At 56.5% G+C, this 56164-nt stretch carries 56 protein-coding genes and 1 tRNA gene (2 of these 57 only partly in view); 17 read left to right on the top strand and 40 right to left on the bottom strand.

Annotation, left to right across the window (positions count from 1 at the left end):
* A protein-coding gene (locus tag ACP7A4_RS09135) for a cupin domain-containing protein (RefSeq protein WP_059763147.1) crosses the window boundary here: on the top strand, positions 1–77 show its 3' portion. Its footprint begins 448 nt before the window's first position; only the last 77 of its 525 coding nucleotides appear in the window; the start codon falls outside the window, past its left edge; it ends in the stop codon at positions 75–77.
* Between the two features lie 54 nt (positions 78–131).
* On the opposite strand, the gene ACP7A4_RS09140 is transcribed toward ACP7A4_RS09135, so the two are convergent.
* From ACP7A4_RS09140 to ACP7A4_RS09225, 18 genes are all read right to left on the bottom strand, one after another.
* A complete protein-coding gene (locus ACP7A4_RS09140) occupies positions 132–1364 on the bottom strand; it encodes a CyaA/EF/ExoY family adenylyl cyclase toxin (RefSeq protein WP_238938441.1) in 1233 nt (410 codons plus the stop codon).
* A 202-nt stretch (positions 1365–1566) separates the two neighbouring features.
* A tRNA-Lys gene (locus tag ACP7A4_RS09145) sits at positions 1567–1642 on the bottom strand.
* A gap of 74 nt (positions 1643–1716) precedes the next feature.
* On the bottom strand, positions 1717–2409 hold the full coding sequence (queC, locus tag ACP7A4_RS09150; RefSeq protein WP_048363701.1) for a 7-cyano-7-deazaguanine synthase QueC: 693 nt from the start codon (positions 2407–2409) through the stop codon (positions 1717–1719).
* A 1-nt stretch (position 2410) separates the two neighbouring features.
* A complete protein-coding gene (gene queE, locus ACP7A4_RS09155) occupies positions 2411–3058 on the bottom strand; it encodes a 7-carboxy-7-deazaguanine synthase QueE (protein WP_059763149.1) in 648 nt (215 codons plus the stop codon).
* Positions 3059–3220: 162 nt separating this feature from the next.
* The gene (gene ybgF / locus ACP7A4_RS09160) at positions 3221–4042 is read right to left on the bottom strand and encodes a tol-pal system protein YbgF (protein ID WP_426246494.1); all 822 of its coding nucleotides are present in this window, start codon (positions 4040–4042) and stop codon (positions 3221–3223) included.
* 6 nt (positions 4043–4048) lie between these two features.
* Positions 4049–4549, bottom strand: a complete 501-nt coding sequence (pal, locus tag ACP7A4_RS09165; protein ID WP_003441254.1) for a peptidoglycan-associated lipoprotein Pal — start codon at positions 4547–4549, stop codon at positions 4049–4051.
* Positions 4550–4604: 55 nt separating this feature from the next.
* On the bottom strand, positions 4605–5855 hold the full coding sequence (gene tolB / locus ACP7A4_RS09170; protein ID WP_238938449.1) for a Tol-Pal system beta propeller repeat protein TolB: 1251 nt from the start codon (positions 5853–5855) through the stop codon (positions 4605–4607).
* Positions 5856–5902: 47 nt separating this feature from the next.
* A complete protein-coding gene (gene tolA / locus ACP7A4_RS09175) occupies positions 5903–6997 on the bottom strand; it encodes a cell envelope integrity protein TolA (RefSeq protein ID WP_426246496.1) in 1095 nt (364 codons plus the stop codon).
* Positions 6997–7449 (bottom strand): protein TolR, encoded by a 453-nt coding sequence (gene tolR / locus ACP7A4_RS09180; RefSeq protein WP_162207799.1) that lies wholly within the window; start codon positions 7447–7449, stop codon positions 6997–6999. The genes tolA and tolR overlap by 1 nt, the downstream gene beginning before the upstream one ends.
* Positions 7450–7472: 23 nt before the next feature.
* Entirely contained in the window at positions 7473–8168 is a 696-nt protein-coding gene (gene tolQ / locus ACP7A4_RS09185; protein ID WP_048363571.1) for a protein TolQ, read from the bottom strand.
* Positions 8158–8625, bottom strand: coding sequence for a tol-pal system-associated acyl-CoA thioesterase (ybgC, locus tag ACP7A4_RS09190; RefSeq protein ID WP_048399790.1), 468 nt, complete (start codon positions 8623–8625; stop codon positions 8158–8160). The genes tolQ and ybgC overlap by 11 nt, the downstream gene beginning before the upstream one ends.
* Before the next feature lie 137 nt (positions 8626–8762).
* The gene (gene ruvB, locus ACP7A4_RS09195) at positions 8763–9821 is read right to left on the bottom strand and encodes a Holliday junction branch migration DNA helicase RuvB (protein ID WP_048399792.1); all 1059 of its coding nucleotides are present in this window, start codon (positions 9819–9821) and stop codon (positions 8763–8765) included.
* A complete protein-coding gene (ruvA, locus tag ACP7A4_RS09200; RefSeq protein ID WP_019823258.1) occupies positions 9822–10430 on the bottom strand; it encodes a Holliday junction branch migration protein RuvA in 609 nt (202 codons plus the stop codon).
* Positions 10431–10539: 109 nt separating this feature from the next.
* The gene (gene ruvC, locus ACP7A4_RS09205; RefSeq protein WP_048363568.1) at positions 10540–11064 is read right to left on the bottom strand and encodes a crossover junction endodeoxyribonuclease RuvC; all 525 of its coding nucleotides are present in this window, start codon (positions 11062–11064) and stop codon (positions 10540–10542) included.
* Positions 11065–11191: 127 nt separating this feature from the next.
* Positions 11192–11938 (bottom strand): YebC/PmpR family DNA-binding transcriptional regulator, encoded by a 747-nt coding sequence (locus tag ACP7A4_RS09210; RefSeq protein WP_059763150.1) that lies wholly within the window; start codon positions 11936–11938, stop codon positions 11192–11194.
* 122 nt (positions 11939–12060) lie between these two features.
* Complete coding sequence (aspS, locus tag ACP7A4_RS09215; RefSeq protein ID WP_048363566.1) at positions 12061–13836, bottom strand: aspartate--tRNA ligase; 1776 nt, start codon at positions 13834–13836, stop codon at positions 12061–12063.
* A gap of 108 nt (positions 13837–13944) precedes the next feature.
* Positions 13945–14166, bottom strand: coding sequence for an FmdB family zinc ribbon protein (locus tag ACP7A4_RS09220; RefSeq protein ID WP_003441220.1), 222 nt, complete (start codon positions 14164–14166; stop codon positions 13945–13947).
* 178 nt (positions 14167–14344) lie between these two features.
* Positions 14345–14707 (bottom strand): ribbon-helix-helix domain-containing protein, encoded by a 363-nt coding sequence (locus ACP7A4_RS09225; RefSeq protein WP_059763151.1) that lies wholly within the window; start codon positions 14705–14707, stop codon positions 14345–14347.
* Between the two features lie 780 nt (positions 14708–15487).
* On the opposite strand from ACP7A4_RS09225, the gene ACP7A4_RS09230 reads away from it, so the two are divergent.
* On the top strand, positions 15488–16090 hold the full coding sequence (locus ACP7A4_RS09230) for a cold-shock protein (RefSeq protein WP_048363563.1): 603 nt from the start codon (positions 15488–15490) through the stop codon (positions 16088–16090).
* A gap of 70 nt (positions 16091–16160) precedes the next feature.
* Here the strand turns inward: ACP7A4_RS09230 and ACP7A4_RS09235 are convergent, their stop codons facing one another.
* Together ACP7A4_RS09235 and ACP7A4_RS09240 are read right to left on the bottom strand one after the other, a co-directional pair.
* Positions 16161–16367, bottom strand: a complete 207-nt coding sequence (locus ACP7A4_RS09235; RefSeq protein ID WP_059763152.1) for a SlyX family protein — start codon at positions 16365–16367, stop codon at positions 16161–16163.
* Complete coding sequence (locus tag ACP7A4_RS09240) at positions 16364–16795, bottom strand: HIT family protein (protein WP_059763153.1); 432 nt, start codon at positions 16793–16795, stop codon at positions 16364–16366. The genes ACP7A4_RS09235 and ACP7A4_RS09240 overlap by 4 nt, the downstream gene beginning before the upstream one ends.
* Positions 16796–17541: 746 nt before the next feature.
* Between ACP7A4_RS09240 and ACP7A4_RS09245 the strand changes: the two genes are divergently transcribed.
* Positions 17542–18819, top strand: coding sequence for an OprD family porin (locus ACP7A4_RS09245; RefSeq protein WP_059763154.1), 1278 nt, complete (start codon positions 17542–17544; stop codon positions 18817–18819).
* 247 nt (positions 18820–19066) lie between these two features.
* Here ACP7A4_RS09245 and ACP7A4_RS09250 read toward each other — a convergent pair whose 3' ends face one another.
* Together ACP7A4_RS09250 and ACP7A4_RS09255 are read right to left on the bottom strand one after the other, a co-directional pair.
* Entirely contained in the window at positions 19067–19906 is an 840-nt protein-coding gene (locus ACP7A4_RS09250) for a mechanosensitive ion channel family protein (protein WP_048363559.1), read from the bottom strand.
* 142 nt (positions 19907–20048) lie between these two features.
* Positions 20049–20534 (bottom strand): YajQ family cyclic di-GMP-binding protein, encoded by a 486-nt coding sequence (locus ACP7A4_RS09255; RefSeq protein ID WP_019410225.1) that lies wholly within the window; start codon positions 20532–20534, stop codon positions 20049–20051.
* Positions 20535–20649: 115 nt separating this feature from the next.
* On the opposite strand from ACP7A4_RS09255, the gene ACP7A4_RS09260 reads away from it, so the two are divergent.
* Genes ACP7A4_RS09260 through ACP7A4_RS09270 form a run of 3 tightly spaced genes read left to right on the top strand, consistent with a single transcriptional unit; the run spans position 20650 to position 24259 of the window.
* Positions 20650–21603 (top strand): putative 2-dehydropantoate 2-reductase, encoded by a 954-nt coding sequence (locus ACP7A4_RS09260; protein WP_426246503.1) that lies wholly within the window; start codon positions 20650–20652, stop codon positions 21601–21603.
* A 47-nt stretch (positions 21604–21650) separates the two neighbouring features.
* A complete protein-coding gene (locus tag ACP7A4_RS09265; RefSeq protein ID WP_426246505.1) occupies positions 21651–23675 on the top strand; it encodes a sensor histidine kinase in 2025 nt (674 codons plus the stop codon).
* 2 nt (positions 23676–23677) lie between these two features.
* Complete coding sequence (locus ACP7A4_RS09270) at positions 23678–24259, top strand: cob(I)yrinic acid a,c-diamide adenosyltransferase (protein WP_059763157.1); 582 nt, start codon at positions 23678–23680, stop codon at positions 24257–24259.
* A 178-nt stretch (positions 24260–24437) separates the two neighbouring features.
* Here ACP7A4_RS09270 and ACP7A4_RS09275 read toward each other — a convergent pair whose 3' ends face one another.
* The 3 genes from ACP7A4_RS09275 to secA all read right to left on the bottom strand — a co-directional run bounded on the left by ACP7A4_RS09275 (position 24438) and on the right by secA (position 29613).
* A complete protein-coding gene (locus ACP7A4_RS09275; protein ID WP_426246507.1) occupies positions 24438–25385 on the bottom strand; it encodes a Nudix family hydrolase in 948 nt (315 codons plus the stop codon).
* A 137-nt stretch (positions 25386–25522) separates the two neighbouring features.
* Positions 25523–26740, bottom strand: coding sequence for a bifunctional glutamate N-acetyltransferase/amino-acid acetyltransferase ArgJ (gene argJ, locus ACP7A4_RS09280; RefSeq protein WP_426246509.1), 1218 nt, complete (start codon positions 26738–26740; stop codon positions 25523–25525).
* A 119-nt stretch (positions 26741–26859) separates the two neighbouring features.
* Positions 26860–29613 carry a preprotein translocase subunit SecA gene (gene secA, locus ACP7A4_RS09285; RefSeq protein WP_426246511.1) on the bottom strand — a complete coding sequence of 918 codons (2754 nt, stop codon included), beginning with the start codon at positions 29611–29613 and terminating at the stop codon, positions 26860–26862.
* A 308-nt stretch (positions 29614–29921) separates the two neighbouring features.
* Here secA and ACP7A4_RS09290 point away from each other — a divergent pair, with 308 nt between their 5' ends.
* Positions 29922–30386 carry a DUF721 domain-containing protein gene (locus ACP7A4_RS09290; protein WP_059763161.1) on the top strand — a complete coding sequence of 155 codons (465 nt, stop codon included), beginning with the start codon at positions 29922–29924 and terminating at the stop codon, positions 30384–30386.
* 79 nt (positions 30387–30465) lie between these two features.
* Here the strand turns inward: ACP7A4_RS09290 and ACP7A4_RS09295 are convergent, their stop codons facing one another.
* Complete coding sequence (locus ACP7A4_RS09295; protein WP_059763162.1) at positions 30466–31944, bottom strand: helicase HerA-like domain-containing protein; 1479 nt, start codon at positions 31942–31944, stop codon at positions 30466–30468.
* 196 nt (positions 31945–32140) lie between these two features.
* On the opposite strand from ACP7A4_RS09295, the gene ACP7A4_RS09300 reads away from it, so the two are divergent.
* Positions 32141–34030, top strand: a complete 1890-nt coding sequence (locus tag ACP7A4_RS09300) for a methyl-accepting chemotaxis protein (protein ID WP_059763163.1) — start codon at positions 32141–32143, stop codon at positions 34028–34030.
* Between the two features lie 32 nt (positions 34031–34062).
* On the opposite strand, the gene ACP7A4_RS09305 is transcribed toward ACP7A4_RS09300, so the two are convergent.
* Positions 34063–34236: a hypothetical protein gene (locus ACP7A4_RS09305; protein ID WP_203303294.1), complete on the bottom strand. Its 174-nt coding sequence runs from the start codon at positions 34234–34236 to the stop codon at positions 34063–34065.
* A gap of 127 nt (positions 34237–34363) precedes the next feature.
* A complete protein-coding gene (gene purU, locus ACP7A4_RS09310) occupies positions 34364–35212 on the bottom strand; it encodes a formyltetrahydrofolate deformylase (RefSeq protein WP_048363700.1) in 849 nt (282 codons plus the stop codon).
* A gap of 350 nt (positions 35213–35562) precedes the next feature.
* Here purU and mvaT point away from each other — a divergent pair, with 350 nt between their 5' ends.
* Positions 35563–35940: a histone-like nucleoid-structuring protein MvaT gene (gene mvaT / locus ACP7A4_RS09315; RefSeq protein WP_048363549.1), complete on the top strand. Its 378-nt coding sequence runs from the start codon at positions 35563–35565 to the stop codon at positions 35938–35940.
* Between the two features lie 82 nt (positions 35941–36022).
* Here mvaT and sbcB read toward each other — a convergent pair whose 3' ends face one another.
* From sbcB to ACP7A4_RS09330, 3 genes are all read right to left on the bottom strand, one after another.
* Positions 36023–37468 carry an exodeoxyribonuclease I gene (gene sbcB, locus ACP7A4_RS09320; RefSeq protein WP_059763164.1) on the bottom strand — a complete coding sequence of 482 codons (1446 nt, stop codon included), beginning with the start codon at positions 37466–37468 and terminating at the stop codon, positions 36023–36025.
* A 74-nt stretch (positions 37469–37542) separates the two neighbouring features.
* Positions 37543–37902 carry a pilus assembly protein PilZ gene (locus tag ACP7A4_RS09325; RefSeq protein WP_059763165.1) on the bottom strand — a complete coding sequence of 120 codons (360 nt, stop codon included), beginning with the start codon at positions 37900–37902 and terminating at the stop codon, positions 37543–37545.
* Between the two features lie 207 nt (positions 37903–38109).
* Positions 38110–38484 (bottom strand): tetratricopeptide repeat protein, encoded by a 375-nt coding sequence (locus tag ACP7A4_RS09330; RefSeq protein WP_048363546.1) that lies wholly within the window; start codon positions 38482–38484, stop codon positions 38110–38112.
* A 161-nt stretch (positions 38485–38645) separates the two neighbouring features.
* On the opposite strand from ACP7A4_RS09330, the gene pyk reads away from it, so the two are divergent.
* Positions 38646–40097: a pyruvate kinase gene (gene pyk / locus ACP7A4_RS09335; RefSeq protein ID WP_048363545.1), complete on the top strand. Its 1452-nt coding sequence runs from the start codon at positions 38646–38648 to the stop codon at positions 40095–40097.
* A 104-nt stretch (positions 40098–40201) separates the two neighbouring features.
* Here pyk and ACP7A4_RS09340 read toward each other — a convergent pair whose 3' ends face one another.
* Positions 40202–40966, bottom strand: coding sequence for an enoyl-CoA hydratase-related protein (locus ACP7A4_RS09340; protein ID WP_059763166.1), 765 nt, complete (start codon positions 40964–40966; stop codon positions 40202–40204).
* 29 nt (positions 40967–40995) lie between these two features.
* Positions 40996–41934: an iron-sulfur-binding ferredoxin reductase gene (locus ACP7A4_RS09345; RefSeq protein WP_426246517.1), complete on the bottom strand. Its 939-nt coding sequence runs from the start codon at positions 41932–41934 to the stop codon at positions 40996–40998.
* Positions 41935–42255: 321 nt separating this feature from the next.
* Between ACP7A4_RS09345 and ACP7A4_RS09350 the strand changes: the two genes are divergently transcribed.
* Positions 42256–43779 (top strand): fumarate hydratase, encoded by a 1524-nt coding sequence (locus ACP7A4_RS09350; protein ID WP_048363543.1) that lies wholly within the window; start codon positions 42256–42258, stop codon positions 43777–43779.
* A gap of 80 nt (positions 43780–43859) precedes the next feature.
* Here the strand turns inward: ACP7A4_RS09350 and yiaY are convergent, their stop codons facing one another.
* Positions 43860–45008, bottom strand: coding sequence for an L-threonine dehydrogenase (gene yiaY / locus ACP7A4_RS09355; RefSeq protein WP_048399811.1), 1149 nt, complete (start codon positions 45006–45008; stop codon positions 43860–43862).
* Positions 45009–45155: 147 nt separating this feature from the next.
* Here yiaY and ACP7A4_RS09360 point away from each other — a divergent pair, with 147 nt between their 5' ends.
* Positions 45156–46181 carry a DUF4917 family protein gene (locus ACP7A4_RS09360; protein WP_048363541.1) on the top strand — a complete coding sequence of 342 codons (1026 nt, stop codon included), beginning with the start codon at positions 45156–45158 and terminating at the stop codon, positions 46179–46181.
* Between the two features lie 13 nt (positions 46182–46194).
* Here ACP7A4_RS09360 and ACP7A4_RS09365 read toward each other — a convergent pair whose 3' ends face one another.
* Positions 46195–46737 carry a helix-turn-helix domain-containing protein gene (locus ACP7A4_RS09365; RefSeq protein ID WP_203303291.1) on the bottom strand — a complete coding sequence of 181 codons (543 nt, stop codon included), beginning with the start codon at positions 46735–46737 and terminating at the stop codon, positions 46195–46197.
* Positions 46738–46887: 150 nt separating this feature from the next.
* Between ACP7A4_RS09365 and ACP7A4_RS09370 the strand changes: the two genes are divergently transcribed.
* Complete coding sequence (locus ACP7A4_RS09370) at positions 46888–47670, top strand: aldolase (RefSeq protein ID WP_059763171.1); 783 nt, start codon at positions 46888–46890, stop codon at positions 47668–47670.
* Positions 47671–47702: 32 nt separating this feature from the next.
* Complete coding sequence (locus ACP7A4_RS09375; RefSeq protein WP_426246520.1) at positions 47703–48590, top strand: dihydrodipicolinate synthase family protein; 888 nt, start codon at positions 47703–47705, stop codon at positions 48588–48590.
* Between the two features lie 103 nt (positions 48591–48693).
* On the opposite strand, the gene ACP7A4_RS09380 is transcribed toward ACP7A4_RS09375, so the two are convergent.
* Positions 48694–49026 (bottom strand): YegP family protein, encoded by a 333-nt coding sequence (locus ACP7A4_RS09380; RefSeq protein WP_059763173.1) that lies wholly within the window; start codon positions 49024–49026, stop codon positions 48694–48696.
* Positions 49027–49200: 174 nt separating this feature from the next.
* Between ACP7A4_RS09380 and ACP7A4_RS09385 the strand changes: the two genes are divergently transcribed.
* From ACP7A4_RS09385 to ACP7A4_RS09395, 3 genes are all read left to right on the top strand, one after another.
* Positions 49201–49740 carry an RNA polymerase sigma factor gene (locus ACP7A4_RS09385; protein WP_203303289.1) on the top strand — a complete coding sequence of 180 codons (540 nt, stop codon included), beginning with the start codon at positions 49201–49203 and terminating at the stop codon, positions 49738–49740.
* Positions 49737–50687 (top strand): FecR family protein, encoded by a 951-nt coding sequence (locus tag ACP7A4_RS09390; RefSeq protein WP_426246523.1) that lies wholly within the window; start codon positions 49737–49739, stop codon positions 50685–50687. The genes ACP7A4_RS09385 and ACP7A4_RS09390 overlap by 4 nt, the downstream gene beginning before the upstream one ends.
* A 120-nt stretch (positions 50688–50807) precedes the next feature.
* Positions 50808–53357: a TonB-dependent receptor gene (locus tag ACP7A4_RS09395; RefSeq protein WP_203303288.1), complete on the top strand. Its 2550-nt coding sequence runs from the start codon at positions 50808–50810 to the stop codon at positions 53355–53357.
* A gap of 84 nt (positions 53358–53441) precedes the next feature.
* Here ACP7A4_RS09395 and ACP7A4_RS09400 read toward each other — a convergent pair whose 3' ends face one another.
* The 4 genes from ACP7A4_RS09400 to ACP7A4_RS09415 form a co-directional block, all read right to left on the bottom strand.
* Positions 53442–53747 carry a ribbon-helix-helix domain-containing protein gene (locus ACP7A4_RS09400; protein ID WP_059763177.1) on the bottom strand — a complete coding sequence of 102 codons (306 nt, stop codon included), beginning with the start codon at positions 53745–53747 and terminating at the stop codon, positions 53442–53444.
* Positions 53748–53762: 15 nt separating this feature from the next.
* Positions 53763–54344 (bottom strand): DJ-1/PfpI family protein, encoded by a 582-nt coding sequence (locus ACP7A4_RS09405; protein WP_426246525.1) that lies wholly within the window; start codon positions 54342–54344, stop codon positions 53763–53765.
* Between the two features lie 136 nt (positions 54345–54480).
* Positions 54481–55698 (bottom strand): class I SAM-dependent methyltransferase, encoded by a 1218-nt coding sequence (locus ACP7A4_RS09410; protein WP_426246527.1) that lies wholly within the window; start codon positions 55696–55698, stop codon positions 54481–54483.
* A 294-nt stretch (positions 55699–55992) separates the two neighbouring features.
* Positions 55993–56164: the 3' portion of a hypothetical protein gene (locus ACP7A4_RS09415; RefSeq protein WP_426246529.1), read on the bottom strand. Its footprint extends 131 nt past the window's final position; the window shows 172 of its 303 coding nt (coding positions 132–303); its start codon lies off the right edge, out of view — the gene reads right to left on this strand; it ends in the stop codon at positions 55993–55995.

The raw sequence follows: 56164 nt of genomic DNA on the forward strand, positions 1-56164 counted from the left end.
TAGTCTTGAAGCAGGGGGCACCCGATTCATTTATCCCCAATGACCCCGTTGCGGCGAAAGCGTGCAAGCCCCTGTAGTTTCTCCACCCTGAACCCGGCAGATGGGCCGTGCAGTAGATGTACACGGACCTGTTATCCAGAGCGATTAAGTACTCGCTGAGCGTTTACGAAATCAGCGCGCCTGATACTGGTCACATCCGCCTCCCATAACGGATTTAACGGCACGTGATATCCGCTGTTTTTCGCTTGCTGAATAAGCTCGGCCATCTGCTGACGGTCCTCAATCACACACATTTCGTCAAACCCCTCAAGCTTGACGGGCAAGAAGAACGTGGCCGGATAGTTGGCAGCGGCCTCACTCGCCGGACTACCGGAGTCTGCGTTGTGATGAACCACGCGCTCCCCCGTACCAACCAAAGCCGCGTTGATCACAGGAATCATCTCAGCGATACGGCGCGTGGCATTACCGATCTCAGAACATTCCTTGCGATAAAAATTGCTGGCACTTGCATAAGCCTGACGCAGTTCGGGCGCCAGATTTTTAGGGCGTGAATCGGTTGTGCGATCGATGTATCCATCAATGCGAGCCCTGAACAGACCGTGCGCTATATCCTGAACCGGCAGGTTATCTTGCGTCCCAAGATCGCTTAAATGAGGCCCGACCAGATGCAAGTCATAGTCAGCCGTCAGCGCCTTGCCCCCGGCTGTTTTTGCCAGTACTTCCAGCGGTTTTCCTTGCTGGCTGATCTGATATAAACCCTGCGCTGCGTCCACTGCCGGTGCGGCTTCGAACAGGTAACGCTCACCACTGGGCGCTTTTGCGCTAAACCTGATGCAACCCTCGGCATTCGCAGCCTGCATGTCGGTAATCAGATCACCGGCCAACAACGTGTGCAGGCGCTCTCTGGAAACCACCAGTGGGATGGCAACGGCGTGACCGTTTTCTATGCATTCACGCGTCTGCCCGTTGAATTTTTCAATACGCGCAGGGTCCGACGCCCGACACCCTTCTAGCTTGCTGAACGCTTGATCGACACAGATCATCCCGGCCTGAGGCCCCCAATTGGCGCTCTTGCCTTTGATGTGGAAATCTTTGGTGGGGTGCCCCTCCTCGATCAGCCCTGTCGCCACGGCTTCAACCGGGCGAATGCCAATAATGCAGTTGTGCTCTTTCGCAACGCTCTGCAAGGGCACCAAGTGACTGGCCACAATGCCAGTACGATGCTGAACTTTTTCCAGGAGCAACAACATCCGCGCGGCATCAGATTCAGGTCTGGCGGTGCAGACTTCTTGCTCTTTTAACCGGCTCAGCGATTGAAGGCTGGAGCCACAGGGCCGAATAGCACTTAGCGAGGAGATACTCATTCCTGACTCCGGATAATGAACGTATACACACGTTAGTACCCCCAAAGCGCACAACGGCTCCCGGCGATCTCCCCCCAATTGAATCAGCCCGTATCAAACGTGACGCACGCGACAACCCGCCATGCCGCGATCACGCCAAATCGCGGGCACAAAAAAGCCGGTTAATCCTTAGGATTAGACCGGCTGTTTTGGTGTAGCGATATGGTGGGTCGTGTGGGATTCGAACCTACGACCAATTGGTTAAAAGCCAACTGCTCTACCAACTGAGCTAACGACCCGCTTCGTTGTGGGACGTATAATACTGATTTTTAACGAGAATTCAACACCCGATTAAAAATAAATACCAAATAAATCAAAAATAGCGGGTTGGGTCTTTAATTCCGGCCGCTGCAAAGCCTTCTGCGCGCAAGCGGCAGCTGTCACATTTACCGCATGCACGCCCCTGACCATCAGCCTGGTAGCAAGAAACCGTCAACGAGTAATCGACGCCCAGCTTTACTCCGGCCTGTACGATTTGTGCCTTACTCATATTTTGCAGAGGCGCTTGAATCTTGAAGCCCTGCCCCTCCACACCAGCCTTAGTCGCCAGGTTGGCCATCACTTCGAAGGCCTCAACAAACTCAGGTCGGCAATCCGGGTAGCCCGAATAATCCACCGCATTGACGCCGATGAAGATGTCGCGTGCGCTCAGCACTTCTGCCCAGCCCAGCGCCAATGACAGGAATACCGTGTTTCGCGCCGGCACATAAGTCACCGGAATGCCTTCGCTTGGCGCCTCAGGCACATCGATAGAGCTGTCCGTCAGCGCTGAACCGCCAATACCGTCCAGGCTCAGGCCGATGACCTTGTGCTCAATGGCTCCCAAGTCGCGCGCAACCCGAGCGGCAGCGTCCAGTTCAGCACGATGGCGCTGCCCGTAATCAAAGCTCATGGTGTAGCAGCTATACCCTTCGGCACGCGCCATCGCTACGACGGTTGCAGAATCAAGACCGCCCGACAGCAGGATTACCGCTCTTTTTTCAGTGGCTAACGATTGTTCAGTCATTTCAGCGCCCCGGCTCATCATTCCATAGATATTTGTGCAACTGCATCTGCAAGCGCACAGGCAAGTTATCCGCCACGATCCAATCAGCCAGATCGCGCGCAGGCAAATCGTGGTGGCTCGGGGAGAACAACACCTCACCGGCACGCCGCTCCAAACCGTACTCAATCAACTTGGAGACCGCCCAGTCGTAGTCGTCGCGCGAACAGATCACAAATTTGACCTGATCATTACGCGTCAACAGGGCGATATTGTCATAGAGATTGCGATGGGACTCTTTAGAGTCCGGGGTTTTCAAGTCGAGGACGCGACTGACACGCGGATCGACAGCTGATATGTCCAGCGCACCACTGGTTTCGATAGAGACCTCGTAGCCAGCATCACAAAGCTGCTTGAGAAGTGGAATCGCGTTGGGTTGAGCCAACGGCTCACCACCGGTCACGCAAACGTAACGCGCACGAAAACCAGCGACTTGCTCAAGGATGCTGTCGAGGGAGCGCACAGTGCCACCACTGAAGGCATAAGCGCTGTCGCAGTAGCCGCATCGCAAAGGGCAGCCAGTGAGACGTACAAAAACGGTGGGCAAGCCAGCCGTTCGCGTTTCACCCTGTAACGAGTAAAAAACTTCGGTAATTCTTAATGTGTCTTGCATATCCGCCACGGGCGTAACAGCTAAACAGGCTGTCCGCCTCCGTCAGGCACTCCAAAGAATCTGCCTGCGCAGGACTCAGAAGAGCGTATTTCATAAAAGGGCGTGGATTCTAACGAAAAAACCCGCGACAGGCGCGGGTTTCTCGATGAAAGCTTGGTGGACTCACATACGCTGCAAATCGCGTTGTGCCAACTGCGCAGCGGATGTGCCCGGATACTGGGCCACCACTTGCTGCAAAATGCCTTTGACTTTGTCGGTATGCCCCAAGCGGCGCTCTACATCAGCCAGCTTGTACAACGAGTCCGGCACTTTGCCATGCTTTGGATACAACTGACTGACTTTGGCAAACGCCTGAGCGGCAGCTTGCAAATCGCCCTTGGCCAAGTTCACTTCACCCAACCAGTACTGAGCATTGCCCGCGTATTGGCTGTTTGGGTATTTGCGCAGAAAAGCAGTAAATGCCTGACTGGCTTTATCGAAGTCCTTGGCCTTGATCAAATCGAAAGCCGCATCGTAATAGAGCTTTTCTTTCGCCGGATCAGCAGGTTCAGTACTTGCAGCCACCTGAGGTGCAGGCGCTGCGGTATTGCCGGCGGCATTGGTTGCGCCACCAGCAGAAGAATTATCAGGCGTGGCAGCAGGAGCAATGCCAGCACCAATACGCCGATCAAGTTCCTGATATCGCTCCAGGCTTTCTTGCTTCATGCGCGATACATCATTTTGCAGAACCTCAATCACACCTTGCTGGCGTGCTATCTGTTCCTGCATTTGTTGCAACTGGTTGAACAGCTCGCCCTGTGCCGAGACAGGGGCCGAAACCCCTCCCCCGGCATAGGCGCCGCTCGCACCGTAACCCGTTGACGGATAACTCCCCCCGCTATTGTTATAGCCAGAATTGTCATCGACCACAGGAACCGCAGCCCAGGCCGCAAGCGGCATGAGGCTGAGAGTCAGAATAGTTACAGCGCGGCGGCACGTTCGCATGACGAATTACTTACGCAGTTCGACGCGACGGTTTTGAGCCCACGACTGTTCGTCGTTGCCAGTAGCGATTGGACGCTCTTTACCGTAGGACACCAGCTCCAGCTGTGCTGGGGAAACACCTTGCAGTACCAGGTAGCGTTGAACGGCTTTCGCACGACGCTCGCCCAGAGCCATGTTGTACTCACGAGTACCACGGGCGTCAGTGTTACCTTCCAGAACAACGCGAGCGCCGTTAGCTTTCAGGTCTTTTGCGTGAACGTCCAGAGCGCGCATTGCTTCTGGTTTCAGGTCCGAACTGTCGTATTCGAAGTAGAAAACAGTGATCGCGCGCAGAGCAGCTTCTTCACTCAGGGAGCCATCAACAGCGCCTGTGTTTGCGCCGTAACCAGCGTTTGGATCAACAGCAGCGCCTTCACCGGCATTGTCGCCGCCTTTGGACGAGCAACCTACAGCTACAGCCATGGCCAGTGCCAGCGCAGCAAATTTACCAAACTTCAGCATTTCCATCGTAAAACTCCTAATGAACCCCAAGTGTTAAGTGCAACGTAAAGCTATCACCACGTCAGTTCAGGTAAGGGGACCAGGAAGGTTCTCTGACTTCGCCTTGAGCGGTAGGAAGAGGGAGCCTTACGCGTCCGTTAATGGACACGAGCATCAAGACTCCCCGGCCCTGCTGGCGGGTGGCGTAGATTACCATGGTGCCGTTGGGTGCAACAGTAGCTGACTCATCAAGGTTGGTATCTGTAAGGATTTTTACACTTCCGCGCTGCAAATCTTGCGCTGCAACTCGGAAATTAGTGAATCCGTCCTGACGATGAATCATTACCAGGGTCTTTTCATCAGCCGAAAGCTTCGGACTGGCGTTGTAGTTCCCGATAAATGTCACACGCTCTGCATTACCGCTACCGACTGTGGTTTTGTAGATTTGCGGTTTACCGCCACGGTCAGAGGTGAAGTAGATGGTAGACCCATCCTTACCCCAGAACGGTTCGGTATCGATAGCAGGGCTGTTAGTCACACGCGTCAGTTGGCGGGAAGCCAGGTCCATCACGTAGATTTCAGCGTTGCCATCTTTGGACAACACAAACGCCAGCTTCGAACCGTCCGGCGACCATGCAGGCGCACCATTCAAGCCTTCAAAGTTGGTAATTTGCTCACGACGACCGGTATCAATGTTCTGCATAAAGATACGCGGGCGTTTCTGTTCGAACGATACATAAGCAATACGCTTGCCGTCCGGCGCAAAACGTGGCGACAGGATAGGTTCACGCGATTGCAACAACGTCACCGCGCGAGCGCCGTCGTAGTCGGAGCGCTGCAAGGTGTAACGGGTATTGGTGGCACTGGCACGCTCAGCGGTCACATAAAGCAGACGCGTCGAGAATGCACCTTTAATACCAGTCAGTTTTTCAAACGACTGATCGGAGATGTAGTGCGCCATGTCACGCAACTGTTCGGCGGTGCCCGAAACGCTGCCCGTCAACACTGGCTGCTCGGTAGCCACGTTGAACAAGGCATATTGCACCTGCAGGCGCCCGCCCGCCGGGACAATGTTACCGACCATAACGTACTGGGCACCCAGCGCTTTCCAGTCACGGAAAATGACTTCGCTGGCCTGGGCGGGCAAGCTGATCATGTTCTGCTTTGGAATCGGCGCGTAATAACCCGAGTTGCGCAGGTCGTTGCCGATAATTTCAGCCATGTCATCCGGCAGAACAGCCCCGCCCTGCCAACCAAACGGAACCACCGCAATCGGGGTTGCCCGGTCGCTACCACTGGTGACCAGAATGTTCTTCTCTTCAGCCATCGCCATCCCTGCAAAGCAGCAGACGACGACTAGCAGTCCTCGAAAAAAGTTAATCACAAGGCTAGATCCTCAGGTGTGAATGTCATCTTGAATGATCGATAAGGATTAAATTCGCTGGGCTTCAAACCCTGCATCTCCGTTAAACGGCCAATGTTCTTGACCGCCGCCACAGCAGAGCTGTCGAAAGGCCCGTCACCACTGGATTTGGCAACCGTCACTGACGTTACCGTGCCATCTGGCAACATGCCGATTTGCAGAACCACTGTCATGTTCTTGCGAGCCGATGGTGGGCGCGCCCAACCCTCTGCTGCCCGGGCACGAATCAGGTCATCAAAACTACCGGCGACCTCATCGCCCTGCTCCTCTGCCAAGGCTTGTTGACGTTGCGGCGTGTCGGAAAGCAAATCTGCCAAGGCTTGCGCCTTTTTCTCTTCGGTCGATTTACGCGCGGCTTCTACTGCCTTTTTCTTGGCAGCATCAGCTGACGCCTTTTTCTTCGCATCTTCGGCGGCTTTCTTTTTCGCCTCGTCTGCTACGGCCTTTTTCTTGGCATCTTCAGCCGCTTTCTTCTTCGCATCTTCGACAATCTTTTTCTTGGCGTCTTCGGCGGCCTTTTTCTTCGCCTCTTCTTCAGCGGCTTTTTTGGCCTCTTCCTCAGATTTCTTCTTGGCTATATCAGCCAGTTTTTTCTCTTCAGCCTTTTTAGCGTCGGTGGCCTTTTTAGCATCGTCAGCTTTTTTGGCTTCATCGGCCTTCTTAGCTTCATCGGCCTTTTTGGCTTCACTCGCCTTGGCTTCGTCCGCCTTCTTGGCCTCAGCTGCTTTTTCGGCAGCCTCTTCTTTCTTTTGTTCCGTCGCTTTTACCGCCTCTTGCTCAACCTTTTTCTGCTCCATCTGCTCAGCTTCGGTCTGACGCGCGGCAGATTTCTTGGCCTCACCCGCAATCTTTTGATTGGTCTGGGTGGTTGCCTGACTCTTGGACTTCAGTTGATACAAGGTCGCTTGAACAATCGGCTTGGACGGTGGCAACTCCGGTGTCATGGCAAAACTGGCGAAGAGCATGCCAAAAATCAGGACGTGCAGTGCCACCGCCCACACTGTAGGCCAAAAAAAGTTTTCAGAGGCGGACGGCTCCCGCTGTTCGCGCATCAGGGAGCCTCGGTTATCAAGCCAACGTTACCGACCCCGGCTTTCTGCAAGCCGCCCATGGCACCCATCACCGCGCCATAGTCCACGGTCTTGTCACCCCGAATGAAGACTTGAGTATGCTTTCCGCCTTCGTTACCGGCGCGGATGATTTTAGTCACCGCATCCGTCATCTGCGGCAAGGTCATGGCCTTGTCCATCTGCTTTTCGGTATCAACTTCGCTGCCAAGGTTCCAGAAATAGGTCTTGTCAGCCTTGATCGAAATAGTCAAAACCTGAGTGTTGTTGTCTTGCGGCAAGGCCTCGCTGGAGACCTTGGGCAAATCCACTTTCACACCCTGGTTAAGCATGGGCGCAGTCACCATGAAAATGACCAGCAGTACCAGCATCACGTCGATGTATGGCACAACGTTCATCTCGGCGACCGGCTTGCGCTTTTTGCGAGCTCGAGCGATTAAAGCCATTGGGAATTACCTGCTTATTCTTCGCTGGTGTGCACTTTACGGTGCAGGATCGCCTGGAATTCATCGGCGAAGGTGTAGTAGCGACCGATCAGGGTTTCGCTACGCGCAGCAAAACGGTTGTAGGCAATAACTGCCGGAATGGCCGCGAACAAACCAATGGCCGTTGCAATCAACGCTTCGGCAATGCCGGGCGCTACGGTGGCCAGCGTCGCTTGCTGAGCCGTGGCCAGTCCACGGAAAGAGTTCATGATGCCCCAAACCGTACCAAACAGACCGATGTACGGGCTTACCGAACCGACAGTGGCCAGAAACGGCAAGCTTTGTTCCAACTTCTCTTCTTCACGGGAGATCGCCACGCGCATGGCACGCGCAACACCTTCCATGACCGCTTCGGGGTCAACGCCCGGCTGTTGGCGCAGGCGAGAAAACTCTTTGAAACCGGCACGAAAGATCTGCTCAACGCCGGAGTCCGGGTCAGGGTTGCTGCCGGCCTGACGGTACAGTTTTGACAAGTCGATACCCGACCAGAAGCGCTCTTCAAAGCTTTCAAGAGCACGCCGACCTGCGCGCAGCATCGTGCTGCGCTGAAAAATCATGACCCAAGAGGTCACCGATGCGGCCAGCAGGGTCAACATTACCAACTGCACAACAATGCTGGCATTGCTGACCAAGCTCCACATGGAGGAATGGTCGACGACGTTAGCTTCCACGCTTTATCTCCTGCTCTAAATGTTTACCCGCGCCGCTCACGTCGGCAAAGGCCGTACGTAAAGCTTCGGGAATGGCCCGGGGTTTAAAACTATCGGCGCGCACGCAGGCGACCAAAAACTGCCCTTCACAGAGTAGCGTTGAGTCCGCAGCCCGCCAGACCTGCTGCTTGAAACGCAGGCTGGCACGGTTGAGTTCCATTACGTGCGCACTTACCAACAATTCGTCGTCCAGTCGCGCCGGTGCGTAGTAACGCGCCTCGCTGGAATGCACGACGAACAACAGGTTCTCACCCGCCAGCGCAGATTGGGCAAAGCCCAGTTCCCGCAGCCTTTCGGTTCGAGCCCGCTCCATAAACTTAAGGTAATTGACGTAATACACGACGCCACCCGCATCGGTGTCTTCGTAATAAACGCGACAGCGATGTGCGAACGGCTCCAGCCTGTTTTGCGCGCGCATACTCTAGTGCTTACTCCTCAGGTTGCCAATCCGCCAAACCACTGTTTTTCACTCTTCTTAGACTTTAAGACCCAAGATTTTCAGCGCCAGCCTTTGAGACATCAAAAACGACAAAAAAATCGACCCGTGATGGCTAATTAATCGTCCACTGCATTCAAAAATACGTCCTCGGTCGGCATCTCACCCAAGCGCGATGGAATGTTCAGACCGAAGTGCAAATACGCATGCCGGGTCACGACGCGACCGCGCGGCGTACGCATGATGTAGCCCTGCTGAATCAGATACGGTTCAAGCACATCTTCAATGGTATGGCGCTCCTCGCTGATCGCCGCCGCCAAGCTGTCGATCCCCACCGGCCCTCCATCGAATTTCTCGATCATGGTCAGCAACAAACGTCTGTCCTGATGATCGAAGCCATGCTCATCCACATCCAGCAGGTTTAACGCCAGGTCAGCCACAGGCTTGGTGATATGCCCTTTGGCCCGCACTTCAGCAAAGTCGCGAACACGACGCAACAAACGGTTGGCGATTCGCGGTGTACCGCGCGCACGCCGGGCAATCTCATATGCCCCCTCAGGGTCAAGCGGCAAACCGAAAATACCGGCAGAGCGACTGACAATCGTCGCCAGGTCATCGGTACTGTAAAACTCCAGACGCTGCACAATGCCGAAGCGGTCACGCAGAGGATTGGTCAGCATGCCAGCGCGGGTCGTCGCCCCAACCAGCGTAAACGGCGGCAAATCCAGCTTGATCGAACGCGCAGCGGGCCCTTCGCCAATCATGATATCGAGCTGGAAGTCCTCCATTGCCGGGTACAGCACTTCTTCGACGATGGGTGAAAGGCGATGGATCTCATCAATAAACAGTACGTCATGCGGCTCAAGGTTGGTCAGCAAAGCCGCCAAATCGCCCGGACGCTCCAGCACAGGGCCGGAGGTACTTTTGATCGAGACACCCATTTCCTGAGCAATGATGTTAGCCAGCGTGGTTTTACCCAACCCGGGCGGACCGAAAATCAAGGTGTGATCCAGTGACTCAGAACGCCCGCGCGCGGCCTGAATAAACAGCTCCATTTGCTCACGCACCGTCGGCTGACCAATGTAGTCAGCCAGGCTCAATGGACGAATCGCCCGGTCCTGGACCTCTTCGCGGTCGCGCCCGCTGGAGGCGGTTATCAAACGGTCAGCTTCAATCACTTAAATCATTCCCTTAAGGGCACGGCGAATCATGTCTTCACTGCTCAAGGTCTTGTCCTTGATCGCTGACACGGCCTTGCTCGCTTCCTGAGGCTTGTACCCCAAAGAAATCAAAGCACTGACCGCGTCGCTTTCAGCACTGGCAACTTGCACAGGTGCATCCGGCTGATTAGGCACCAGGGCAAACATGCTCGGCACTTGCTCCCACGCCTTGAATCGATCTTTGAGCTCGACCAACAAGCGCTCAGCTGTTTTTTTGCCGACGCCCGGCACCTTGGTCAGCGCTGAGGTGTCCTGCGCCTGAACGCAGCGCACCAGCTCATCGACTTCCAGGCTGGACATCAAGGCCAAGGCCAGCTTGGGGCCAACGCCATTGAGCCGGATCAGCTCGCGAAAGAAGTCACGCTCTCGCTTACCAATGAAACCATAGAGCAACTGTGCATCTTCGCGAACCACTAAATGCGTGTGCAGGGTCAGCGGCTCACCAATGGATGGCAAGCGGTACAGCGTGGTCATTGGCACTTCCAACTCATAACCCAAGCCGTTGACATCCAGAATCAGATGGGGCGGCTGTTTTTCAGCCAGAGTGCCACGCAAGCGTCCAATCACGTTTTAGATCCTTTTCTCTGGCCAGAACAACGCCTGGCTCACAAGACAGCAACGAGGGGTAACTGCGGGAGCGATCACCCGCACGCTTAATAAAGTAAAAGCCATCATTTCAAAGGCGCAGACGACCACCACGGCTACGTGCCGCACCCAAGCCGTGGGGCAACAGGCTTGAGCGGGTATGGGCATGGCACAACGCAATCGCCAGCGCATCCGAAGCGTCAATCTGCGGCTTGGAGGTGAGCTTGAGCAAATGCATGACCATCATCATGACCTGCTCTTTGTTCGCCCCACCCGTGCCCGCGACCGCCTGTTTGATTTGCGTGGCGGTGTACTCGGCAATTTCCAGGCTTTCTTCACCACCTGCAACAATGGCCGCCCCCCGTGCCTGCCCCAGCTTTAGCGCGGAATCAGCGTTGCGCCCCATGAACACCTTCTCGATGCCCATGGTAACCGGCCCGTACGTCTGAATGACCTCGCGCACACCGCGATACACGATCTGCAACCGCTCATGCATTTCGCCGTTACCCGTACGAATACACCCCGAAGCCACGTACACGCAGCCACGCCCCGTGTCTCGCACCACGCCATAGCCAGTGATTCGCGAGCCAGGATCAATACCAAGAATAAGAGTCATAACGCCTACAGCTTTTGAAGTGATGCCCTCGGGCATTAACCCGGACAGCTTAAAGGCAGAAGCCGGAGGTGCACAGCCTGCGATCATCGCGGCGTTGCACCTCCGGCTTCCAAGGTCGCAGCAGGTATCAGGCTAGCTGTTCCAGCACCGCTTCGGGTATTTCGGCATTGGAATAGACGTTTTGCACGTCATCCAGGTCTTCAAGCATATCGATCAGCTTGAGCACTTTTTCAGCCCCTTCCAGATCAAGCTCGGCACTGGTGGTGGGTAGCATGACAATTTCAGCATCGACCGGTTTGAACCCTGCCGCTTCCAAAGCATTGCGCACCGCATAAAAGCTGGAGAACGAGGTAAAGACATCGATGGAACCGTCTTCATTGGTTACGACATCATCGGCATCTGCCTCCATCGCCGCTTCCATCAACGCATCTTCGTCAATACCGGCAGCGTAGGAAATCTGACCTTTACGCTCGAACAGGTAGGCCACCGAGCCATCGGTCCCCAGATTGCCACCGCACTTGCTGAACGCATGACGCACAGCTGCGGCCGTGCGGTTACGGTTGTCCGTCATGCATTCGACCATGACCGCCACACCGCCCGGGCCGTAGCCTTCGTAAGTCAGCTCGACCATGTCGTCGGTTTCAGCTGCGCCTGTACCGCGCGACACCGCCCGATCAATGATGTCGCGGCTCATGTTGGCGCCCAGCGCCTTGTCCAGCGCCAGCCGCAGACGAGGGTTGGTGCCCGGATCGCCACCACCCTGACGGGCAGCAACCGTCAGCTCACGAATCCACTTGGTGAAGATCTTGCCTTTTTTGGCATCCTGACGCTCTTTGCGGTGCTTGATGTTCGCCCACTTAGAATGACCTGCCATAACCTACTCCGAATCCTTGTGTGAAACCTTGCCCGGCCCTGCCCGTGAACACAGCCCGGCAATAAAAATGCTCGACCCCAACGACGAAGGCGCATCCGGGGATGCGCCTTTGTGGGCCAGTTTTACTCAGCCTTAGGCTGTTCACGCAAACGAATGTGCAGCTCACGCAGCGCCTTGGCATCGACCAAGCCAGGGGCTTGGGTCATGACACACGCAGCACTCTGGGTTTTCGGGAACGCAATCACTTCACGAATCGATTGAGCGCCTGTCATCAGCATCACCAAGCGATCCAGACCGAAAGCCAGGCCACCGTGAGGCGGTGCTCCGTACTTCAGAGCATCCAGCAGGAAGCCGAATTTCTCTTCTTGCTCTGCCTCTTCGATACCCAGCAAGCGGAATACAGCCTGCTGCATTTCTTTGCGGTGGATACGGATCGAGCCGCCACCCAACTCAGTGCCGTTCAGCACCATGTCATAGGCACGCGAAATAGCGGTAGCCGGGTTGGCTTCCAGCTCTTCTGGCGAGCACTTCGGCGCTGTGAACGGGTGGTGCAAGGCGCTGAAGCTGCCGTCTTCGTTCTCTTCGAACATCGGGAAGTCAACGACCCACATCGGTGCCCACTCGCACGTCAGCAAGTTCAGGTCATTACCGACCTTGATGCGCAGCGCACCCAAGGCTTCGCTAACGATCTTGGCTTTGTCGGCGCCGAAGAAGACGATGTCACCATCGACTGCACCTACGCGGTCCAGAATCACATTGAGGTTAGCCTCAGGAATGTTTTTCACGATCGGCGATTGCAGACCCTCAACACCTTTGGCGCGCTCATTGACCTTGATGTACGCCAGGCCACGGGCACCGTAGATGCCGACAAACTTGGTGTAGTCGTCGATCTTGCTGCGTGGCATGCTCGCGCCGCCAGGAACGCGCAGGGCGGCGACACGGCTTTTCGGGTCATTGGCAGGGCCGCTGAACACTTTGAATTCAACGTCTTTGAGCTGGTCGGCAACGTCGACCAGTTCCAGCGGGTTACGCAGGTCTGGTTTGTCGGAACCGTAGCGGCGCATGGCTTCTTCGAAAGTCATGTGCGGGAACTCGCCGAACTCCAGATCCAGCACTTCCTTGAACAGGTTGCGGATCATGCCTTCGGTCAGGCCCATGATGTCTTTTTCATCAAGGAAGCTGGTTTCGATATCGATCTGAGTGAACTCAGGCTGACGGTCAGCACGCAGGTCTTCATCGCGGAAACATTTGGCGATCTGGTAGTAACGGTCAAAACCGGCAACCATCAGCAGTTGCTTGAACAGCTGTGGCGATTGCGGCAGGGCAAAGAAGCTGCCCGCATGGGTACGGCTTGGCACCAGATAGTCACGAGCACCTTCAGGGGTCGCACGGGTGAGAATCGGCGTTTCAACGTCCAGGAAACCGTTTTCATCCAGGTAACGGCGAATGCTGGTGGTCATGCGCGAACGCAGACGCAGCTTTTCGAGCATTTCAGGACGGCGAAGATCGATGAAGCGATAACGCAAACGCGTTTCTTCGCCTACATCCGAGAATTCATTGAGCGGAAACGGCGGGGTTTCAGCTTCGTTCAGTACTTCCAGCTCATAGCCCAGCACTTCGATCATGCCCGACGCCATGTTGGTGTTGCCTGCACCCGCCGGACGCAAGCGCACCTTGCCGGTAATCTTGACGACGTACTCACTGCGCACGCGGTCGGCGGCAGCGAAGGACTCAGCGCGGTCCGGATCGAAAACCACTTGGGCCAGACCGTCACGATCACGGATATCGAGGAAAATCACCCCACCGTGGTCACGGCGACGGTGAACCCATCCGCAAAGGGTAATTTCCTGGCCTTCCAGGCTTTCGTTCAGTTGGCCGCAATAATGGCTGCGCATCATGGTAGTGGTTTCACTTCTCGTAATTCGAAATTCGGTGGAGGTCTTGCGCACCGTCGGTGCTGATAAAGTGCAAGAGCCCGCTCATATTCAGACTGCTTTCGCTCAATCTCAGTCGGATTTGTCGCCGCCTGCCAGATTCTTTTTCGAGCCTGTCTTGAAGTCTGTTTCGTACCATCCGGTTCCGCTCAAGCGAAAGCCTGGCATGGACAGCATCTTCTTCAACTCAGGCGCCTGACAGGCAGGACAATCAACCAGTGGTGAATCACTGATTTTTTGAATGGCTTCCAACTGATGACCACAGGAAGCGCATTGATAATCGTACATGGGCATTGGCGTATCTCGACAATCCGTTAGCGGCAACCCCTACAGAGGGCCACAAAGCGCGAGATTATATCTGTTAAATCGAGCCTTTGCAGCCGCACGAATGACCAGAACGAACTAAAGGCATCATAAATATCGATCGATTACAAGCCGCTGCGCGCAAGCACTGCCTTTCACAACCTGCCGCTCACCCCCAAAAGAACTGCTTTTGAGACGTCCCCGCCACTCCTCGTGCCGCACCGGACAGATGCATAACGCACACAACCCGGATCAAGCCACTGAAATTCTTCACCCCCCCATGCCGCAAATGCACCTCCCTGTCGACATAGGACAACAAGGCATTGATTGAACAATCATTGATACGCGCAATATCAGCGAGCACCTCCCAATAGATTTCTTCAAGTCTTAAACAGGTGGCAAAACCATTTAACCTCACCGACCGGGATAACGGCCGAGCCAATGACATTTCAAACTCAAGAATAGCCGGATCGATCTTGACTCTTTGCACCAACCTGCTACCCACACCTTCATGCCGAATTAATCGCCCCATAATTAGAGCACTCCATTGCAACACCATTTAAGTTGATTGATATTTGTTGTAACGCACTCACATAAAACAATATGTAAAACTTCTTATCCAGCGGATCTCCCCCTCAAACACGTAGGAGCCATCTCGATAGGAGCGATGAATTCGAGCGCCCCGCCCCCTCAAGAGCGGCGATTTAAAGGTGGGCCGGCATTGAGCGCTGCACGCGCGCATCATCGTCAAAGACACAGCCCCCTCGCACCACAAGATCCAGCGTCCCGCTCCCCAGACAAGTTAACGAAAAAAGACTCGGGGCAGCGTGCTCATTCAGCACAGAACCCACCCTCTTTTAACTATCAACTGATCAGCCGCACTCAACACGATCATTAATAAAACCTAATCCAGCGCCACAAACTAAAAGACCCCGCATTTAATTCAACCAAAAAATATACACAACTTTCTCAACACAAGGCACCCATACAAATATAGAAACAAGCAACACCCAGCCCCTCCCAACGCTGACCAAAAACTGGAATTGAGCTATATATCATCAGGATGATGCCCACACAGAAAACAGACAGAGACTACTAGCCCTACGGAAGCGCCCTTATTTACCGCTCAGGAGGCTTAATTTGAGAACCGCCAAGCTTTACTGTTAAATAGGCGGCGTGTCGCCCTCACCTGCCCTTGGTGGTGGTGCATAGGCTGATGACTGTACGTGCCCAACGCCTCCCTTTTTTTTCAGAAGCGAACCGTACTCAATCCGCTCTTCCTTGTGATCCGTCTTAATGTGAGTTAATTGAAATGTTGAAAATCGTCCACTTGGTGACGGGAACAGCGGCCTTGCTGCTGTCCTTTATACCCAGCCTACAGCCCGACGCCGTTCCGTACCTCCAACACGCTGATGCCCTCTATCTGGCCTTTCTCGGCCTGCTCAACCTGACACTCGCTCCCGTCATTCCGTTCTGGAATAAAGGTGCGCGCCATCACCTGCAAAACCTGGTCAGCGCCCTTTTGGTACTGTCTGTTGTTTTGCAGACATTGACCTTGTTTGGCTTGCTGTTGCCAATCGGCGACCAGCCTGCCGTTCTGCTTAGCCTTGCACCGGCCGTGCTAGCCGTTGCGCTTCATCTGGCTGTGAGTTTCTACAAGTCATCCCCCTCGCAAGCCACGCAAAATTACGACATGACTAACCGCGACACTGGAACGGTGAAGTGGTTTAACACCTCAAAAGGGTTCGGCTTTATCTCACGCGACTCGGGTGATGATATTTTCGTGCACTTTCGTGCCATTCGCGGTGAAGGTCATCGCGTTCTGGTCGAAGGCCAACGTGTCGAGTTCTCGGTCATGAACCGCGACAAAGGCTTGCAGGCAGAAGACGTTATCGCAGCATTGCCACGCCGCTGATTTCATACCCCCCAAAAAAAACCGCGACCAGCCCAGGCTGATCGCGGTTTTTTTTCGCCGGTGGAACGTATTAATAATGTGGCGGCGGCGCTTCATCTTCAAAGGACTCAAACTGACCGCCCATTTCTTCCTGGCGCTTGAGCAAGGCAGCGATTTGCATCTGCAAACGATCCACTGCGTTTTGCTGTGCGACCAACACATCATTCAGTGCCTGAATGGTGTCATCCTGAAAAGCCAAACGACTTTCAAGGTCCATAACTCGCGCTTCTAATGTCACGCCACAACCTCCGAAAAAGTGAAGTTATCGCCCAAAACAGGTTTTAGCTGCTTACACAGCCTGACCACTTCATCTGCGGTGTAAGGCCTGGCAGGACATTTGCCCCACACAGGGCCTGGCCATGCCACGTCAGCGGTAAAGCGCGCAATGACATGCATATGCAGCTGGCTGACCACATTACCTAACGTGGCAACGTTCATTTTATCGGCACCCAGCACCTCCTTCAGCACCCGCGCCAAGGCGCTGGTTTCACGCCACATAAGCTGCTGATCACCGTCATCCAATTGAAACAATTCACTTATACCCTCGCGCCGCGGCACCAGAATAAACCAGGGGTAATTTGAGTCATTGGACAGCAGCAGGCTGCACAAAGGGAAATCCCCTATCAGCCAGGTGTCCTGTTTAAGCCGTGAATCCAAAGCGAACACTGAACGGTCTCCTGTTCGAAGGGTGGTTTTTGCAGCTCGACTCACACCGATGAGACTCATCAAGCGCCAGACGGCAAAGGCGCAGGATACCCTTGATTGAAGCTCGCATCACACCCGATCCAAACAGCGTTCAGACACTGCTGCACCAAAAGTGAACAACACGAATGCTTTTAGTGCAGCCAAACGTCACCGCGTACCCAAACAGGTGTTAACCGGTAACGCTTTAGGCTGGCCGGAACACTTCAACGCTGGCACGCGGGGAGCCAGGCGTCCGCAAAGATGAACCCCATACAAGCATCGCCCTCGCTTTATCGGGCTTTAGAGGCAGACCAAGGCACAAATCAATTATTTTTCATGACAACGCCGCTTTGAGCATGCTTGTTGCATAAAGCTCGTACATAGTCGCAAGAGCCTACCAACGGACGTAAGGCCCTACGCTAAATAACAATAGCTCAGCCGCAGGAAATTGGAGTTGTTAAACCGTGGACACACAACATCGCGCCATGTGTTTAGCCCTGCTAGTAGTTTCAACAGCCCGTTCAAACCCGTATGGCTACTGCACATTTACGTCATCAAAAATCTGTTTTGCGACGTGCCTGTAAAGAAGCTGAAAGCTTTTGAGGGTAAGTATCGCCAATAAGGTCGGCGTGATATAAGTTTGCGCCGACACAAAAAGAAAGAGCCGCCCAGATAAAAATTCAGGTGGGACGGCAGTACTCTTCCTAAAACCAAAGGAGCAAATCACGATGCGCGTGATGAAGTGGAGCATGATCGCACTGGCTGTTTCAGCCGGTACTACACAGTTCGCAATGGCCTCGTCCCAAGATGACGCCAAGGGCTTTATTGAAGACAGCACACTGACTTCTAAAACTCGCATGCTGTACATGAACCGTGATTACCGTAATGGCGCTGGCAACATCAGCAAAAACGGTGAAGCGGGCGGCCATCCTTACAAAAGCGGCTATCGCGAAGACTGGGGCCTGAGCGAACTGCTTAACTACGAATCCGGCTTCACCCAAGGCACCATTGGGGTGGGCGTTGATGCATTTGCCATGGGTACCGTGCGTCTGGACGGCGGCGCGGGTCGTCAAGGTAACGGCCTGTTCGCAACCAAAAGCGATGGCTCTCCGGAAGACACTCAATCGAAAATCGGTGGCGCGGTAAAATTCCGCCTGTCCGACACCGTACTGAAATACGGCAACCAGTTCGTGGCCAGCCCGGTTTTCTCTACCGACGACAGCCGTTTGCTGCCTGAAGTGGCCACCGGCACATTGATCACCAGCAAAGAAATCAAAGGTCTTGAGCTGACCGCAGGTCGCTTTACCGGCATCAGCTCGCAAACCGGCATGTTCCACGACAGCCTGCACCTGCCTTCTGCAAACATTGCGGGGGCGACCTACCAGTTCACTGACAATTTGGTCGGTGGCGTGGCAGCGTCCGACGTTGACGACTACTTCAAGAAGCAATACGTCAACCTGAACTACACCCTGCCAATCGCTGAATCCCAAGCCCTGAACTTCGACTTCAACGGCTACCGGACCTCCAGCCAAGGCAAGGAACTGGCGGGTGACGTCGACAACAAAATCTGGAGTTTGGCAGCGGCTTACAGCCTCGGCGCTCACAAGTTCACCCTGGCTCACCAGCGCTCCACCGGTGACAGCGGTTACTACTATGGCGTAGACGGCGGTGGCACTATTTTCCTCGCCAACTCCGTGCAGTACTCCGACTTCAACGGCAAAGACGAACGCTCCTGGCAGGCGCGCTACGACCTGAACATGGCCTCCTACGGCGTGCCTGGTCTGAGCTTCATGACGCGCTACGTCACCGGTGACAACATCTCCACCACCGACGGCGAAGGCAAAGAGCACGAGTTCAACTTCGAAAGCAAATACGTGATGCAAGAAGGCCCGGCCAAAGACTTGTCTTTCCGCCTGCGTAGCGCGATCTACCGCACCACCAGCAACTACGGCGTAGACACCAACGACGTTCGCGTCATCGTTGAATACCCGCTGAACATTCTGTAATAAGCGCCCTAAAGCCTTTATTGCAGATACGCTTCAGAAAAAACCATGCCCTTGCATAAGGGCATGGTTTTTTTTGCACGGTCAAAAGTTATCTATATAGCAAGCTAACTAACTTATTAGATGCAATGCATCGGCTATCAACACCTATACACACGCCAGAAACAATTAAGGAGGCTTTCGCCCCCTTAATTGCTGCTTATCCCAGATGATCTACATCAGGCATTCGCTGTGCACTCGCTGCAACTTGTTACTCTGCCCGCTCTTGCACCACTCGGATGACACGCTGCGGGAAAGGAATATCAATATTTGCAGCCTTCAGCCGATCACGCGACTGCTCATTGAACATGAACAATACATCCCAGTAATTAGGTGTATCGACCCATGCTCGCAACGACATAGTGATCGCACTGTCCCCCAGCGTGGTCACAACCACCACCGGCGCGGGGTCTTTCAGTACGCGCGGGTCATCCGCCAGGGCCAGCAACACTTCACGCACCTTTTGCAGATCGGCCTCGTAATCCACGCCGACATCAAACACCACCTTGCGCGTCGGTTGACGGTTGTAGTTGGTGATGATGCCGTTGGACAGATTACCGTTCGGCACAATGACTGTTTTGTTATCACCGGTACGCAGCACCGTGTGGAAGATCTGGATGCTGTCAACGGTACCGCTGATACCTTGCGCCTCAATCCAGTCACCGATCTTGAATGGACGGAACAACAGGATCAACACCCCGCCGGCAAAGTTTGCCAGGCTGCCTTGCAGTGCCAAACCGATCGCCAGGCCCGCCGCACCGATCGCCGCAACGAACGATGTGGTTTGAATGCCAATCATGGAGGCCACGCTGACCACCAGCAGGACCTTGAGGATGATGTTGGCCAGGCTGCTGATAAAGCCTTGCAGGGCCAGATCAGCCTTGCGCAAGGCCAGCAAGTTACCCAGCTTGGCGGTCAAACGGTTGATCAACCACCAGCCCACCGCCAGCGTAATCAGCGCCAACAGCACACGGCTTCCGTACTCCATGATCATCGGGATCCAGGCTTGCGAGGCCTTGATCAACTGATCGACTTCAGCGTTCAAATCCATTTACTTCTCCTCGTACCGATACCCGGCGACGTTATGTATTCAGCTAAACGATTGAACGGCAACGCTCAATCGCTTGTGCAGTGCCCGGGACACTCGGACGTCAATGATCGCCATAGGTTCCCCCACGGCCAATGATCATTGATCAATCGCGGAAGTTGTTGAACTGCAATGGCAAGTCAAACGTCTTGGCGCGCAAGGCTGCAATCGCTTCTTGCAGGTCGTCACGCTTCTTGCCGGTGATGCGTACTTGCTCACCTTGAATGGCAGCCTGCACTTTGAGCTTAGCGTCTTTGACGTGAGCAACGATTTTCTTCGCCAGCTCTTTGTCGATGCCTTCTTTGAGCACCACTTCCTGCTTCATCAACTTGCCCGAGGCATAGGCATCTTTGATCTCAAGGCACTGCGCATCGATTTTGCGCTTGACCAGCGCCAACTTCAGGATCTCAATCATGGCTTCCAGCTGGAAGTCCGCCTCAGCGGTCATGTTGACGGTCAGGTCTTTTTCCTTGAACTCAAAGGAGCCTTTGCCTTTGAGGTCGTAACGGCGGTCCAGCTCCTTCACAGCGTTTTCGACTGCGTTGGTGACTTCGTGCTTGTCCAGTTCGGATACCACGTCGAACGACGGCATGTGTTTATCTCCAAAATAAAGGGCGCGCACAACACAGATGGAGCGCGCCTGGCCTGACAGTTAGAATGCGCGGGCATTATAGCGATTCTTTAACTTGATTGACTGGCGAGCACACATGCCCACGCAAACCCCTACCCACACCTCCCTTCATACGCCAATCCCCTGGCACATATTGGGTGCAGGTAGCATGGGCGCATTGTGGGCCGCACGCTTGTCCCGCGCTGGTTTTGCAGTGCGCCTGATCCTGCGCAATCAAGCCCGTCTGCAAGCCTATGAAGCCGCACAAGGCTTGACGCTGGTCGAAGACGAAAATTGCGTCTTATTGCCCATTGCGGCACAAACACCCGAAGCCGACGAGCCGATTGCACGCTTGCTGGTGGCCTGCAAAGCCTATGACGCCGAAACCGCGGTGGCTCAGGTTGCCCACCGACTGACACCCGACGCCGAAATCATCCTGCTGCAGAACGGGCTTGGCAGCCAGCAGGCCATTGCCACTCGGTTGCCGCATGCGCGCTGTATCTTTGCCTCCAGCACAGAAGGCGCGTTCCGCGAGGGTGACTGGCGCGTGGTATTTGCCGGGCACGGTCATAACTGGCTGGGCGATCCCCAACCTGGCGCCGCACCGGCATGGCTTGAAGAACTGCAACGCAGCGGCATCAGTCACGAGTGGAGCCAAAATATCCTGAGTCGCCTGTGGCGCAAGCTCGCAATCAATTGCGCCATCAATCCGCTGACCGTTCTGCACAATTGCCGCAATGGCGGCCTAAAGGCTCACCGCCTTGAAGTGGATGCCTTGTGCACCGAGCTGAGCACCCTGCTTGAAAGCTGCGCCCAGCCCGAGGCTGCGTTCAATTTGAACGACGAAGTTCATCGCATCATTGACGCGACCGCACACAATTACGCCTCCATGCATCAAGACGTCGCTCAAGGCAGACGTACCGAAATCAGCTACTTAACCGGTTATGCAAACCACACCGCGATCAGTCTTCAGCTTGCTGTGCCGCACCTGCAACACCTGCACCAGCGCTTGTGCGCACACTTGCTGCACCGTGGATTGCCCTGCAACTGAGCTACGCGCTAACCTGCCCGCTTATCTGCCCCTCATACGGCCACGTCATGCCTTTACGCCAGCGCCTTGAAAACCTTCCGGTGGGCCAGAAGTTGCTGGCCGCCCTGCTTGTACTGTTGGCGACCGTACTAGTGGTCGCCAACCTGACCTTTGTCAGTGTGGCTTACTGGATTTCCCACGAAAGCACCGCTCCCCAAGCGCTTCAAACACTGGGCAGCCTGGCCTCTAATCCTGAACTGATGGCGCAGGCTCTGGACTCTGCACAAAGCGCCAAGGCACTGCTCAAAACCATTGGCACCTACGCCCCGCTGCGTGCCGGGGCAATTTATGACAGCGCTGGCAATTTACTGGCGCAATTGCAGCATGGCGAACATTTGCCCTTGCCCGAGCACTTCGCGCAGATCGACGCCTGGAGCCTGACAGAGCTGCGCAGCCATCACGTTACGCCACTACCCCAGGGTGATCAGCCCCCCGGGCACTTGCTGCTGGTGGCCAGCAGTGAGCTGCCCATGGCCTTCTACACCGGCACGCTCACGGCCAGCCTTGGCATTTTGGTATTTAGCGTTTTGCTGTGGCTCGTGATCGCGCGCCAGATCAAACGCCTGATTACCCAGCCCATTCATCAACTTGAAGTACTGTCGCGTCAGGTGACTCGCGAAGAGAACTATGCATTGCGGGCAACGCCGGGTAATCACGACGAAATCGGCAGCCTGGCGCAAGCGTTTAATACCATGCTGTCGCGTATTGAAGCGCGCGAGCAGGAGCTCAAACGCGCCCGGGATCAATCTCAGGCCGCCTACGACCAGGCGCAAGCACTGGCACAGGAAACCCGCCACACCAATCGCAAGCTGGAACTCGAAGTGCAGGTACGCAGCAAAATCGAGAAAAAACTGACCGGCTTCCAGCTCTACCTCAACAACATCATCGACTCCATGCCTTCGGCTCTGATTGCACTGGATGAGCAACTTTACGTCACCCAGTGGAACCAGGAAGCCAGCGCGCTTTCGGGTACACGGCTGGACGAAGCCCTGAACCAGCCTGTTTATCAAGCGTTTGCGCCCCTCAAGCCGTACCTGAGGCAGATCAAGGACACCATCGAGCAACATCGCGTGGTAAAAATTGAGCGGGTCACCTGGCTTCAAGACGATGAACCCAAACACTACGCACTGACTTTTTACCCATTAATGGGCGATGGCGGACGCGGCGCGGTGATCCGGATCGATGACATCACACAGCGCCTTTCGCTGGAGGACATGATGGTGCAGTCCGAAAAGATGCTCTCTGTCGGTGGGTTAGCCGCAGGCATGGCCCACGAGATCAACAACCCCTTGGGGGCCATCTTGCATAACGTGCAGAACATCCGCAGGCGCTTGTCGAATGAACTGCCCAAGAACATTGAACAGGCAACCGCAGCAGGCGTAGATCTGGCGTCCATTAACCAATATTTACACGCACGCGACATCCCCAAGCTACTGGACGGTATCCAGCAGGCGGGCACCCGCGCGGCCAAAATTGTCACCCACATGCTGAGTTTTAGCCGTCGCAGCAATCGACAAATGAGCCCCTGTGACTTGCCAGCCCTGATTGAACAGGCCCTGGACATTGCCAGTAATGACTTCGATCTGGCGCTGGGTTTTGATTTCAAAGGGCAGGCCATCATTCGTCAGTTCGACCTCCAGCTTGATCCCGTGCCCGGCATTCCCAACGAGCTTGAGCAAGTGTTATTGAACTTGCTTAAAAACGCGGCACAGGCCATTCATCTGCGCGAAGACCCCAGCGAACCAGGGCGCATCACGCTGCGCACAAAACTGAACCCGCCGTGGGCAGAAATACAGGTCGAAGACAATGGCGCAGGCATGCCTGAGCACGTACGCAAACGTATCTTCGAACCCTTTTTCACCACCAAAGAAGTCGGGCAAGGGACCGGACTGGGGCTTTGCGTGTCGTACTTCATTATTACCAACAACCACAAAGGGCAAATGGAAGTGCATTCAACACTGGGTCAAGGCACCTGCTTTACCCTGCGCTTGCCGCTGATGCCCGCACATGAATCAACCAAGGTGGAACTGTAGACATGGGCTTTCGCTTATCCAAGATTTACACCCGCACGGGTGACAAGGGCGAAACGGGTCTGGGCGATGGCCGACGCGTGCCCAAGGATCACCCTCGCATAGAGGCCATCGGCGAAGTCGATTCGCTCAACAGCCAACTGGGCGTGTTGCTGGCCGGACTCCACGAACACACCACCCAATACGCAGGTTTACTTGAGGTGTCTGAAGTGCTTGAACCTTGCCAGCATCGATTGTTCGATTTGGGGGGCGAACTGGCGATGCCGGCTTATCAGGCGCTCGACAACGCTGAAGTGATGCGCCTGGAAACCGCAATTGATCGCTGGAACGAGGAACTGGGTCCCCTGGAAAACTTCATACTGCCCGGCGGCTCGATGCTGATTGCCCAAGCACACGTTTGCCGCAGCCTGGCCCGCAGCGCTGAACGCCGCTGCCAGCAGCTCAATGCACTGGAACCCCTGACAGGTCCGGGGCTGGCTTACATCAATCGGTTATCAGACCTGCTGTTTGTGGCCGCCCGCTTGATTGCCAAGCGCCAGGGCATTGCGGAAATTCTGTGGCAGGCCGCTCCCAAGCCCCAAGCGTGAAGCAACCTCGCGCCACACCGAAAGTGCCGAGGTTGGCGTAGCCGTTGCCGCAGGTGAGGCCCGATGGCGAAGCGCTCGCAATCCCGATGACTGCGGAGCTTGTGAGGCACCGCCGTCAAGGGCGTGTAACCGCGATGCCCCGCTGACGCGTATTACTCGTCAGCGGCAACAGCGCATCTCAGGCCGTTTGTGGCCAAAGCGCACGAATCCCCGCGATACCTTGTGCGCCGATTTCCCATGCCTGCTGACGGTCGGCAGGCCCAAGCCCGCCCAGCACAAATACAGGCTTGCTGAAACCTTCGATCAATTGCTGCGCTTGCTCCCAGCCCAACGGCGCAGTATCGGGATGCGTCTGGGTAGGCAACACCGGTGACAACGTCACAAAATCAACGTCCATCTGTTCTGCCAGCGCCAACTCTTCAGCGTTATGGCACGAGGCTGCCAACCAGCGGTCTTTCGCCAGCGGCCGACCTTTAGGTGCGTATTTTCGTAACTGCGCCGCCGTCAAATGCCAACCGGCAGAAGGAAAGTCGCCCAACCACTCCAAAGGTCCCTTGAGCATCAGTTGCGCTTTGCCCGCACACAGCCCCGTAGCATCCACCGCAAGGTCGCGGTATTTGGGGTCATAGCCATTGGGCGCGCGCAACGAGACCAGCTTGATGCCACCTGCAATGGCCTTCTGCAAACCGCGCAACAACTCCGGTGTTTCCAAACCGTCCGGGGTGATGAGGTATTGGTCCGGTAAGCGTGCGGCCGCCACAATGGCCTGATTGGCCTGGGGGAATTGATAATTCATCAAATCGCGTGGATTGACCCACGCCAGAGGCTGACCTTCTGCACCATGAGGTTCGCCCGTGAATGAAGAAACCTCCCACACATCCAGCAGCACCTGCTTGTCAGGGTAGTCATGCTGAACCTTGATCAGCGGACGAGCAGCCGTGACGCCAATCCCCAGCTCCTCTTTAAGCTCACGGCTCAATGCGGCGCTGACGGTCTCGCCCGCTTCAACTTTGCCGCCGGGAAACTCCCACAGACCGCCTTGATGCTGGGTATCAGCACGACGAGCGATCAAAACTCTGCCGTCAGCGCCTCGGATAACGGCCGCAGCCACATGAACTCTTTTCACACTTGTACTTCCTTTGATCCGGCCTATTGCCATCCCTTGAGCGCAGGTCACCGCTCAACCGCTGTATCTTGCGCCGACCTGCCAACCCTGCCTGTCAGTCATGCTCACGCGGTGACTGACAGGCAATGTCGAAACACTCAGGTACGGTATTCGGCGTTGATTTTCACGTACTCGTGGGACAAGTCAGTGGTCCAGATAGTCTCGCTGCATGCACCACGCCCCAGCTCAATGCGAATGGTGATTTCTTCGCGCGCCATGACCGCCGAGCCTTGCTCTTCGGTGTACGTCGTCGCACGAGCGCCGCCGCTGGCAATGCACACCTCACCGAGGAACACATCAATTTTGCTGACGTCCAGCTCAGGCACGCCTGCGCGCCCTACCGCCGCCAGAATACGTCCCCAGTTAGGGTCGCTGGCAAACAGCGCGGTTTTGATCAGCGGCGAGTGCGCCACGGTGTAACCCACATCCAGGCATTCCTGATGATTCGCCCCACCATTGACTTCAACGGTCACAAACTTGGTTGCGCCCTCGCCGTCACGCACGATGGCTTGAGCCACGTCCATGCACACCTCAAGCACCGCGTGCTTCAGCGCATCGAACAATGGACCGCGCGCTTCGGTGATTTCAGGCACATCAGCCTTGCCGGTGGCAATCAACATACAGCAATCGTTGGTCGAGGTATCACCATCGATGGTGATGCGGTTGAACGACTTGTTAGCGCCATCGAGCAACAGGTTTTGCAGCACCTCACGCGACACTTTGGCATCAGTGGCGATGTAACCCAACATGGTCGCCATGTTGGGACGAATCATCCCCGCACCTTTGCTGATGCCGGTCACGGTGATGGTCACACCCTCGTGCTGAAACTGGCGGCTTGCACCTTTGGGCAAAGTGTCTGTGGTCATGATGCCGGTAGCGGCTTGTGCCCAGTTGTTTTCGCACAGGTCATCGAGCGCAGCCTGAAGGGCGCTTTCAATTTTTTCGACCGGCAACGGCTCACCGATGACGCCAGTGGAGTAAGGCAGCACGGCGCTGGCCTCCACACCCGTCAACTCGGCCAATTTGGCACACGTGCGGGTCGCAGCCGCCAGACCTTGCGCTCCCGTCCCGGCGTTGGCATTGCCGGTGTTGGTCAGCAAATACCGCACCGCACCTTGCACGCGCTGCTTGGCGAGGATCACGGGCGCCGCACAGAATGCGTTCAGAGTGAACACTCCGGCCACGCTGGAGCCTTCGGCGCAACGCATCACCACCACATCCTTTCGCCCCACCCGCTTGATACCGGCTGAAGCAATCCCCAGTTCAAAACCTGCAACCGGGTGCAAAGTGGGCAAAGGACCAAGACCAACCGCCATGATGCGCTCCTATTTAGATGTGTGCGCCGCCCTCAAAGGCGGGAATTCAAAGGTAAAACGCCGCGACGGCTATTGCCGGTCGCGGCGCAGGTGTTTCTTCAGCAGTTGAAACAGGCTACTTAGTTGATTTGCCCGTGACAGTGCTTGAATTTCTTGCCCGAGCCGCAGTAGCACAACTCGTTGCGACCCAGCTTCTGCTCGTTACGAACAGGATCATTGGCCGTGGTCACTTCATCGACATCGGCGCCTTCCAGTACTTGGGCCAATGCGTCCGGCTGATCAAGGCCCGGTGCTTCGGCATGCTGGAACTGCATGCGCAAGGCCAGCTCTTCAGCTTCCTGACGCAGACGCGCTTCTTCTTCGACCGGGTCTTCGCGACGAACCTGTACGTGCGACAACACGCGGATCGAATCGCGCTTGATCGAGTCAAGCAGCTCGGAGAACAGGTTGAACGACTCGCGCTTGTACTCCTGCTTCGGGTTCTTTTGCGCATAACCGCGCAAGTGAATCCCGTGGCGCAGGTGGTCCATGGTCGACAGGTGGTCTTTCCACAGGTCGTCCAGCACGCGCAACACAATTTGCTTCTCGAAGGTGCGCAGCGCCTCAGCGCCCGCCTGCTCTTCTTTCTCGTTGTAAGCCGCGATCAATTCGCTCAGCAGCTTCTCACGCAGTGTTTCTTCGTACAGGTGATCGTCTTCATCAAGCCACTGCTGAATCGGCAACTTCACGCCAAAACCGCTTTCGATGGCGGCTTCCAGACCTGCCACGTCCCACTGCTCAGGCAGCGATTGGGGCGCAATGTGAGCGCTGATCGTGCTGTCGAGCACGTCTTTGCGGAAGTCAGCGATGGTTTCACCGATGTTATCGGCGGCCAGCAACGTGTTACGCATGTGATAAATCACTTTACGCTGCTCGTTGTTGACGTCATCGAACTCCAGCAATTGCTTACGGATATCGAAGTTGCGCCCTTCAACCTTGCGCTGAGCCTTCTCGATCGCGTTGGTCACCATACGGTGCTCAATCGCTTCGCCAGACTGCATGCCCAACGCCTTCATGAAGTTCTTCACCCGGTCAGAGGCGAAAATACGCATCAGGCTGTCTTCCAGCGACAGGTAGAAACGGCTGGAACCCGCGTCACCCTGGCGACCGGCACGACCACGCAACTGGTTGTCGATACGACGCGACTCGTGACGCTCGGAAGCGATCACATGCAGGCCGCCCGACTCCAGCACTTGCTGGTGACGCTTCTGCCAATCGGCCTTGATTTGTGCGATTTGCTCAGGCGTCGGATTCTCAAGGGACGCCACTTCCACTTCCCAGTTACCGCCCAGCAGGATGTCAGTACCACGACCGGCCATGTTGGTGGCGATGGTCAGCGCACCCGGACGACCGGCCTGTGCAATGATTTCAGCTTCTTTTTCGTGGAACTTGGCGTTCAGAACCTTGTGCTCGATGCCTTCCTTATTCAGCAGGTTGGACATGTGCTCGGAGGTTTCGATGGTCGCCGTACCGACCAGTACCGGACGGCCCTTGGCCATGCAGTCTTTGATGTCAGCCACAATCGCCGCGTACTTCTCGTCAGCGGTCAGGAACACCAGGTCGTTGTAGTCTTTACGCGCCAAAGGCTTGTTCGGCGGAATCACCATCACCGACAGACCGTAGATCTGGTGGAATTCGAACGCTTCGGTGTCCGCCGTACCGGTCATGCCGGACAGCTTGTTGTACAGGCGGAAGTAGTTCTGGAAAGTGGTCGACGCCAGGGTCTGGCTTTCTGCCTGAATGTTCAGGCCTTCTTTCGCTTCGATGGCCTGGTGCAGGCCTTCGGACAGGCGACGACCCGGCATGGTACGCCCGGTGTGTTCGTCAACCAGCAGTACCTGGCCGTCTTCAACGATGTATTCAACGTTGCGATGGAACAGTTTGTGAGCACGCAGCGCTGCGTACACGTGGGTCAACAAACCCAGGTTGTGCGCCGAGTACAGGCTTTCGCCTTCTGCGAGCAAACCGATCTGGGTGAGCATTTCTTCAACGAACTGGTGACCGGCTTCGTTCAGTTCGACCTGACGGGTCTTCTCGTCGATGGTGTAATGACCGGCTTTGGTCACTTCGCCTTCCACTTCTTCGATGTGCTGTTCGAGACGCGGGATCAGCTTGTTGATTTCGGTGTACAGCTTGGAGCTGTCTTCGGCCTGCCCCGAGATGATCAGCGGCGTACGGGCTTCGTCGATGAGGATCGAGTCGACTTCGTCGATTACGGCAAAGTTAAGCTCACGCTGGAATTTTTCTTCCATGCTGAAAGCCATGTTGTCGCGCAGGTAATCGAAGCCGAATTCGTTGTTGGTGCCGTAGGTGATATCGGCGGCGTAGGCTTCGCGTTTTTCCTGTGGCGGCTGAAACGGCGTGACAACACCGACAGTCAGACCGAGGAACTCGTAGAGCGGACGCATCCAGTTGGCATCTCGGCGGGCGAGGTAGTCGTTCACGGTCACAACGTGTACGCCCTTGCCGGACAACGCGTTGAGGTAAACGCCCAAGGTCGCGACCAAGGTCTTGCCTTCACCGGTACGCATTTCTGCGATCATGCCTTCGTGCAAGGTCATGCCACCGATCAGCTGCACGTCAAAGTGGCGCATGCCCATGACGCGTTTGCCCGCTTCGCGGCACACCGCAAAGGCTTCTGGCAGGAGTTGATCGAGGGTCTCACCTTTGGCTATGCGGGCCTTGAACTCTTCGGTCTTGGCGCGCAATTGCTCATCAGTCAGAGCAACCATTTGCTCTTCGAAGGCATTAACGACCTGTACCGTCTTGAGCATGCGTTTAACTTCGCGCTCGTTCTTGCTTCCAAAAAGTTTCTTTAACAAAGGCGCAAACATATCGGCAGGATCTTCCACACATAGGGATGGAGGGCGGCCCCGAGAGTCGCCCGAGCAGCCCTGATGGCCGCATGCGAGCGAGCATTCTACCCGGAAACGGCGGTGAGGAAAGTGGCGTTATTCCACGATACTGGTACAGCGTTGTGACGGGGCTTCACTAAAATAAGGGCTTTTTGCTGAACTTCAACCCATAAGGCGAATAAGTTACCCATTGATTTTGCAGCGAAAGCCGTTTACGGCAGGATCAAACACAGTCACATGGGTGGATTCTGCTAAGATTGCGCCTCAGTTTTCCCAGGTGTTAGAACATGGCATTTCGCCCACATCCAGCTCGGGCACCCTCCGTCCTGCTGCGCGAGGCCAAGCCGCTAAAAGCCATTTTTGGCCACGCACGGCGCCTGGCGCACCTGCAACGCCTGCTTGAGAGCCAGCTTCAACCGGCAGCGCGCGAGCATTGCCACGTAGCCTCATGGCGTGAAGGCAGCCTGTTGTTAATCGTGACCGATGGGCATTGGGCGACCCGCCTGCGCTATCAACAAAAACGCTTGCAGCGTCAATTACAAGCGTTTGATGAATTCGCCAGCCTGACCCGGATTTTATTCAAGGTGCAGCCGCCCACCGTGCTGGCCAAAGTGGCAGGCCACACGCTGGACTTGTCAGAGGGCGCCGCACAAACCATTCAGGCAACGGCCGAAGGCATTACCGACCCCGCACTGCGCGCAGCCCTTGAACGCCTGGCCAGTCACGCGAAGCCTAAACCCGAACCTATATAACCACTGCCGCAAGGCGCGAACCTCTCTTGAGGTGCGCGCTTTAAAAGCGCGCAGCCTGCGACAGCGATTACCCGCCCGTTTATTTACGTTTGCTGGTGCCCAGCAACGAACCCAACAAGCCGCGGACCAACTGGCGTCCCATCTGGTTTACGGCCTGGCGCGCCATTGATTGCAGCGCCTTGCCGGTCGAGGTACCCAAAAACTCGCCCGCCTGATCCAGAAACCCCGGCTCTTTTGGCGCGACTGGCGCCTGCCCCTCAGGCACGCCACCTTTTCGCGCCATCAGCACTTCATAGGCAGACTCACGGTCAATGGGCTTATCGTAACGGCCCTGCAACGGGGAACTGGCGATTAATGCGCCGCGCTCGGCGTCCGTCAACGGCCCGATTCGCGATTGAGGCGGCGCGATCAGCACACGCTGTACCATCGCGGGCGTACCTTTGTCTTCCAGCATGCCGACCAACGCTTCACCGGTGCCCAACTCCGTGAGCACCGCCAGGGCATCGAAGGCCGGATTGGGGCGAAAGCCTTCGGCCACAGCCCGGAGCGACTTTTGTTCTTTAGCCGTAAACGCCCGCAAACCGTGCTGAATACGCAACCCCAGTTGAGCCAGCACGGTGTCGGGCAAGTCCGCAGGCGATTGTGTGACAAAGTACACGCCGACACCTTTGGAGCGAATCAGCCTGACGACTTGCTCCAGTCGGTCCTGAAGTGCTTTGGGCGTGCCCGCGAATAATAAATGCGCCTCATCAAAAAACAGGGCCAGTAGCGGCTTTTCAGCATCGCCACGCTCCGGCAATTGCTCAAACAACTCGGCCAACAGCCACAGCAAGAAGGTGGCATACACCTTGGGCGCTTCATGCACCAAGCGACTGGCATCGAGCAGGTGAATACGCCCGCGACCATCACTGCTCGGCTGCAAGATATCTTCCAACTGCAACGCCGGCTCGCCAAACAACGCTTCTGCGCCTTGCTGCTCCAGCGTTGCCAGCCTGCGCAACAGCGCCTGGCTGGAGCCGGTGGTCATCAAGGCCGCGTCATCTCCCAGTACCTCAGGGTTTTCACGCAGGTGGTTAAGCAGCGCCTTGAGGTCTTTAAGATCCAGCAGCAACAGCCCCTCACGGTCCGCCACCTTGAACGCCGCATACAGCGCTGACTGCTGACTGTCCGTCAGCTCCAACAAGCTACCCAACAATAACGGCCCCATTTCACTCAAGGTGGTGCGCAATGGATGGCCTGTTTTGCCCTGAATATCCCACAACGTCACCGGGTAAGCTTTGGGCTGATAATTGAGCCACGGCATGCCCGCGATCCGTTCAGCGATTTTGCCTTGCGGGTTACCGGCCGCCCCCAGGCCGCACAGATCACCCTTGATATCGGCCGCGAACACCGCCACGCCAGCATCACTGAATTGCTCTGCCAGGCGTTGCAGGGTCACGGTTTTACCTGTCCCCGTCGCCCCCGCGACCAGGCCATGACGATTGGCCAGGCGCAAAGACTGAGCGATAGGCTGACCCGCAAGGTCGGCGCCGAGAAGTAGAGCTGAGGAGTCAGGCATTTTCCCACCTTTAATTAATCTTTCGCGATGACACGTCGATACAGCGTTAATGCTAGACCAGAAAAATCCGAATTTAATTTTGGAAAGAGCGCAAACAAATATAGAAATTGCTCCGGTTCTGTCAGTGATTTCTATGTTGCGCGCATTTCAAGTTGGTAGGCATCGAACTTTTAGACCTTAGCGGACCCTTCAAGCCATGAATAAAAACCTGCGTTTCAGCCATAAAATCCTGCTTGCCGCGTCCCTGATCGTAATAGCCGCCTTCTCGCTATTTACGCTGTACAACGATTATTTGCAGCGCAACGCCATCCGCAGCAACCTGGAAAACTACCTGCACGAAATGGGTAACGCCACCGCCAACAACATTCAAACCTGGTTGGGCGGACGCATCGTACTGAGTGAAAACCTGGCCGAATCGATCGCCATTAACCCGCAAGCAGACAACGTCAGCAGCCTGCTGGAGCAAAAAGCCCTCAGCAGCACGTTCATGTTGGTGTACTACGGTGATAGCCAAGGCGGCTTTACCATCCGTCCGGACAGCAAAATGCCAGACGGTTATGACCCGCGCAGCCGCCCTTGGTACAAGAACGCACTGAACAGCAACGGGGCCAGCCTGACCGAACCGTATATCGACGCGGCCACCGGGCAGATGGTTATCTCGATTGGCACGGCAGTTAAAAAAGCTGGCCAGACCCTCGGTGCGATAGGGGCCGACCTGACCCTCAAGACCATCACTGACAGCATCAACGCCCTGAATTTTGATGGCATGGGCTATGCCTTTCTGATCAGTTCGGACGGCAAGATCCTGGTTCACCCCGACAGCAACCTGGTGACAAAAAACCTCAAAGATATCTACCCTCAAGGCACACCACCGATCAGCACCGAGATCAGCGAAGTCCAGGTCGATGGTAAAACCCGGATCGTGACCTTTGCACCGGTCAAAGGCTTGGGGTCGGTCAACTGGTACGTGGGCCTGTCGATTGATAAAGAGCAGGCTTTCGCCATGCTCAGCACGTTCCGCACGTCCGCCATCATCGCGACCCTGATTGCCGTGGTCTCGATCATTGCTCTGCTCGGTTTGCTGATTCGTTTGTTGATGCAGCCCCTGCATGTGATGACACGTGCCATGCAAAATATTGCCGAAGGCGAAGGCGACCTCACCCGCCGCCTGAACGTTGAGTCCAAGGACGAGTTCGGCACATTGGGCAGTGCGTTCAATCGATTCGTTGAGCGCATCCACACCTCAATGACCGAAGTGGCCTCCGCCACTGAACATGTCAACGAAGTCGCTTTGCGCGTGGTCAGTGCGTCCAATTCCTCAATGCTCAATTCTGATGAGCAAGCCAGCCGCACCAACAGCGTGGCCGCCGCCATCAACGAATTGGGCGCCGCGGCACAAGAAATTGCACGCAACGCCGCCCAAGCCTCGCATCAAGCCAGTGACGCACGTGGCCTGGCTGAAGAAGGCCAGCAGGTGGTTGAACGCAGCATCGGTTCAATGCAACAACTGTCGCAAATGCTCAGCACCTCCAGTGGTCACATTGAGTCGCTAAACGACAAAACCGTGAACATCGGGCAGATCCTGGAAGTGATCACCAGTATTTCGCAGCAGACCAACCTGCTGGCTCTGAATGCGGCGATTGAAGCGGCACGTGCCGGGGAAGCCGGGCGCGGGTTTGCCGTGGTCGCTGATGAGGTCCGCAACCTGGCTCACCGCACCCAAGAGTCCGCGCAACAAGTGCAGAAAATGATCGAAGAGTTGCAAGTCAGCGCCCGCGATTCGGTAAGCACCATGGAAGAGAGCCAGCGGCACAGCAAGGACAGCGTGCACATCGCCAACAGCGCGGGTGAGCGGCTGGTCAGTGTGACCGAACGCATTGGTGAAATTGATGGCATGAACCAATCGGTGGCCACGGCGACGGAGGAGCAGACCTCGGTCGTGGAGTCGATCAACATGGACATTACCGAGATCAACACCCTCAACCAGGAAGGCGTCGAAAACCTGCAAGCCACGTTGCGCGCCTGCTCAGACCTTGAGCAACAGGCCGCGCGCCTAAAACATCTGGTCGGCAGTTTCCGTATTTAAACAGGACGTGAATCTGTGGCCGCCCGTGGCGGCTACAGATCAGGGTTTACTTCAGCTTCTTGCTGCAACTCATCCCACAGCCTGGCGGCGTCAGGAAAATCCGTACCGTCTTCGGGACTGAGCGCGTGCGGGTCGTAACGACTCAGGCACCCTTCACCCAAAGTGGCAGGCGCACTGGACGTGGCCTTGTCGAGCGGATCGGTCATGGCACCTCTCCTCGCTTACGGGCGCTTAGCGCCTGATCGTAGCCTCGTGGCTCGGCAGCTTCTACGCCGGGTTTTGTTCCCCTTTCCCGTAGCAACTGCCGAAAACTGCGGCGGGTTGCGCAACAGCTTAGAACACCACGGTTTTGTTGCCGTGCACCAGCACGCGGTCCTCAAGGTGATAGCGCAGGCCACGGGCCAGCACCATCTTCTCGACATCACGCCCGAAACGCACCATGTCTTCAATGCTGTCACTGTGGCTGACACGCACCACGTCCTGTTCGATGATCGGACCGGCGTCCAGCTCTTCAGTCACGTAGTGGCACGTTGCGCCAATCAGTTTCACGCCGCGCAGCGAAGCCTGGTGGTACGGCTTGGCACCCACGAATGAAGGCAGGAAGCTGTGGTGAATGTTGATCACCTGGCCGGCGTATTCGGTGCACAAGTCTGGCGGCAGGATTTGCATGTAGCGCGCCAGTACCACGACTTCAGCATCATGCTGTTTAACCAGACGCGAAACCTCGGCAAACGCCGGCTCTTTGTCCTTGGGGTTAACCGGTACATGGTAGTAAGGAATACCGTGCCACTCGACCATGCTGCGCAAGTCATCGTGGTTGGATATGACGCACGAGATTTCACAATCCAGTTCGTCGCTGTGCCAGCGGTGCAGCAAATCCGCCAGGCAGTGAGATTCGCGACTGGCCATCAGTACAACGCGTTTCTTTTGCGCCGTGTCTGTAATGCGCCACACCATCGAAAACTCTTCGGCGATTGGCGCAAATGCCTCACGAAAGGCCTCTATTCCAAACGGTAGCGAATCGGCACGAATTTCGTGACGCATGAAGAACCAGCCGCTTTGATCGTCCGAGTGGTGGCTCGCTTCAGTGATCCAGCCATTATGTGACGCCAAAAAATTGCTGACCTTGGCGACAATGCCGACACCGTCGGGGCACGCAATCACCAATCGAAAAGTGCGCATGTAGGGCAAACTCCAAAAAACTTTACTAAGGCCGCCATTCTAGCGAGTGCGCGGCAAAACTACAGTATTCCTTGATGGTAATTACCTGTGCCATTCAGTCGCGCAGGGTACAGCCCGCGTCAGCAGCACCGCGGGCTGCGTCGTATTTAATGCACACAGGCGAGCCGTCATTAACGGCTTATATGAGTCCCAGGAACCTCCGGTATTTAATAACGGGGTTATTGAAAACTGCGAAGTTAATGAATAAAAATTTAAATTATTCTGCCAAGACAGGTTTACTTGCACAAAGTGTCTGACTATTATTGCCGCACTGTGTCCCTGTTAACCCTTTTCAACATAAGGTTATCCTCATGTCCCTGATCAACGAATACCGCGCAACAGAAGAAGCGATCAAAGAGCTGCAAGCTCGCCTGAAGAACCTGTCCGAAGACGACAAACTTCAAACCGAGCTGGAATTTGAAGGCAAACTGCGCACGCTGATGGGTGAGTATCAAAAATCGCTCCGCGATATTATCGCGCTGCTGGACCCAGAGTCCAAAGTAAGCAAAGCACCGCGCGGTGTTGTGAAAACTACCGGCACCAAGCGTGCCCGTAAGGTTAAACAATACAAAAACCCGCACAACGGCGAAGTGATTGAAACCAAAGGCGGCAATCACAAAACTCTGAAAGAGTGGAAAGCCAAGTGGGGCGGTGACGTGGTTGAAGGTTGGGCAACGCTGCTCGACTAAGTAACACTGCACGCGCACCCTGTTTGCGCTGCTAATAAAAACGCCAGCTCGCTGGCGTTTTTTTATGGGCGTTACGTCAGGTTCAATGGTCTTCTTGAGCCTGCGGCATCACGCGCCGGCTCAACGCTTGCGCGTAACGCTGCCATTGCTCTAACACCTGAAGCTGGTCAGGCGTGGCGCTGCGTGCAAGCTCCTCGGCGGCCTGCCTAAAGCCTTCCAGGGTCAGCGGCGCACCCATCTGCGGGTCGGATAAGCGCTGTTGGCAGAATTCACGCCAGCGTGCCTGTTCTTGCTCATTGAGGGTATGTGCAAAGTTTCGCGCCCGGTAACGGAACAATAACTCGGGCAAGCGCTCGTCATCAAAAGGCCAAGTATCTTTGGCTAATGCTTCAGGGTCACTGAGCCTTACTTGCTCACACAGCCGACGGTCACGGTCACCGATAAAACCATCGTATAACTGCTGCTCGGGATCCGCGCTCGGAACAAAGTCTTCGTGGGCATAAACAGCCGCTAGTTTTTCCTGCCAAACTTGCTGGTGCTCGATAAGAGTTTGCGCCCGGGCCTGATATTCATCCATGTCCAGTTGCAGACGCTCTTGATCCTGCGCACGCACTACATTTAACGGCGCCACCACAGGACACCGATTAACGTGTATCAGCTTGAGCGGCACTGGTAATTGTCCATCGGCCAAGTCTTCACGTCGCGTGTAGAGCATTTGGCGCAAGGTGGCTGCATCCAACTCCAATAACGGTCGGGGATCAAAGTGCAGGTCACACACAATCAGTGCATTGCGATTCTTTGGGTGCCATGCCAGCGGTAACACCACCCCCACATAATGGCGAGCTGCCGAGAAGCGACCGGAAATATGCACCATCGGCTGTAAAAGTCGAACCTGATCCAACACCCGTTGCTTAGTCCGCAACTGGAATAACCAGTCATATAACTTGCGCTGTTTTTCACGAATCAATCGCGCCAGTGCAATCGTGGCCCGTACATCAGACAGCGCATCATGGGCCTGGCCGTGGTCAATCCCGTTAGCGGCCGTCAATCGCTCCAGCTTGAGCGTCACACGCCCCTGCTCCTGCGGCCAGACGATCCCCTCAGGGCGCAAGGCATAGGCGGTGCGCACCACATCAATCAAGTCCCAACGACTGTTGCCGCCCTGCCACTCACGTGCGTAGGGATCAAAGAAGTTTCGGTAAAGACTGTAGCGGGTCACTTCGTCGTCAAAGCGCAGCGAGTTGTAGCCCGCACCGCAGGTGCCCGGCAACGCCAGTTGGGCGTGCGTGCGCGTCATGAACTCGGCTTCGACCAAGCCCCGATCTTCCAGGCGACTGGGGGTAATGCCGGTGATCAAACAGGCCATTGGGTGCGGCAGGATATCGTCGCTGGGCTGGCAATACAGATTGAGCGGCTGGTCAATCTCATTGAGTTCCAGGTCGGTGCGAATACCGGCAACTTGCACCGCCCTGTCACAGCGCGGATTGATGCCAGTGGTTTCGTAGTCGTACCAAAAAATAGTGGTCACGGGGTGTTCCTGAACAGTAGACCCCGTAAGTCTAGGCGCTCAAGCGTGAGCAAGACCAGCCCCGCGCCCTGGCATCAAGCAGAAGCCGGCAAGGGATAAAAACTGAAGTACTGACGCAAGGTTGTGATCAGCGCGCTGTACTCGGCAGGTGGCTGATACAGGATAAAGCCCGAATCATAGTGATGCGGCGTCACATCTTCATGGCACCACAGGCAGCGGGCGGTCAGGTCGATGACTTGCACATGCCCCTCAACGCCTGGCAGCTTGAGGCGCAACTCAAAATTGGCATCGATCAGCACCGGCAGTTGACTGATCAACATCAGCCCCTCATCCGACACACAACCGAGGAACCCGATAGGCTTGTCCGTGAACCGATTAAAGACTTTCAAGAAATACGGCAGTTGATGACGCTCGATACGGCGATCAGTAAACATGCGAAATATCACTTTGAAAGGCCATTGAGCATGGCCGCGCTAGTGCTTTGAGTGCCCGCGCACCACGGCGCACAGGCATGGTGTACACGCGAAGTGCTGGCCCGGACCGGGCAGCAAGGCCGTGCAGGCGCGCACCCACAATGCGGCCTGTCACCCTGTCATATTAGTAAAAGTCAGGCAAATGGCCAGCTTCTATTTCATCCATCATCAGATCTGTGCGGGAAGCGCTTGCGTGGTGCCGCCCCCAGGGATGAACTTAAGAATACGCAGCGTCTCAATGCGCGCCTTGGCGCGGTAGGCATATTCGCTCTGCGGGAATTCATTGATGATCCACTGATAAGTCTGGGCAGCGTCCAGGTAAAACTTCGTACGCTCCAGGCACAGCCCGCGCAACATCGCTGTTTGCGGCCAGATATACGGACGACTGCGGCTGTCGCGATCAACTTCCGAGAGTTCGAGCATGACGGTTTCGCAATGCCCACGATCGTAAGCGCGGTAGGCATTGTTCAAATGGTGATTCATCGACCAGCGGGTACAACCGGTCACCGTGGTGGCCAACAGTAAAACGAGCAAAATGCGCATGGGTATCTCCTGTTCTGGGCAGTGTATCGACCCCGCGAGCAAATTCTTCAGGCCAATGACCGTATGCACCACAACTTAAGTCGAAAGTAGTGCAGAGGAACAATGACTACAGCCAAAGACCATAGTAGCCTTTGGCAGCGCTTGAACTCAGGAGTCTTTGCATGTCCGTTCGTCGAACCAAAATCGTTGCCACCCTTGGCCCTGCCAGTAACTCACCGGAAATGCTGGAACAGCTGATCCTTGCTGGCCTGGACGTTGCCCGTCTGAACTTCTCCCACGGCACCCCCGATGAGCACAAAGCTCGCGCCAAGCTGGTGCGTGACATCGCCGCCAAGCATGGCCGCTTCGTTGCCCTGCTGGGTGACCTGCAAGGCCCGAAAATTCGTATCGCCAAATTCGCCAACAAACGCATCGAGTTGAAAATCGGTGATCGTTTTACCTTCTCCACCAGCCACCCGCTGACCGAAGGCAACCAGGAAATCGTCGGTATCGATTACCCGGACCTGGTTAAAGACTGCGGCGTAAACGACGAGTTGCTGCTCGATGACGGCCGCGTTGTGATGCGTGTTGACACCGCCACGGATGACGCACTGCATTGCACCGTGCTGATCGGTGGCCCGCTGTCGGACCACAAAGGCATCAACCGTCGTGGCGGCGGCTTGACTGCACCGGCCCTGACCGAAAAAGACAAAGCCGACATCAAGCTCGCTGCCGAGATGCAAGTCGACTATCTGGCCGTTTCGTTCCCGCGTGACGCAGCCGACATGGAATACGCCCGCAAACTGCGTGACGAAGCAGGTGGCACGGCGTGGCTGGTGGCCAAGATCGAACGCGCTGAAGCCGTGGCCGATGACGAAACCCTCGATGGCCTGATCAAGGCCAGCGACGCCGTGATGGTTGCCCGTGGCGACCTGGGCGTCGAGATCGGCGACGCTGAGCTGGTGGGCATCCAGAAAAAAATCATTCTGCATGCACGCCGCCACAACAAAGCGGTGATCGTCGCGACCCAGATGATGGAGTCGATGATTCAGAACCCGATGCCAACCCGCGCCGAAGTGTCCGACGTGGCTAACGCCGTGCTCGACTACACCGACGCCGTGATGCTGTCGGCTGAAAGTGCGGCTGGCGCCTACCCGCTCGAAGCCGTGCAGGCCATGGCACGGATTTGCGTCGGCGCCGAAAAGCACCCGACCAGCAAAACGTCCAGCCACCGCATCGGTAAAACCTTCGAAAGCTGCGACCAGAGCATTGCGCTGGCAGCCATGTACACCGCCAACCACTTCCCGGGCGTCAAAGCGATCATCGCGCTGACCGAAAGTGGTTACACGCCGCTGATCATGTCGCGCATCCGCTCCTCGGTGCCGATCTACGCGTTCTCCCCGCACCGCGAAACCCAGGCCCGTGCCGCCATGTTCCGTGGCGTTTACACCGTGCCGTTCGACCCGGCTTCGTTGCCGCCAGAACAGGTCAGCCAGGCAGCCATTGACGAGCTGCTCAAGCGCGGCGTTGTCGAGAAAGGCGACTGGGTCATCCTGACCAAGGGCGACAGCTACCACACCATCGGTGGCACCAACGGCATGAAGATCCTGCATGTCGGCGACAAAATGGTTTAAGCCTGACAAGGCGATAACCCAAAGCCCCGCCTGAGTGATCAGGCGGGGCTTTTTCGTCATCACTGTTCAGCGTAGGCGCCGCCTTCGCCGGCGGCGTCAGTGGCTCACAAGGTCTTCGGGCTGCCCTTGTTGATAAATCCGGACAGCGCCGCCATCGCTTCAGGCGAACTCAGGCGCTGAATAAACAGCCAGCTTTCTTCCTCGATCACACGCTGCAACTGCTCGCGCCCCGGGGCTTTCATCAGGCGCTTTGTGTCTTGCACCGCCGCTGGCGCCAACGCGGCCAGTCGATGAGCGGCGACAAGGGCTGCACGCCAGACCGCTTCACCGTCTTCCAGCGCCGCATTGGCCAGCCCCCATGCCGCCGCCTGCGCCCCACTAAAACCCTCACCGAGCAACAACAACTCAGCCGCCCTGGCCTGCCCCAGCCGCTGCACCAACAACAGGCTCGAACCAAACTCCGGGCTTAGCCCCAGATTGACAAAGGGCATGCGCAGACGCGCATCTGCTGTTACGTACACCAGATCGCAATGCAGCAGCAACGTCGTACCGATCCCCACTGCGGTGGCGGCCACCGCCGCGACCACGGGCTTGCGACACGCCATCAGGCTACGCATGAAACAAAACACCGGGCTGCTCAGGTCCACGGGCGGGTCTTGAAGAAAGTCAGCAATGTCATTGCCACTGGTAAAACACTGCGCGCTGGCGCACAACACCACCGCATGCACTGAGGCATCCGCATCGGCTTGTTCCAATGCGTGCGCCAAACGACTGTACATGTCACGGGTCAGGGCGTTTTTCTTCTCGGGACGGTTCAGGCGTAAGGTCAACACCGCGCCGTCGCGCTCTACAACGATGGCTTGAGTCATGCGTGCTCCCGAAGAGTCGGAACCTGCGCTCAACTGCGGCTTAGAAAAACATCCGCCAGCAGTTGGTTGCGCGACAGCCCCGCCAGAAACAAGCGCTTGGCAAACGCTTGAACCGTGTCGGGGTGGCCACAGACTAAAGCGCGCGTTTGACGGGAAACAAGACGCATCTGGACTAGATAGTCAGCCAGCTCAGCGCCCAACACGTATTCCACACACAGCGCTGGATACGTGCGCGCCAGCCCGTCCAGCTCCTGCTTGAGGTAATGCCCGGCGGTGTCTGTGGCCACATGCACCAGGCGGATCGGCCCGTGATGCTCCTGGCGCAAGGCTTCGCGCAGCACACCGTAAAGCGGCCCCAGCCCCGTGCCTGCGGCCAAGAGCCACAACGGCAGCTCCTGCCAGTCAGGGTCGTAATGCAACGCGCCACCGCGCAGCTCGCCCAGGCGCAACACGTCGCCGACCACAAGCTGACGCGCCGCATTGACGAACGCTCCGCGAGCGCTGCAATCGACATGCACCACCAACAAAGGGTCCTCACCCGGCAGACTGGCCAACGAATACGGGCGCGCCACCCCGCTGCGCGTCCACAGCACCAGATGCTGCCCCGCGCGGTAACGCAGTGGGCGCCGCGGTAAAAGGCCAAGCCGCAGCACCGAGGGGCTTAACCAGTCCAATGCCGCCACCTCGGCAGGCTCGCCATCGCGCACCGGGTCAAATGCCTCGACCTGCATGTCTTCGACCACTTGGCACTGACACGCCAAGCGCCAGCCTTGCTCACGCTGCGCACGGGTCAAGGCATCCGGCTGCAAGTCCAGCGGCTCACCCCGCACACAGCGCACCAGGCACGCATGGCAACTGCCCGCGCGGCAACTGTAAGGCACGGGCACGCCCGCCTGATTCAGGCTGTCGAGCAAATTGCTGCCGGTGGCAACTGACCGGTGCTGGTCAGCGACGTGTAACTCGGGCACTTCAGGCTCCTGTGGGACTTAGACGTCTTATTGCAGGCGATCATAAGATGGCGCACGCGATTTAGCTGAATGATTTCGCGGGCTGATTCTACGACGCCTTCGCTGTGGGACACAGCCTTGGGCAGCGACGACGCGCACCCCCTACTTTCGTTTTAACCGCAACGGATGTATCACAAGGTTGGCCGGGTTATACTGCCGCGCCTTTTTTGTACCGGTCATGCGTGCCCGGTATATCCCTGCAAAGATGTTTACGACAGACCGAAACACCCAGGTCGCAAACACCTTAATTGAATGTTCCCGTCTTATAGAGGAGCGCGACCCATGACCGTGATCAAGCAAGACGACCTGATTCAGAGCGTTGCTGACGCCCTGCAATTCATTTCCTACTACCACCCGGTGGACTTCATCCAGGCCATGCACGAGGCTTACCTGCGCGAAGAATCGCCAGCGGCCCGTGACTCGATGGCACAAATCCTGATCAACTCGCGCATGTGTGCCACTGGCCACCGCCCGATCTGTCAGGACACCGGTATCGTCACCGTGTTCGTGCGTGTGGGCATGGATGTGCGCTGGACCGGCGCCACCATGGGCCTGGACGACATGATCAACGAAGGCGTGCGTCGCGCTTACAACCTGCCAGAAAACGTCCTGCGCGCCTCCATCCTGGCCGACCCGGCCGGTGCCCGTCGCAACACCAAGGACAACACCCCGGCAGTCATCCACTACTCCATTGTTCCGGGCAACACCGTGGAAGTGGACGTCGCGGCCAAAGGCGGCGGTTCCGAGAACAAGTCGAAAATGGCCATGCTCAACCCGTCCGACTCGATCGTTGACTGGGTACTCAAAACCGTTCCGACCATGGGCGCGGGCTGGTGCCCACCGGGCATGCTCGGCATCGGTATCGGCGGCACGGCTGAAAAAGCCGCTGTGATGGCCAAAGAAGTGCTGATGGAGTCCATCGACATTCACGAGTTGATCAAGCGCGGCCCATCCAATCGTATCGAAGAGATGCGCCTGGAGCTGTTCGAAAAGGTCAACCAGCTGGGCATCGGCGCCCAGGGCCTTGGCGGTCTGACCACCGTGCTCGACGTCAAAATCATGGACTACCCGACCCACGCAGCGTCGCTGCCGGTGTGCATGATCCCGAACTGCGCGGCCACCCGTCACGCCCACTTCGTACTGGACGGCTCCGGCCCGGCATCGCTCGAAGCGCCGCCGCTGGACGCCTACCCGCAAATCGTCTGGGAAGCAGGCCCATCGGCCCGCCGCGTCAACCTCGACACCCTGACGCCTGAAGACGTACAAAGCTGGAAGCCGGGCGAAACCGTGTTGTTGAACGGCAAAATGCTCACCGGTCGTGATGCGGCGCATAAGCGCATGGTCGAGATGCTGAACAAGGGTGAAACCTTGCCGGTCGATCTCAAAGGCCGCTTCATCTATTACGTGGGCCCGGTTGACCCGGTTGGCGACGAAGTAGTGGGGCCAGCAGGTCCGACCACAGCGACGCGGATGGACAAATTCACCCGTCAAATCCTTGACCAAACCGGCTTGCTGGGCATGATCGGTAAATCCGAGCGCGGCCCGACCGCAATCGAAGCGATCAAGGATCACAAAGCGGTGTACCTGATGGCGGTGGGTGGCGCGGCCTATCTGGTGGCCCAAGCGATCAAAAAGTCGCGTGTGGTGGCCTTTGCCGAGTTGGGCATGGAAGCGATCTACGAGTTCGATGTGAAAGACATGCCGGTGACCGTGGCAGTCGACAGCAAAGGCGAGTCGGTTCACATCACCGGCCCGGCGATCTGGCAGAAGAAAATCAGCGAGAGCCTGGCTGTTGAAGTGCAGTAAGCACTGATCAGCCAGACACGAAAACGGCCGGGTTAAACCGGCCGTTTTTTTATGGGCGCTGTTTCAAACAGCCCCTGGCATCAAAACGCGTTACGAAAAATCTCTTCAATCTGCGCCTGATCCGCTTTACGCGGGTTAGTGAACCCGCACGCATCTTTCAAGGCATTGGTGGCCAGCAGCGGTATGTCATCCAGCTTGGCGCCCAAGTCCCGCAGGCCCGCCGGGATCTCTACATCCTTGGCCAGTGTACGAATCGCCGCAATGGCCGCCTGCGCGCCCTCTTCCGGGCTTAAACCGCGTACATCCGCACCCAATGCATGGGCCACGTCGGTCAGGCGCGAGGCGCACACACTGGCATTGAACGTTTGTACATGGGGCAACAACACGGCATTGCACACCCCGTGCGGCAGATCGTAGAAGCCACCCAGTTGGTGCGCCATCGCATGCACAAAACCCAGCGACGCATTGTTGAACGCCATGCCGGCTAGAAACTGCGCGTAAGCCATGTTCTCGCGGGCAGTCAGATTCGTGCCGTCTTTCACCGCATCGCGCAGGTTATGGCTGATCAGCTCCATCGCCTTGATTGCGCACGCATCGGTAATCGGATTGGCGGCAATCGACACATACGCTTCGACGGCGTGCGTCAGCGCATCCATACCCGTAGCCGCGGTCAGCCCCTTGGGCATGGCCACCATCAACTCCGGGTCATTGACTGACAGCAACGGTGTCACGTTGCGATCAACGATGGCCATTTTTACGTGGCGCTCTTCGTCGGTAATGATGCAAAACCGTGTCATCTCGCTGGCCGTGCCCGCGGTGGTGTTGATAGCCACCAGCGGCAATTGCGGTTTGGCCGAGCGGTCTACGCCTTCGTAATCACGAATATGCCCGCCATTGGTCGCGCACAGCGCAATACCCTTGGCGCAGTCATGGGGCGAGCCGCCGCCCAGCGACAACACAAAATCACACTGATGCTGCTTGAGCACTGCCAAACCCGCTTCAACGTTGGCAATACTCGGGTTGGGTTTGGCACCGTCAAAGATCACGGCATTGATGTCTTGCAATGCAAGTTTTTCGGCAATTTTAGCGGCCACCCCCGCCTTGGCCAGACCTGCGTCGGTCACGATCAACGCGTTACGAAATCCATAATTGCGAATCGCAGTCATGGCTTCATCCAGACAACCGTTGCCCATGATGTTCACGGCAGGAATAAAAAAGGTACTGGTCATGGCGAGTCCTCTTTGCGGGCGCACCCGCGACGCTGATGAAGTCAATGAGCATAGCTTCACCCCATCAGTTAATAAGGATGTTGATCTGGCTCAACACAGCGGCGTGATAAAGTCCTGCACCGCCCACGCCTTGAGACGATATTTGCGATGACCCCCTTCCAGGAATTTGATGCCGAACTAGAAGACTGGAACGCCTTACGCACCAGCACCCCGTGCAGCGGCTTGCTGCTGGGCAATGGCGCAAGCATGGCTGTGTGGCATGACTTTTATTACGACTCGCTGTTTGAAAAAACCCGCAGTGTGGCCGAAAAACCCCTCAGCCAGACCGAACTCAGTGTGTTTGAAGCCTTGGGCACACGTAACTTTGAACACGTGCTCAGCGCACTTAAAACCGCGAGCAAGGTCAACAAAGCCCTGGCAATCAATTCGGCATCACCGCGCAAACGCTATTACGCAATCAAGGAAGCGCTGATCAACAGCACCCAGGACGTGCACATCCCGTGGCGCCTGATGCAGCCGCACACCTTGGCGTGCTGGCAAGAAGCGTTGGCGCAATACGCCACGGTGTATTGCGCCAACTATGACCTGCTCACGCCCTGGGCCTTGATGCAGGCCCCCAAGCGCTTCAATGACCTGTTCAATACCCCGGGCGCCACGTTTGAGCTGGGCGACAGCCTGAGCAAAGGCAAAACCACGCGCGTGCTGTACCTGCACGGCGCGCTGCATCTGGTGAAAAACCAGGAAGGCAAAGCGCGCAAATGCACGGGTAACGAGTCGACCTTGCTCAGCAACTTTGCGATCAACCACTCAATCAGCGCGCTGGACGATGTGCCATTGTTTGTCAGCGAAAGCACCAGCGACGACAAGCGTAAATCCATCCGCCATTGCGATTACCTGTCGTTTTGTCATGAGCAACTGATGACTCATAAAGACACGCTGTGCATCTTCGGCCACAGCCTGGGCGAGCAGGATCAGCACCTGATCGACGCCCTGCGTGTGGCGCCTCTGAAAACCCTGTGCATCTCGATCTATCCGCGCAGCGAAGCATTTATCCGCTTCCAGAAAAACCACTACACGCAGCTATTTGCAGAGAAAAAGGTGGCATTGCGCTTCTATAACTCAAAAACACACCCACTGGGTTCAACCCGGCACAGAGTGCCGGTCGAGGAGTAAACCGCCTCTCGCGCTATTGCTCGGTGCTGTGCACCACCACCAGCAATTGCGCTTGTACCTCACCGACCGAGCGCAGGCGGTGAGGTTTGTTCGCGTTGAAATGCAGCGCATCGCCACGCTGCAAGATCACCCGCTCATTCATGAAATCGACTTCGACCGCGCCCTCGTGCACGAACAGAAACTCTTCCCCCACGTGCTCTTTGAAGCTGGGGTCGGCGAACTCGGCGGGTGGGTACATCATGAACGGCAGCAAATTACGTTCACTGACCTGATGCGCCAACACGGCATACCCCGGCGACTTTTCATTGCTCGACAGCAGTCGGTGCTGATCGCTGCGCACCAGGCTGTAGCCATCAAGCGCGGCATTCTCCTGGGCGAATAACTCCTCAACATTGACGTTGAGTGCCTTGGCCAGTTTCAACGCAGCGGCAATCGACGGGGTGTTCAAACCGCGCTCGACTTTCGATAAATAACTCTTGGTCATACCGGATTTTTCAGCCAGCGTCTCAAGGGTCACGCCAAGTTTTTTTCTGAGTAATTTCAAACGGATAGACATGTAGAGCGATTAATCCATCAAAGGAGTAGCGAGTTTTACTTGCCAATGACACTTTGTGTCATATAGCCTTTTAAGTGTCATAACGCACTGCCCCCATCACCTTTCACGCCATAGGGGCAGGCCCATCCGGCAATCACCGAGGACACCGACATGGCCAAGACATTAGCACTTCCCAAAGAACAACTGGTCAAGCAAGCACTGGCGCAGATGCAACATACGCTGGCGGATAATACGTGGACTGCCCGGCAAAAGCTGGCGCTTACCTGCCGCATCCTGTTCGAAAATGGTCACGACTCAGGCCTGGCCGGGCAAATTACTGCCCGCGGGCCACAACCCGGCACCTACTACACCCAACAATTGGGCCTGGGGTTTGATGAAATTACTGCGGGCAACCTGCTGCTGGTCAATGAAGACCTGGAGGTGCTCCAAGGTCACGGCATGCCCAACCCGGCCAATCGTTTCCACAGCTGGGTGTACCGCGCCCGTCCCGACGTGAACTGCATCATTCACACCCACCCCACGCATGTGGCCGCCCTGTCGATGCTCGAGGTGGCGCTTGAGGTATCGCACATGGACCTGTGCCCGCTGTATGAAGACTGCGCTTTTCTGGAAGGTTGGCCGGGCGTACCGGTGGGGAACGAAGAAGGCGAACTGATCGCCGGAGCGCTGGGCGATAAACGCGCGATTTTGCTCTCGCACCACGGCCAATTGTCGACCGGCGCCAGCATTGAAGAAGCCTGCGTGATTGCCCAACTGATAGAACGCGCGGCCAAACTGCAATTGCTGGCAATGGCGGCGGGCACCATCAAGCCGATTACACCGGCACTCGGTCGCGAAGCCCATGACTGGATCAGCCGTCCAAAACGCCACGCCGCTGCCTTCAATTACTATGCTCGGCAAAACCTGCGTCGTCATGCCGACTGCCTGAACTGATCCGCCTCCCCCTACCTGACAGGACACTGACCATGACGACTCCAACCCTCCACGGCATCATCGGCTACACCATCACCCCGTTCACGGCAGACGGCGACACCCTCGACCTGCCCGCCCTGGGCCGCTCCATTGACCGACTGATTGACAGCGGCGTACACGCCATCGCGCCGCTGGGCAGCACCGGCGAAGGCGCCTACCTGAGTGACGCCGAATGGGATGACGTCAGCGCGTTCAGCATTGCCCACGTTGCCAAACGCGTACCGACCATTGTCAGCGTCTCCGACCTGACCACCGCCAAGGCCGTACGCCGTGCCCGTTTCGCCGAACAGCACGGCGCCGACGTGGTCATGGTGCTGCCCGCCTCTTACTGGAAACTCAGCGAGGCAGAAATCCTCGCCCACTACCAGGCCATCGGCGACAGCATCAGCTCCCCGATCATGCTGTACAACAACCCAGCCACCAGCGGCACTGACATGTCCGTGGAGTTGATCCTGCGGATTTTCAATGCCGTTGAAAACGTCACCATGGTCAAGGAAAGTACGGGCGACATTCAGCGCATGCACCGTCTGCAACAACTGGGCGAGGGCCAGGTGCCGTTCTACAACGGCTGCAACCCGTTGGCCCTGGAAGCGTTCGCGGCAGGCGCCAAAGGGTGGTGCACCGCAGCGCCCAACTTGATCCCGGCGCTGAACCTGGCGCTGTATCAAGCGGTGCAGGCCAACGACTTGAACAGCGCGCGGGCGCTGTTTTACCGCCAACTGCCGCTGCTCGAATTCATCCTCAAAGGCGGCCTGCCCGCCACCATCAAAGCCGGTTTGCGCCTGACCGGTCTGGAAGCGGGCAACCCGCGCCTGCCCGTATTCGCGCTGGGTGAAGCGGGGGTAAAACACTTGGGAAGCTTACTCACCCAACTGAAATAAACCGCTAGAGACCGAAGGCTGTGTCCGATTGCCAAGCGACCGGACACAGCCTCGCGCTACGCGTCAGTTGCGACAACTCTGGCAACAGAGCCTCTACAGGCCTTTACGGCTGCTCTTTAATCACCGTCGTCGGCCCATTGCTTTTAACACTGGCAATGCCCTTCTCGCGTGCCGCCTCGGTGCTGTATTGCTCGCTGGTGCCAATAATCTGGTGATTGGCCGCCTTGAGGTTGAAGTACGGCTTACCGTCCTTGGCCACTTTTCTCTCATAGCGCTCATCCAGTGGGCTATTGACCTGCACCGAAGCAATTCCGTTTTTGGCCGCCTCACGCGTGGTGTACTGCTCGCTCACCAAAATCGGCTCGTTATTGGCCGCTTTCAAAACAAACCGGAACTGCCCATTACTGGTTTTGCCCAACTCGTACCAACCCGACATGACGTTTCTCCTGAATGCTGACGGTTTTTTGCATGCCTGAGTAAAGCCTGCGCCCAGCTTTTATCCATTTATCTGCATGAAATGACGAAAGATCAATTTCCATGCAGACAAATGGCAATAATTCTCGATACCATTCGCAACTTATTTTGCATCGCTGAGCCCCCAAGGATTTTCATGCCAGGCTTAAAACACGATCCCGCGTTGGCCGAATCCTTGCGCGAGTTCTATACGCAGATTCTGCATTTCCTGCGCAAACGCACCGACAACGCCAGCGATGCAGCTGACATGACGCAAGACGTTTTCGCCCAATGGCTGGGCTATCAAGACCGGGCCAAAGTCGAGCAACCACGGGCTTTTTTGTTCCAGATGGCGCGCAATCTGCTGCGCGATCACTGGCGTCGTCAGCAGGTGCGCCACTCGGCTCACGCCGAGCCGCCTGAGCACGACGCCGAGCCGTTAAGCGATGAGAGGGATGACCCGATGCTGGCTGCACAGCGCCTGCAACGCCTGGAACAGCTTAAGGCCGTGCTTGCAGAACTCTCGCCCAGACGCCGCGAAGCCCTTATGCTGCACCGCTTTGAAGGTTTGAGTCAGGCGCAGATCGCGCAACGCATGGGAATTTCGGTAAGCATGGTGGAAAAGCACATCGCCTTTGCCTTGTTGCACTGCAAGCAACATCTACATCGGGACAGCGGCAAGGAGCAGCCAAAATGACCTCTTTTCACGCCAGCGCCGAAGACAGCATTGACGCTGAGGCGGCCCATTGGTTTGCGCGCAACCGCAATCAGCCCGATCGTCAAAGCCGCGCTCAATTCAGTGCCTGGTACGCCATCCCCGCACATGCCAAAGCCTATGCCGCATTTGAATCGCTATGGGGTGACTTGGGCGAACTCAGGCAACTGAATAAACCGCGCGTGCTCCCGGTAAAGCCACCGGTCAAGCGCCGCTCAGTGCTGGCATTAGCCACTGCGGCAGCCGTGTTGTGCGCCGTGTTTGCATTAAACCTCGGCACCCCCGTTGCACTGCACCAGCAACACATTGCCACACAGGCCAAGGGTGCCAGAACCCTTACACTTCCTGATGGCAGCACCCTGTACGTCAACGCCAACACACAATTGCGCATCAACTTCAGCGCGCATCAACGCGACATTTTTCTGGATCACGGCCAGCTCTATATCGAGGTGGCAGCCAATAAAGACCAACCCTTGGTGGTGCACGCAGGCGATGCGCGGATACGCGTGGTCGGCACCGGCTTTGATGTGCGCCGCAGCCCGCGGCAATTAGTGGTCAGCGTCGCCCACGGCCAAGTGGCATTTTTGCCGGACGCCAAACACTCGGCCTTGCTAAGCGCTGACCAGCGTGCCAGTTACGACTACGCCCGACACGTGTTGAGCGAGCAAATCCTCACCTCCAGCGAGATTGCCGACTGGCGCGGCGGCCACCTGACCTTTCGCAAACGCGAACTGGCCAGCCTGATCGACGAACTGGACCTCTACCGCCCCGGCGTCATTGAACTGGCCAGCGGCCCACTCGCCCGTTACAAGGTGTCCGGCAACCTCGACGTCAATGATCCGCTGGCTTTGGTCAAAGCCCTGCCTGCCTTGATACCGGTGAAAACCGTGCTCCTGGACAACGGAAAAATACGCATCGAACCCCGCTAAAAAAACATATGCGAATATTTTGCATTCGCATATGAGGTTTTCTCATCGTGCTGCGTCTTCCTTCGGTCTGCGTTGCTAACGCATGTCTTTTTGGCCTTTGTTGCCGCACTGGGGGGTTTCATGTTTCGCGCACCACATTTCGTCTCACACTTGTGCACTCGCCCGACCTTGCTCGGCGCATGCATGGCTTTTAGCCTGCACGCGCACGCCGAGTCGATCCAACTGCAATTGCCCGCTCAATCGCTGGCCAGTTCGTTGAGTGCAGTGGCCCAGCAAGCCAAGATCCAGCTGCTGTTTGACGAAGAGCTGTTGCGCAACATCAAAGCCCCGGCGCTCAGTGGTGCCTACAGCGCGCAAGACGCCATCAATCAATTGTTGCGCGGCACCGATTTCAGCCTGATCCAGGTCGACCGCACCTTTGTCGTCCGCCCCAAAGAGGAAGGCACCACCACCAGCAACAGCCTGCAACTGGGTGCGCTGAGCGTGATTGGCACCGGTAATGAAATTGACTCCAGCAACGTCGGAAAATCGACCCTGACCCAAGCTGAAATCAATCGTTATCAGGCCAATAATATTCCCAGCCTGCTGGCGACCTTGCCCGGTATCAACCTCGGTGGCTCGCTCAAGCCCGGCGGTCAGACCATCAACATCTGGGGCATGGGTGAAGCCGAAGACGTACAAATGACCGTGGATGGCGCGACCAAAAGCGGCTTCGAACGCTACATGCAAGGCACCATCTTTATCGAGCCTGAACTGATCAAGGGGCTGGTCGTCGAAAAAGGCCCGCACGACATGCGCACCGGCAACGGTGGTTTTGCCGGTTCCGTGCACATGGAAACCAAAGATGCACCGGACCTGCTCGAAGAGGGCAAAGACACCGGCGCCATGCTCAAATACGGCTACAGCAGCAACGACCACCAACAGGTTTACAGTGGCGCGGTGTATGGCCGCACCGATGATGGCCGAGCGGATGCGCTGGTGTATTACACCAAGCGCGATGGCGATGACATGAAGCTGGCCGGCCACATGCCGGACCCCAAGCACGCCTACCCGGTCAACCCCAAGCGCTTGCCCAACACCGCACAGGACCTGGACGCGCAATTGCTCAAAGTGAACCTGCATTTCAATGAGGAACATAGCCTCGGGATGTCGTATTCACGCTCCAACAATTACCTGTGGGTGCCCTTCTCGGCCATCAGCTACCCGGCGCCACCGAGCCAGGCCAACATCGACAAATATGGGTACGACGTTGCCTCAAGACGTTACTTGTCCAACCGTTCGACCATCGACACCACCTGGTCGGCCAAATACAAGTACCAGCCTATCGAAAACCCGCTGGTCAATCTTGAGGTCAAGTACTCGCACTCAAACACTGAGCAAACGGACACGCGCGGCTCTCAAGCCTATTTCCAGCCCGCCACTGGCGGTCGCAAGATGGACACCGGCTACACCGACGACATGCTTCAGATCGAAAACATCAGCCTGTTTGCCAGCGGCCCGCTGGATCACGCTGTGACCACTGGCATGCAAATTCGCAAGCACCAGCGTGATGTCGACATGTGGATGCCGGGTAAAACCTATGAGGTAGAGAAGTACAACTACGGCCACTATCAGCCCAGCTTCATGCCCAAGGGCAAGGTCGATACCAATAGCTTCTATCTGCAAGACGCGATCACGTACGGTGATTTCACCCTGACACCGTCCGTGCGCTACGACCATGTGCGCAACCGCGGCGAGCAAAACGACGCACCGTTCTATAACCACGCGGAACTGGGTCACGACTACAGCGACAAAACCTACACTGGCTGGTCGCCTCGCCTGTCGGGCTTCTGGAAAATAAACCCGAACACCGCCTTGTTTGTCGACTACAGCAAAACCTGGCGCGCACCGGTAATCGATGAACAATACGAGCTTCAAGGACTGGGTAGCCGCACCGCGACCAGCCTCAATTTGAAACCCGAAGTCATCACGGGTTGGCGTGCAGGCAACATCACCAACTTTGATCACATCTTTGGTGACAACGACCACGCACTGATCCGCACCACCCTGTTTCGCAACACCGTCGACAATGAAATTTTCAAAGCCACCGGCGTAGGGTGCGCAGCCCAAACGGCCGCCGGCAGCATGTCCAAAGACTGTGGGCCGGGCAATATACCCAACTACCGCAACATTGGCAGTGTGACCATCAAGGGCTTTGAAATTGAAAGCTTCTACGAGTCCACTTACGTCTTTGGCTCGCTGTCTTACGCATGGATGACCGGTAAACACGAAGGCGCCTACACCAACCCGTGGGGACCGAACGTCTGGGCACGGGACATTCCCGCCCCGAAATGGGTCGCCATACTGGGCACCAAAATACCGGCATGGGATGCGCGCATCGGCTGGAAAGGCGAGTTCGTGCGCAAGACCGACCGTTTGCCCAGCGACAAGTACTACGGCACCGCGATCAGTGCCTTGGGCGATCGCTACTACGACCAATACGCCAACGACGGCTATAACGTGCAGGGCCTGTTCGCCAACTGGAAACCACAGCAGCCGTACCTTAAAGGCACCGAGGTCAACTTCACCGTGGACAACCTGTTTAACAAGAGTTACCAGCCGATGCTCAGCGGCGATAACGCCTACAGCCAGGGGCGTAACGCCAAGATCAGCGTTACGCGGTTCTTCTAACCCCACCCTGTAAGAGGAACTGGCGCAGGCTGCGATCTTTTTAACAGCTCAAAAGATCGCAGCCTGCGGGTTTGCTCCGCCAGATCAGCGGGTGTTACGCGTTACCACCCTCAGCCCCGGCGCCTGATCTGAGCGCTGGCTCAAATAGCGGGTGCAACTCACGCGCAAGAACGAGGCGAAGTTGACCACTTCGCCGCGGTAATCCATCACTTCCTCGTAGAGCTTGGCCACCAATTGATTGGTGGTCATGCCATCCGCTTGTGCGATCTCACTGAGGATGTCCCAAAACTGGTTTTCCAGTCGCAACGTGGTGACCACGCCGCAAATACGCAGTGAGCGCGAGCGTGATTCGTACAGAATCGGGTCGGCTTTAACGTACAGCTCACACATGGTCACACCCTCGCCTTACAAGGAAATAGAAGTCCCCAGCAGACCCAGAAAAGCGCTCAGCCAGGCCGGATGCGCTGGCCACGCGGGAGCTGTCACCAGATTGCCCTGCACATGGGCCTGGTTCACGTCGATATCAATAAAAGTACCGCCCGCCAAACGCACTTCCGGGGCACATGCGGGGTATGCACTGCACTCACGGCCTGCCAGGATGCCGGCCGCGGCCAGCAATTGCGCACCATGACAGACCGCGGCAATCGGTTTGCCCGCCTTGTCGAAGTCACGTACCCACTGCAGAACCTTTTCGTTCAAGCGCAGGTATTCCGGCGCACGACCACCGGGCACGAGCAGTGCGTCGTAATCGCGGGCGTTGACTGCGTCGAAATCAAAGTTCAGGGCAAACAGATGGCCCGGTTTCTCGCTGTAGGTCTGATCGCCTTCAAAGTCATGAATCGCGGTACGCACTGTCTGCCCCGATTTTTTACCCGGACAGACCGCATGCACCTGATGGCCGATCATCAATAGCGCCTGAAACGGCACCATCACTTCGTAGTCTTCGACGTAATCGCCCACCAGCATCAAAATCTTTTTCGCCGCCATGCTGCGTACTCCTGTGAGTGAAGGCTTGGAGTGCATACCCAGCAGGCGCCGGTAGGCGCTGTGCTGGAGACTCGTTAACACCTGCAAGAGTAGCCGCACAGTACCTACACGGGTAATAACCCGGTACTACACCGATTTACTTCAGCAACCCGTCCGCTTGCAGCAGGGTTTCCAGGCAATGCTCCTGAATGCTGTAGAACGCCTTCAATTCCTGGATTTTCACCCGCAACTGGGCGTTATCAACCGGTTCGGCGCGCTTGACCGCAAGGATCATTTTGTTTTTGTTGGTGTGCTCCAGCGAGATGAACTCGAACACTTTGGTTTCATAACCACAGGCTTCAAGGAACAGCGCACGCAGGCTGTCGGTGACCATTTCGGCCTGTTGGCCCAAATGCAGGCCGTATTGCAGCATCGGCTTGAGCAGCGCCGGGCTCTGGATTTGCAGGCGGATCTGCTTATGGCAGCACGGCGAGCACATGATGATCGCGGCGCCCGAGCGGATGCCCATGTGAATCGCGTAGTCAGTGGCAATGTCACAAGCATGCAAGGCGATCATCACGTCAATCGGAGTGGGCGCAAAACTGCGCACGTCACCGTGCTGAAAGCTCAGGCCCGGATGCTCCAGACGCTGCGCGGCGTTATTGCACAGCGTGACCATGTCTTCACGCAGCTCAACGCCGGTGACCACGCCTTCGGCTTGCAGGCTGTGACGCAAGTAATCGTGAATGGCAAACGTCAGATAGCCCTTGCCCGAGCCGAAGTCAGCCACTTTGATGGGCTGGTCTAGCGCAAGCGGCGAACTGCTCAGCGCGTGGGAAAACACTTCGATGAACTTGTTGATCTGCTTCCACTTGCGCGACATCGCCGGGATCAGCTCTTGCTGCTTGTTGGTCACCCCAAGATCGGCAAGAAAGGGGCGGGTCAAATCCAGAAAACGGTTCTTCTCGCGATTGTGCTCAGCCGAAGGCAGTTCACGGGCCTGCTGACTTTTACCCTTGAACAGCGAGCTTTTGCCCTTTTTGCTGTACTCCAGTTGCACTTCGTCAGTGAGGGTCAATAGATGCGCATTTTTGAACGCTTCAGGCAGCAACCCGGCAATGGTCGTCACGGCCTCATCAAGGGGGAAGTTCTTGGTGATATCGCGGGTCTTATAGCGGTACACAAACGACAGGCAAGGCTGATCCTTGACCGTGACCTGCTTGATGATGACCCGCTGCAACTCGGCGTCCGGGCCGACGTACTTGGCCAGCACCAGCTTGATGAAGGAGTTTTGAGCCAGCCCGGTTTCCAGCAGGTTCAAAAATTGCGCACGATGATCCGGCGCAGACGCGGCGGTGGTAGCAGTCACTGACATTGAAAAAGGTGCCTCGGGGGGTGCAGGAGGGGAAATCAGAAAACAATGGCGGGTATTTTAGGCGGGTTGGCGGCACAGGGCACGGGGTAATTTTGCTGCGCAGTCTTCGTGGGGTTCGGATGCCCCCCTTCCTGGCATTGCAAAGACTCAGTGGCGTAACCAACCACATGAAATTGACATGGATAAAACCCTGAAAATGCCGCCGGCCGGCATGCATAAACGGTCATTCGAACAACCTAAATTGGGTGCCTTAACTCGTTATTACGTCGACAAACAAGTCAACCATGAAAATAATTATATATAACCGTCACTGCTGCCTGTGCAACATCCATATTCATCCCCTGCATCATAGGTGTTGCCACCCACAATAATACTGATACCTACATTGCCTACATTATGAGGGGGAGGCGGTGGCGACGGAATTACAGGCCTGGACGGTGTATATGTACCGCCGATAAAACCACCA

It is taken from the genome of Pseudomonas sp. TWR3-1-1 (assembly GCF_049896545.1).
Taxonomy (GTDB): Bacteria; Pseudomonadota; Gammaproteobacteria; order Pseudomonadales; family Pseudomonadaceae; genus Aquipseudomonas; species Aquipseudomonas weihenstephanensis.

Bases quoted from the DNA above. Each gene is read 5' to 3' on its own strand.
- ACP7A4_RS09395 (WP_203303288.1), top strand. From the start codon at position 50,808: ATGTTTCGCGCACCACATTTCGTCTCACACTTGTGCACTCGCCCGACC.
- ACP7A4_RS09250 (WP_048363559.1), bottom strand. From the start codon at position 19,906: ATGGATTTGAACGCTGAAGTCGATCAGTTGATCAAGGCCTCGCAAGCC.
- ACP7A4_RS09350 (WP_048363543.1), top strand. From the start codon at position 42,256: ATGACCGTGATCAAGCAAGACGACCTGATTCAGAGCGTTGCTGACGCC.
- pyk (WP_048363545.1), top strand. From the start codon at position 38,646: ATGTCCGTTCGTCGAACCAAAATCGTTGCCACCCTTGGCCCTGCCAGT.
- ACP7A4_RS09400 (WP_059763177.1), bottom strand. From the start codon at position 53,747: ATGTGTGAGCTGTACGTTAAAGCCGACCCGATTCTGTACGAATCACGC.
- ACP7A4_RS09300 (WP_059763163.1), top strand. From the start codon at position 32,141: ATGAATAAAAACCTGCGTTTCAGCCATAAAATCCTGCTTGCCGCGTCC.
- ACP7A4_RS09330 (WP_048363546.1), bottom strand. From the start codon at position 38,484: ATGCGCATTTTGCTCGTTTTACTGTTGGCCACCACGGTGACCGGTTGT.
- ACP7A4_RS09405 (WP_426246525.1), bottom strand. From the start codon at position 54,344: ATGGCGGCGAAAAAGATTTTGATGCTGGTGGGCGATTACGTCGAAGAC.
- ACP7A4_RS09305 (WP_203303294.1), bottom strand. From the start codon at position 34,236: ATGACCGATCCGCTCGACAAGGCCACGTCCAGTGCGCCTGCCACTTTG.
- mvaT (WP_048363549.1), top strand. From the start codon at position 35,563: ATGTCCCTGATCAACGAATACCGCGCAACAGAAGAAGCGATCAAAGAG.
- ACP7A4_RS09375 (WP_426246520.1), top strand. From the start codon at position 47,703: ATGACGACTCCAACCCTCCACGGCATCATCGGCTACACCATCACCCCG.
- ACP7A4_RS09220 (WP_003441220.1), bottom strand. From the start codon at position 14,166: ATGCCCATGTACGATTATCAATGCGCTTCCTGTGGTCATCAGTTGGAA.
- tolA (WP_426246496.1), bottom strand. From the start codon at position 6,997: ATGCGCGAACAGCGGGAGCCGTCCGCCTCTGAAAACTTTTTTTGGCCT.
- ACP7A4_RS09255 (WP_019410225.1), bottom strand. From the start codon at position 20,534: ATGCCGTCGTTCGACGTGGTATCCGAACTGGACAAGCACGAAGTCACC.
- ACP7A4_RS09370 (WP_059763171.1), top strand. From the start codon at position 46,888: ATGGCCAAGACATTAGCACTTCCCAAAGAACAACTGGTCAAGCAAGCA.
- ACP7A4_RS09390 (WP_426246523.1), top strand. From the start codon at position 49,737: ATGACCTCTTTTCACGCCAGCGCCGAAGACAGCATTGACGCTGAGGCG.
- ACP7A4_RS09270 (WP_059763157.1), top strand. From the start codon at position 23,678: ATGGGCTTTCGCTTATCCAAGATTTACACCCGCACGGGTGACAAGGGC.
- argJ (WP_426246509.1), bottom strand. From the start codon at position 26,740: ATGGCGGTTGGTCTTGGTCCTTTGCCCACTTTGCACCCGGTTGCAGGT.
- purU (WP_048363700.1), bottom strand. From the start codon at position 35,212: ATGCGCACTTTTCGATTGGTGATTGCGTGCCCCGACGGTGTCGGCATT.
- ACP7A4_RS09265 (WP_426246505.1), top strand. From the start codon at position 21,651: ATGCCTTTACGCCAGCGCCTTGAAAACCTTCCGGTGGGCCAGAAGTTG.
- ACP7A4_RS09230 (WP_048363563.1), top strand. From the start codon at position 15,488: ATGTTGAAAATCGTCCACTTGGTGACGGGAACAGCGGCCTTGCTGCTG.
- ACP7A4_RS09340 (WP_059763166.1), bottom strand. From the start codon at position 40,966: ATGACTCAAGCCATCGTTGTAGAGCGCGACGGCGCGGTGTTGACCTTA.
- queE (WP_059763149.1), bottom strand. From the start codon at position 3,058: ATGCAAGACACATTAAGAATTACCGAAGTTTTTTACTCGTTACAGGGT.
- ACP7A4_RS09140 (WP_238938441.1), bottom strand. From the start codon at position 1,364: ATGAGTATCTCCTCGCTAAGTGCTATTCGGCCCTGTGGCTCCAGCCTT.
- ACP7A4_RS09225 (WP_059763151.1), bottom strand. From the start codon at position 14,707: ATGGGGCGATTAATTCGGCATGAAGGTGTGGGTAGCAGGTTGGTGCAA.
- pal (WP_003441254.1), bottom strand. From the start codon at position 4,549: ATGGAAATGCTGAAGTTTGGTAAATTTGCTGCGCTGGCACTGGCCATG.
- tolB (WP_238938449.1), bottom strand. From the start codon at position 5,855: ATGGCGATGGCTGAAGAGAAGAACATTCTGGTCACCAGTGGTAGCGAC.
- ACP7A4_RS09380 (WP_059763173.1), bottom strand. From the start codon at position 49,026: ATGTCGGGTTGGTACGAGTTGGGCAAAACCAGTAATGGGCAGTTCCGG.
- secA (WP_426246511.1), bottom strand. From the start codon at position 29,613: ATGTTTGCGCCTTTGTTAAAGAAACTTTTTGGAAGCAAGAACGAGCGC.
- ACP7A4_RS09290 (WP_059763161.1), top strand. From the start codon at position 29,922: ATGGCATTTCGCCCACATCCAGCTCGGGCACCCTCCGTCCTGCTGCGC.
- ACP7A4_RS09410 (WP_426246527.1), bottom strand. From the start codon at position 55,698: ATGTCAGTGACTGCTACCACCGCCGCGTCTGCGCCGGATCATCGTGCG.
- queC (WP_048363701.1), bottom strand. From the start codon at position 2,409: ATGACTGAACAATCGTTAGCCACTGAAAAAAGAGCGGTAATCCTGCTG.
- ACP7A4_RS09360 (WP_048363541.1), top strand. From the start codon at position 45,156: ATGACCCCCTTCCAGGAATTTGATGCCGAACTAGAAGACTGGAACGCC.
- ybgF (WP_426246494.1), bottom strand. From the start codon at position 4,042: ATGCGAACGTGCCGCCGCGCTGTAACTATTCTGACTCTCAGCCTCATG.
- ACP7A4_RS09260 (WP_426246503.1), top strand. From the start codon at position 20,650: ATGCCCACGCAAACCCCTACCCACACCTCCCTTCATACGCCAATCCCC.
- aspS (WP_048363566.1), bottom strand. From the start codon at position 13,836: ATGATGCGCAGCCATTATTGCGGCCAACTGAACGAAAGCCTGGAAGGC.
- ACP7A4_RS09365 (WP_203303291.1), bottom strand. From the start codon at position 46,737: ATGTCTATCCGTTTGAAATTACTCAGAAAAAAACTTGGCGTGACCCTT.
- ACP7A4_RS09325 (WP_059763165.1), bottom strand. From the start codon at position 37,902: ATGTTTACTGATCGCCGTATCGAGCGTCATCAACTGCCGTATTTCTTG.
- yiaY (WP_048399811.1), bottom strand. From the start codon at position 45,008: ATGACCAGTACCTTTTTTATTCCTGCCGTGAACATCATGGGCAACGGT.
- ACP7A4_RS09385 (WP_203303289.1), top strand. From the start codon at position 49,201: ATGCCAGGCTTAAAACACGATCCCGCGTTGGCCGAATCCTTGCGCGAG.
- ACP7A4_RS09245 (WP_059763154.1), top strand. From the start codon at position 17,542: ATGCGCGTGATGAAGTGGAGCATGATCGCACTGGCTGTTTCAGCCGGT.
- ruvC (WP_048363568.1), bottom strand. From the start codon at position 11,064: ATGACTCTTATTCTTGGTATTGATCCTGGCTCGCGAATCACTGGCTAT.
- ACP7A4_RS09210 (WP_059763150.1), bottom strand. From the start codon at position 11,938: ATGGCAGGTCATTCTAAGTGGGCGAACATCAAGCACCGCAAAGAGCGT.
- ybgC (WP_048399790.1), bottom strand. From the start codon at position 8,625: ATGCGCGCGCAAAACAGGCTGGAGCCGTTCGCACATCGCTGTCGCGTT.
- ACP7A4_RS09295 (WP_059763162.1), bottom strand. From the start codon at position 31,944: ATGCCTGACTCCTCAGCTCTACTTCTCGGCGCCGACCTTGCGGGTCAG.